Origin of the sequence: Protofrankia coriariae (assembly GCF_001017755.1) — a bacterium.
Classification (GTDB): Bacteria; Actinomycetota; Actinomycetes; order Frankiales; family Frankiaceae; genus Protofrankia; species Protofrankia coriariae.
In genome coordinates, this window is sequence record NZ_JWIO01000025.1 from 29,474 (window position 1) to 86,737 (window position 57,264).

Below are 57,264 nucleotides of genomic sequence, written 5' to 3' on the forward strand. Positions count from 1 at the left end.
CCGGCCCGCCGGGTCGGACCCGGCCGACGGCGATCCGGAGCAACCGCACAGGGCCGCCCGAGGCCCCTGGCAGGCCCTGCGGACGATCCGGCCGGCTCGAGGCCCGGCAACGGACAACCAGCCTGGAAACAGCGCGGACAGGACGGCCCTCGCGCCTAGGTGGGTCCGCCCTCACAGGCGTACCCTTGAAGCTGGACGAAGGAGCCCGGTGACTGGACTGATCGACAGTACCGAGATGTACCTCCGTACCCTCTATGAACTGAGGGAAGAGGGCATCCCGCCGCTGCGTGCGCGCCTGGTGGAAAGACTGCACGTCAGTGCTCCCGCGGCCAGCGAGTCCACCTCACGACTGGCCAGCGAGGGCCTGGTCGCCCTCGCCAACGACCGCACCGTGCAGTTCACCGAGAAGGGGCTGGTGCGCGCGACCGCGGTCATGCGCAAACACCGTCTCGCCGAACTGCTCCTCACCGAGGTGATCGGTCTGGACTGGGCACTCGTCCACAACGAAGCCTGCCGGTGGGAGCACGTGATCTCCGACGAGGTGGAGGCGCGGCTCACCGAAATACTTGGCGACCCGAAGAAATGCCCGTTCGGGAACGTGATCCCGGCAGGTTCGTTCGACCGCCCGGTGGGGCCGCGGCCCCCGGCACCGTTGAGCCTGCTGGCCGCCACCGACTTCACCAGCTCCAGGACGACCTCGGTCACGGTCAGTTGGATCTCCGAACGGTTGCAGACGGACGAACGAACCATGCGTCAGCTCCGGGACGGCGGAGTGCTACCTGGCGCCAGGCTCGTCATCCGCGGGGGCGGTGACATCGTCGAGGTCCTCTCCTCGGACGCGGTCGTCCTGGCCGAGGAGGCCAGCACCTCGGGCCAGAACCCAGGGCAGGAAGCGCCAACCACCGAGATCTCACGGCGTGCGGCAGGGCTCGTGTACGTCGAACACTCTGACGCCACCCCTCACACCTGAGCGCATACGTAGCGTCATCATCCGGCGTGAGGCCTGGGCACCGGCCGGGTTCAGGCACCGGGGCGCACCGCGCCGGCGTACGTCTCCCACCAGACCGGTTCGAGGCGGATCACCGTTCCCGTTCGCGGCGCGTCGATCATGTTCCCGTTGCCGACGTAGATCCCCACATGGTGTAGATCCTCGCCGAAGAAGACCAGGTCGCCCGGTATGAGTTCGCCGCGGGAGATCCGGCGTCCCTCGTTCCACTGGGCACCGGTGAAATGGGACAGGGCGACTCCCGCCTTCGCCCACACCCACTGGGTGAGCCCCGAGCAGTCGAAGGCGTCCGGCCCGGCCGCCCCCCACACATACGGCTTGCCCAGCTGCGCACGGGCCTGCGCGACCGCGACCGCCGCCCCGCCGCTCCCGATCACGGGCGGGCGGGCCGGCGCGACGGAGGTACCGGTGGATCCGCGGCTGGTGCTGCCGATCAGGTCGCTGCGGCTGCGCAACTGGTCCCGCTCGGCCGCGGCCGCCCGCGCCTGCGCCTGCGCGGCTGCGGCGGCCGCCAGNGCGGCCGCCAGCTCGCCCGCCCGACGGGCCGCCTCCTCGCGGGCACGCGCCTGGCGGACAAGCTCGGCGTGCCGGGCGACCAGATCGTCGAGCAACGCACGTTGCGCCGTCACCGACGCCTCGATGCGCTTCTTCCGCTCTTCGAGGGAGGCGGTTTCGCGCTGCCGCTCGACAAGCGCCTCCTGCGCGGCAGCCTGCGCGCCGGTCAGGTCGTGGCGGGCCGAGCGCAGTTCGATCTCAGCGGCCCGGCCACGGCGGGCGAGGGAGTCCATCGCGCCCACCCGGTCGAGCGCCGTGCCGGGGTCACCGGAGAACAGCACCGAGAGCTGTTCGAGACCGCCCGAACGGTAGGTGGCGGATCCCAGCGCGCGGCGTCTGTCCGCCGCGGCCCGCACAGCGTTTCCCGCGCGTCGGACGTTCTCGGTGGCCGTCGACACGGCCTGCTCGGCGGCGCTCAGCCGCAGCCGCCCGGCATTGAAGGCTTCGGTCGCCGCCTCGGTCGAGTGAGTCAGTTCGGTGAGCTGCTGCTGGGTAGCCGCTATATCTCTGTTGATCGTGTCGATGTCGTCGGCTCTGGCCGGCGTGGCGGCGCCCGGTAGCAGTATGATTCCCCCGGCGAGAACGCTGATCAGACCCAGGGCTCCCGGAAGCCGTCCGAACACCCGGCGACAGCTCCCTGGGATCTCCGGGACGGCCAGCGCATCCCCTGGGGCGGCAAGGACGCGGCCCGGCCCTCGCAACGCGCGGCGCTCGCGAGATCTCCGAACGAACGAGACACGCCAACCGGTGCCACCGCAACGGTAGCAATCCGCATCCAAACCATCACACACAGAGAAGCACGGTAGCCCGTCGGAGCAAGTAGGATCACGCAAACGCGCCGGAAGTCACGAAGGGCGATGTGATGCTCGCCACCGCTCCGTCAGAACGAGCCACGAATCGCCCAATTTAGCGATTTCACATATCGGAAACAGGGAAGATACCGATCCGGAACAGATTCTATCGAATCTTCGGCCGAAGGATCCGGGACGGCGGGTGGGCCGCGGACCGGCGAGCATGATCCACGCGGGCACGCGGGGCGACCGACGGGAGAGACATGGCTGCATTGGACACGGGCGACACCGCCTGGATACTCGCAAGCTCGGGAGCGGTACTGCTCATGACCCCCGGGCTCGCGTTCTTCTACGGTGGCATGGTCCGGGCGAAGAACGTTCTGGGTATTCTGGTACAGAATTTCTTCACTATTGGCATCGTGACCCTCGTCTGGACCGTCGTCGGCTACAGTATCGCCTTCGGTTCCGGCAACAAGTTCTGGGGCGGCTTCGACTTCGTCGGTCTGCAGGATCTGACCGCAAGCGACACGACGATACCGGCGGTCGTTTTCGTCTCCTTCCAGATGATGTTCGCGATCATCACACCCGCTCTCATCACCGGTGCCTCCGCGGACCGGATAAAATTCAGCGCCTTCGCCGTTTTCGTCGTCCTGTGGTCCGTCCTGGTCTACTCGCCGATAGCCCACTGGGTCTGGGCGAGCACCGGCTGGCTGTACAAGCGCGGCGCGCTGGACTTCGCCGGTGGCACGGTCGTCCATGCCAATGCCGGTATCGCGGCGATCGTCCTGGCTGTCGCGCTCGGGAAGCGCCGGGGCTGGCCCGCCGGTTACTTCCGGCCGCACAACGTCCCGTTCGTCCTGCTCGGCACCGGTCTGCTGTGGTTCGGCTGGTTCGGTTTCAACGCCGGCTCGGCGCTCGGCGCCAACAAGGTGGCCGGGTACGCCTTCCTGAACACCCAGATCGCCACCGGCGTGGCCCTGCTCGGCTGGATCGCCGTCGAACGGCTGCGCGACGGCAAGGCCACCGCCCTGGGCGCCGCCTCCGGAGCCGTAGCCGGCCTGGTCGCGATCACCCCCGCGTGTGGTTTCGTCTCGCCGTTGGGCTCCATCGCGGTCGGCGCGATCGCCGGCGTGGTGTGTGCGCTGGCCACCGCCATCAAGGGCAGGGTGGGGATCGACGACTCGCTCGACGTCGGCGCCGTCCACCTGATCGGCGGTGTCCTGGGCGCGCTGCTGACCGGGCTCTTCGCCACCGTCGACACGAACCCGAACGGCAAGGACGGTGTCTTCTACGGCGGCCCCTGGAGCGTTTTCGGTGAGCAGGCGCTCGCCGTCGGGGCAACCGTCGCCTACTCCGCCGTCGCGACCGCGATCATAGCTTACGCAATCAAGTTCGTCTGGGGGCTCCGGGTGAGCGACGAGGAGGAGGAGATCGGCCTCGACGAGTCGCAGCACGGTGAGACCGCCTACCGCCTCACCTTCACCGGGGGCGGTACCGGTACCGGCGGCGCGTCCGGGTCGGCTACTCCGGTGCAGGTATCCGAGGAGGTCAAGGCGTGAGCGTGAAGCTGGTGACCGCGGTGATCAAACCGTTCAGGCTGGAGGACGTGAAGACCGCGCTGGAAAATCTCGGGATACACGGTCTGACCATCTCGGAGGTCCAGGGCTTCGGCCGGCAGAAGGGCCACACCGAGGTGTACCGGGGGGCCGAGTACAAGGTCGACTTCGTTCCGAAAATAAAGATCGAAATCCTCGTCGAGGACGACGCCGTCGAGGAGCTGGTAACCGCCATCACCACGTCCGCTCAGACCGGGAAGATCGGCGACGGCAAGATCTGGGTGGTACCGGTCGAAACCGTCCTACGGGTACGCACCGGTGAACGCGGATCGGACGCGCTGTAGCGTTCCGGAGCCATCCGCCGCCGGCGGCGGCACGAAAGAAACACCACCGCGCCGCCGCCGGCCCTGCCGGACCTGCTGCCCACGTCTGGTGACCCACGTCCGGTGATCGATGGCCTGATCGGTGTGGGCCGTCGACCGCCGGACCGGCCGGAGACTCTCCTGATGGTCAGGGACACTCTTCTCACAGCGAACAGTGATGAACTACCGACAGCGATGAACTTGGTCAGCCCCTGGTGACGAACCGACTGGCGGCGCTCACCGGCCGCTCCGAGGAGTTCGGCGGCATCGTCGGGCCAGCGCTGCGCCACGCTCTCATGGGCATCGCGGACACCACTTTGCGTGACCTCTTCGGCGAGCCGGGCCCCGGCGTCGCCCTGCTGGCGGTCGGTGGCTACGGACGGGGCGAACCCGTCCTCGGCAGTGATCTCGACCTCGTCCTGCTACACGACGGCCGCCGGGACGACGTCACCGGCATTGCCGACACCCTCTGGTATCCGCTCTGGGACGCCGGGATCGGCCTCGATCACAGCGTCCGTACCGTCGACGAGGCCGTCGCGGTCGCCGACGACGACCTGAAGGCGGCGCTGGGCCTGCTGGCGGCCCGCCCGATCGCCGGTGACCGCGTCCTCGTGGGGTCGCTGCTCGAGCGCGTCCGCGCCCGTTGGCGGGCCCGTTCCCCCCATCGCCTGCCCGAGCTCGCGGACCTGGTCGCCGACCGGGCCCGCCGCCACGGCGACGTCGCCTTCCTGCTCGAACCGGACCTGAAACAGGCCCGCGGTGGTCTGCGGGACGTCCATGCCCTGACCGCGCTCGCCACCGCATGGGCCGCCGAAACCCCGCCCGCGCGGGTACTCGAAGCGCACCGGGTGCTCCTCGACGCCCGTGGCGAGATCCGCCGGCTCGCGCACGGCCGCCGGCAGGACCGGCTGCTGCTGCAGGACCAGGCCGCCGTCGCGGCCGCTCTGGGCTATCCCGACCAGCTCGCGCTCGCCCACGCCACCGCCGACGCGGGCCGTACGATCTCCTGGACCTGGGACACCACCTGGTATCGGGTCTCGGCCGGTCTGCGCTCGTCCGCGCGCCGGCGCCCCGGCCCCCCGGTCCGCCGGCCCCTCGACCAGGACGTGGTCGAGCAGGACGGCGAGGCCCAGCTCGCCCGGGACGCCGATCCCACCCGCGATCCCGCGCTGGTTCTGCGGGCCGCCGCCGCGGCGGCCCGGGCCGGCATCCCCATCGGCCGATACGCCCTCAACCGGCTTGCCCGCGAAGCCCCACCCATGCCGGCACCGTGGCCGGACGCGGCACGGCAGGCCCTGGTGGCCCTGCTCGCCACCGGCCCAGCCATGATCGGCGCCATGGAGGCGCTCGACCAGGTCGGGCTGCTCGTCCGGCTGCTGCCCGAGTGGGAGGCGGTGCGCAGCAGGCCGCAGCGCAATCCCTACCACCGCTTCACCGTCGACCGGCACCTGCTGGAGACAGTCGCCGCCGCGGCGGCGTCGACCCGCGAGGTCGACCGGCCCGACCTGCTGCTGCTCGGCGCCCTGCTGCACGACATCGGCAAGGGCCGGCCCGGCGACCACACCGACGTGGGGGTCAAGATCGTCCACGATCTCGCGCCACGGCTCGGGCTCCCGCCGGNGCGGACGCCGACGTGCTGGTCACGATGGTGCGCCAGCACCTCCTGCTCATCGAGGCCGCGACCCGGCGGGACATCGACGACCCGGCGACCATCGAGGCGGTGGCCCGGGCCGCCGGCAGCCCCCGGATCCTCGGCCTGCTGCACGCCCTGACCGAAGCCGACGCACTCGCCACCGGCCCGACGGCCTGGAGCCCGTGGAAGGCACGGCTGGTGGGCGACCTGGTGGAGCGGGCGATGGCGGTCCACAGCGGCGGGCGTGCGCCGTGCCCGCCCGCCCTCACCGACCGTCAACGGGCTCTTCTCACGCTCCCGGACGACTACCACGTCGCGGTCAACCCGCTGCCGGACGACTCGATGTTCGAGATCGTGGTGGTGGCGCCCGACCGTCCCGGGCTGCTGGCCGCCACCACGGGAGTGCTCGCCGTCAACCGGCTGGACGTGCACCGTGCCTCCGCCCGCGGCGAGAACGGCCGGGCGCTGTTGCAGGCGGCGGTGGCGAGCACGCACGACGGGGAGCCCAGCGCCGGGAAGCTGCGCGGTGACCTGCTGCGGGTCCTCGCCGGCCGGGTCGACCTGGACGCCAGGATCGCCGGCCGGGAACAGGCGTACGCGGCCGCCCGGCGCCGGCCGCCGCCCGCGCCACCAAAAATCATTTTTGACGACTCCGGATCCGACACGGTGATCGAGATACGGGCGCCCGACCGTGCCGGGGTGCTGTTCCGGATGGTCCGCGCGCTCACCGACGCCGGGCTCGGCGTGCGTACCGCGATCGTGGCCACGATCGGTCTCGACGTCGTGAACGCCTTCTACGTACGGGAGGCCGACGGCAGCACCGTGGGGAGGCCCGGGCGGCGGGAGGAGGTGGCGAACCTCGTCCTGGCCGCGCTCGGATGAGCGCCCTGTGTCCGAGCATGCCGTCCGCGGGTGCGCCGAGCGCCCGGCCTCGCCGGAGCCGTCCGCGGGCCCGGGAGAGGGTGGCAAAGTCACACCGGAAGTGGTGGCTATACTCAGAACGCACGTTGGAGGCTTCGCCTAGTCCGGTCTATGGCGCCGCACTGCTAATGCGGTTGGGGGCAACACCCCCTCCCGGGTTCAAATCCCGGAGCCTCCGCTTTTTTGGCGATCTTTCGGCGTCTCGGTCTGGTGCTCTGACCAGCGGAGACGCCGGAGGATGACCCCCCGGCTACCACTCTTTGATCACTGGAACCCAGACCGTCCCCAGAGCGGACCGCGCGCGGGATCGCCGCCGCGATCGTGGCCGCCGCCTGCTGCCCCTTCGAGCGCAGTAGATGGACGTACAGCGCCCCCGTGATCGATGGCGTCGAGTGACCGAGGCGCTTGGACACCAACGCGATGTCGACACCTTCAGCGAGCTGGATCGACGCGGACGAATGCCGCAGATCGTGCAGCCGCCGCGGCGACAGCAACCGATCCCCGATCTCGTCCCCCACCTCCAGGGCCACCGACAACGGCCCGGCCAGGTGCAGCACCGACCGCGGGCCCTCCCGAGTCACACCGATCACCGTCACCTGCCCGATCGGCTCACGGTCGCGGTACAGCGTCCACGTGCCCTCCGCCGGCCGGTACCGGGTGCCGATGACGACCGTCCGGCTCCTGGCCGCCGCCGACGCCCGGACGGTGCCTAGCAGACCAACCCGCCGGGCGATCTGCTGCATCCGCCGGGTGACGTATTGCGGGTCCAGGTGCCGCCCCGACGGGTGGGTGAACATCAGCTCCGCGAGCTGGACCGGCCGGCCGTGCTCGTCGGGCAGCGCCCCGTTATCCCATCTGTCGCCGACCGCCGCGCGCTCGTCGTCCTGGCGCAGCCGGTGCCCCATCAGGGACCCGATCAGCGTGGGGTCGAGATCGACCTTGCGTTTGCCGTTGCGCGTCTTCGGCGGCCACACGCCGTACGCGGTGTCGTTCTTGACGATCTGCTGGGAGATCGTGAGCACCGCCGCGGCTTCGTCCAGGCCCGACCAGGTCGCTCCGCACGCCTCACCGCGGCGCAGACCGGCCAACGCGATCAGCTCGAACATCGCAGACAGCCGGTCGCCGGCCGCTTCGTCGAGGAACCGGCCGACCTCTTCCGCCTCCCACGGCTCGACCTCCGGTGGCGTGTACGACGCCAGTTCCACCCCGTCCGCCGGGTTGAAACTGATCATCCGCTGCTTCACCGCGTCGTTCAGCGCGCTGCGCAGCATCTGCAAGACGTCCTTCACCGTCGCCGGACCGATCGGCCGCCCGGGGCGCTCCTGGGATGCCGTGGCCGCCAGCTTCAATGCCGTGTCGATGTGCTCGGCGCGCAGACCGGCCACCGGCAACTCCCCGAGATACGGCACCAGGTGCAGCCTGACGAACTGCTCGTAGCGTGCCCGGGTGGTCGGACGCAGCGCGTTCTTCCGGCCCAGCCAGTCAGTCAGGTAGGCGCCGACGGTCAGTCCGCCGATGTGCCGCTGACCGGCGCGGACATGACCCGCCGCTTTCTCCGCCTCTTCCTCTGCTGCCTTTTTCGTCTCGTACCCCGACCCGCTCAGCTCGGTTCTGCCGACCAGCGGGACCAACTCTTTGGGCACCCATATCCGGTAGGTCCACGATCCATGTGTCCGCCTGGTCAGCTCCGGGCACTGGCCACGGCTGTACTTCTTTTTCGTTTCCGCGTCCCGGCATCCGCACAGCTTCTCAACCTTGATCTTCACGGGCGTCCGTCTCTGCCAGCCGCTGTTCGATCTCCCGGGACAGCTCCCGCGTGATGTGGCCTCGGTGCGCCTGGCGCTCGTTCGGCTCCATGTCGCCGAGCGCTCGGACCCGCCGGTCACGTTCGTCGGTCAGGGAGTGTCCCCACAACGTGAGTGCCTCCATGACGACCGTTTGAGTCGATGCTCCGAGGCGTCGTGCAAGGGCCTCGTCCGCTTCTGTCGAGGTGATCGGCCGGATGCCAAGATTGGGATTGTCAGGCTTGATCGTCACGAGCAAGTCGGTGGATCGCAGGTGAGACGGCGTCCCTGAAAGCTGTTCGCGGACGTACGCCCGCGGCGCCACCGCTTGGGGCGACAGCCGGACGTCGCCATCGCCCGCGAAGAACTCGGCAGGCGCTACACCGATCGCCTCGGACAGCAACAGCAGCGTCCCGAGATCGACCGTGTCGCGGTCACCGCGTTCGATCGCGGCGACCCGTACGCGAGTCCAGCTCAAGCCGTGCCGCTGGAACGTCACGGCCATCTCGTGCTGCGTCCATTGCCACTGTTCGCGCAGACGGCGGAGGTTCTCGCCGACGATCTGGCCGACGCTCGCGCTCCCTGGCGGATCGTGCGCCACCCAGCGGACGCGTGGTTGCCGCTCGTAGGGCTCGGTCGTTGTCTCGCCTGTCGCCATGGCCCCCATCTTGACATGTCGTCCGGTCAGTTGCCGACCACGTCATCTGTCGACTATGGTCGGCTCCGTCCAGTCGATTGGTCGTCAAGCGACCGGATGACAGAGTCTGAGCGATCGAAGGAGTCCGACCGTGGCAACGCAGGACATCGCACCCTCACGCTTTCGGCAGTGGCGGACGGATGCGGGCCTGACCCTTGACGACCTGGCCGACCTCACCGGCCGGAGCAAGGGTTACCTGTCGCGCATCGAGCGCGGACAGCGCACACCGTCTCCGCTGGTGAAAGTTCAGCTTGCCCGCAGCCTCGGCGCACGGGTGCGCGACTTGTTCGACGTCGACCCCGTCAGGAAGGCATCGTGACCAGGCCGACCCCGGCGCGCGGTCAGTGGACCGCTGCCGACGTGCGCGGGCTCGGCGTCATCACGGACGTGGTCACCGCCGGGTCCGTGCTCGACATCGGGCCGACGAAGACACGTGAGCTGGTCCGTGCCGGCCGCTTCCCGGTCCCGGTCATCCGGCACGGGGAGCGTTACGTCGTCCCGGTGCGCGGCCTGCTGGACCTGCTCGGCGTGAGTGAGGGAGCCGTGAGCGGGTGAGGCCGCAGACAGCAACGCCCCGGGGTGCGGCTCCCGGGGCGGCTGAAGACGAGACACAGGTTGGCGACCGATCTCCCCGCGAGGGTACCGCGCCGGTCGCTGTCGACCGCCTCCGCACGCTCCTACACGCCCGGGCCGTCACGTCTGGGCGGCCGCTACGGCACCGCCACGACGAGATCGGCCACGAGGCCAAGCGGCTGGTCCGTCAGGGGGCGTCCCGGTGAGCGACCTCCGATCCCTGTTCACCCGCGACCCGGTCGGCCGCTGGGCGCAAGACAAGATCCGCGCCGCCCGTGCCGCCGGCCGGATCCCGTCCTACGGCTCGCCGGAGTGGGCGGCGCTGCCGGACGACGATCCGCGCCGGGCCGCGGCGATCCTCGTTGCCGCCGAGTCCTGGCGCGCCGAGGCCGACCCGGTGTGGCGCGACGCCGTCCACCGGGCCGAGCAGGACGGCGCGCGTGCCGCCTACCTGCGTGATGTCGATGCGCGCTGGGGTGAGATCCAGGCTGCGTGGCGGGAGCTCTCCCAGCACGTGGCCCGGATCGAACGTGCCCGCGCCGTCGGGTCCGATGTCGGGCTCCCGCTGGACGAGCGCCGCCGCCTGGCGCTGACGCCGCGGCCTGGCGACTATCCCGGACGCCAGGCGTCGGAGCGGAGGACCGCGTGAACGACGACGGCATGCTGCACGACCTGGGGTCCGGTGACATTGAGCCGGACGACGACGCTGACGGCTACGTCCCGCCGCCGAACAAGCCGATGACGGTCGCCCGTCACCTGATGGCCCGAGCCGAACGGGACGGGCTCTACACGCTGCGGCACTGGCGCGGCACGTGGATGCGCTGGGAGCTCACTCATTGGCGCGAGATTGACGACCGGGAGATCCGCGCCGACGCCTACAAGCGGCTTGAGCACGCCCAGTTCGCCGTTCGGGTCAGCGTCCGGGTCAAGGCCGCGGACGGTACGGAGACGACGCGGGTGGAGACCCGCGGGGCCGACTGGATCCCGACGAAACGCAAGATCGCCGAGTTGCTCGAGTCCATGGCCGCGATCACGCATCTACCGTCGACGATCGACCCACCGTCATGGATAGGTCCGGCTGAGCCGGGTGAGCCGGGTAAGCCGGGTAAGCCGGGTAAATATCAACTTAACGCGCAGGGGGGCCGGGATCCGATCGTTGCGTGCTCCAACGGGCTGCTCCGCCTGGCCGACCGTACGGTGGCCTCGCCGACCCCGGCGTTCTTCAATCTCGTCTCAGTCCCATTCGCCTACAGCCCGGACGCGCCGAAACCCGAACGGTGGTTGGCCTTCCTCGGCCAGCTCTGGCCGGACGACCCGGACGCGATCGCCACGCTGCAAGAGTTCTTCGGCTACGTCGTGTCCGGCCGGACCGATCTGCACAAGATCCTGCTCATCGTCGGTCCCACCCGGTCGGGCAAGGGCACGATCGGCCGCATCCTTACGGCGCTGGTCGGTAAGGGCAACATGGCCGGTCCGACGCTGGCGAGCATGGGCAGCCAGTTCGGGTTGTCGCCGCTGCTGGGTAAGCCGCTGGCGATCATCTCGGACGCGCGGCTGAACCCGCGGGACGGTCAGCAGGTCGTCGAACGGCTGTTGACGATCTCCGGCGAGGACACGATCGACATCGACCGCAAGCACAAAGACCCGTGGACGGGTCGGCTCCCGGCTCGGATCGTGATCCTGTCCAACGAGCTGCCGAAGTTCGGTGACGCCTCCGGCGTCATCGCCTACCGGTTCCTGGTGCTGGCCATGCGGCATTCCTGGCTCGGTCAGGAGAACCCCGGTCTGTCCGGCGAGCTGCTGACCGAACTGCCCGGCATCCTGAACTGGGCCCTCGACGGCCTTGACCGGCTGACGGCGCAGGGCCGGTTCACCGAGCCGGCAAGCTCCGTCGACGCCGTGCTGACCATGAAAGACATGGCCTCGCCGATGTCGGCCTTCGTCCGCGAATGCTGCGACATCGGACCCCGCCATGAGATCGCCGTGGACGTCCTGTGGAAGGCGTGGCGGGCATGGTGCGACGACTCCGGCAACAGCGCCGGGACGAAGGCCACCTTCGGCCGCAACCTTCAGTCCATCGCGCCGCAGATGCGACGGACGAAACCGCGCGGCCCGGACGGTAAGCAGGTCCCGACCTACAGCGGGATCACGCTCAAGTCCGATGTAGGGCCTGCAATGCAGAACTACCCGGCTCACCCGGCTCAGCCGGCTCAGCCGGACGTCCGGAGCCTGACTGAGCCGGGCAACGAGCCGGCTGAGCCGGGTGAGCCGGGCACTTTGCCACTGCAAGCCGTACACGAGAGCGCGCTACCCGCCGAGCTGGCCGACGTGCCACCTGACGAGATCGGCGACTGCGCCGCGAGATGCGGCCGGAAGATCCGCCGCTACGGGCCCCACGCGACCGGCACGCTGTGCCCCGCCTGCCTGGCCGTCCGCCGTGGTGGTGCCGCGTGACCGCGTCGCCGCTCCGCCAGGTTCTTTCCGACGTCGCGGCCGAGACGGGGCGTCCGATGAAGGACCTGACCGTCCTTGCTGCGCAGAACGACCCGTTCCGGATCGACACCCCGGCCCGGCATCGGGACGGTGAATGGCTTGCCATTACTGCCCGGGATCTCGGACTCGGCAACCGAAGGATTCACCTTCGCGGCCTGCACTACATGGTCATCGGCCGCCCCAAGCCGGATGGGTCGCCGTACACGAACACCGATGCCGACTGGACCTGGCTTCAGTCGGACGCGGGCAAGGCCGCCCGGTGGCTCCAGTACATCCCCTTCGATCAGATCGTCGACCAGCGCAACGCCGCGCCGACGGTGCAGATCTTCGAGCCGCCAGAGCCAGAGGCTTACCTGACGGTCGGGGTGCAGGTCGACATCCCCAGCGTCGACGACCTCATGCCCGCGGCCGAGCTTGCGGACTTCAACGGGACGCAGCCCTACAAGCTCGTTGCATTCGGCGAGAAGTCATCCCTTGCTGACGTGCTCGGCCCGATTGTCGAGCAGTACCGGGCCGATCTCTACCTTCCGACCGGCGAGATCAGCGACACCTTGCTCTACCAGATGGCCAGTATCGGCGCGGCGGACGGCCGGCCGATGGTCGTCCTGTGCTTCTCGGATGCCGATCCGGCCGGGTGGCAGATGCCGATCAGCATCGGCCGCAAGCTCCAGGCGTTCAAGGTGTCCCTGTTCCCGGATCTCGAATTCCAGGTGCACCGGGTCGCGCTCACGCCCGATCAGGTCCGCGAGTATGGCTTGCCATCAACGCCGCTGAAGGAGACCGAGAAGCGGGCCGACCGGTGGCGCCATGAGATGGGCGTGGAGCAGACCGAGATAGACGCGCTCGCTTCACTGCGTCCCGACCTGCTACGAGAGATCGCCCGTGACGCATTCGAGCAGTTCTTCGACACGACGCTTGATCAGCGGGTGTTTACCGCACAGGGTCAGTGGCTCCACGACGCGCAGCGTGCGATCGATGAGGGGATGAACGCCGCGGATCTCGACCGGTTGCGCGCTATGGCGACCGCGAAGCTCGGCCAGCTCCAGGATGAGATCGACCGTCTCAACTCCGCTCTACGGGTGACGGCCGAGGACTTCGAGTTGCCGCCGATGCCCGGGATGCCCGAGCCGCGAATCTCCCGTCAGCATGCCGAACCGCTGATCGACTCCCTGTGGTCGTTCGCCGAGCAGACGCAACGACTCATTGATTCCAAGTCCTATCGGCAGAACCGCGCCGGAATCGAGCCCGCCGACCTTGAAGGTGCCGCATGACCCACCGACCACGAACCCCCATGACCCGGGACCGGGTGACGTCAAAGCCGGCCGGGCCGCGGGCTCAGCGAGCGCGGTACCGGCAGCCATGGCCAGGGCAGACGGTGCCTCTCCCGTCGCTACCGACTCCGACCAGCGTCACCCGGTCCCGACCCCCAACCGCACCAACCGACACGAGAAGGAGCAGCACATGAGCATCTTCAGCCGCACCGCCCAGCCCGAGGCCGCGCCCGCCGACGACCTCGACGCCCGGGTCCAGGCCGCCGTCCGGGCCGCGCTGGCGCCGCCGGCCGACCCGGTGCCGGTGCCGCCGGTGCCGGCCGAGAGCACCGAGTTCGAGGTCATCCGCGACGCCGACGGCCAGGTGGTCGGCTACAAGGTCGCCGAGTCTCGGCACGGCGCCGTGGTCCGTGTGCTCGACCTCAGCCCGGCGGAGCGGGACGCCTACATCCAGGCCGGGGTCGTCGAGGCCAAGCGCGCCGTACGCGAGCGGATCGAGCAGGCCATGGCCGACGGCGCCCGGGCCTGACCCGGCGGTCGGAGCCCTGGTCACCCTGACAGCCGAGGGTGACCGGGGTGACCGTCACCCAGTGTCATTCGCAGCACCAAGAAAACTTCCGTCTATCTCGACTCATCGCAGGAGGGTTTCCGATGGTCGGAGCGATACGATCTACAAAATCCGCTCCGATCGAAAGACTCTCGCCGATGCCCGCACCGACCCTCGACCGGCCCCGCGCCCGTGTCACCTCTGAGCCGCCGACGTACGCGCGGCACGGCCAGCACTCGTACTTCCGCGACCTGGCCCGGTTCAAGCGCGGCGCCGACCCGGACGCGACCGCGCGCCTCGACCGCCACGCCCGCGAGACCCGCAGCCTCGACAGCACCGACGCCTCGGCCGGCTACTTCACCCCCCCGGCCTGGCTGGTTGACCAGTACGTCGGCCTGGCCCGGGCCGCCCGGCCGTTCGCCGACATCGTGACCCGGTTCGATCTCCCGCGCGGCGTCGACAGCGTCTACCTGCCCAAGGTCACCGGTGGTGGCACGGTCGCGATCCAGCCGACCGACGGCTCACCGGTGTCCAACGTCGACCTGACCGACACCTACATCACCGCGCCGGTGCGCACGATCGCGGGACTGTCCGACGCGTCCACCCAGCTCGCCGACCAGATCGGCGGGCCCGCCTGGGACGCTGTCGTCTTCGCCGAGCTCGCCGCGGACCACGCGCAGAAGCTCGACGTCCAGCTCTACGCCGGGACCGGCACGTCCGGGCAGGTCAAGGGCATCGACGCCGTCTCCGGCACCACCACGGTGACGTACGCCGATCCCACTCCGACCGGCGCCGAGCTGGCCCCGTTCGTGGCCCAGGCCGCCGCGCTCGTCGCCGGCAAGCGCAAGCTCGGCGCCACCCACTACCTGATGCACCCCCGGCGGGCGAGCTGGCTGTGGAGCGAGGGCATCGCCGCCGGTGTCCCGATCCTCAAGGACGGCCCGGACGGGCGCACCCTCAACGGGCTGCCCGTCGTCGAGGACCCCAACATCACCGCCGTCGCCGGGGCCGGCGCCAACGAGGACCGGGTCACCGCCGTCCGCGCGTCGGACCTGTACCTGTGGGAGAGCTCGCTGCGGACCGAGGTGTTCACCGAGATCTTGAGTGGGACGCTTCAAGTTCGCTACCGGCTGCTGTCCTACGTGGGCTTCATCGGTGACCGCCAGCCCGCTGCCATCGCCACCGTGTCCGGGACCGGCCTGGCGCTGTCCGCGGCCACCTGGGGCCCCTGATCGTCCGGTCCGGGCGCGGTGTTCGCGAGGGTCCACCGCGCCCGGACCGGCCACCCACGCCACCACGTCCACGGAAGGTAACCAGTGGAGATCACCGCCCACGCCCGGCAGTGGGGAGCCGAGTACGGCCCACCCGCGCACGAGATGGAAGCCCGTCACGCCTGGCGCCAGGCGCACCCTGCCGAGGCGGCCGCCGCCGACCGGCGCCAGGCGCCCCGGCTCGCCGAGATCCGACGCAAGGCGGAAGCACAGGCGCGGCAGCGCGCAGCCACGGCGCAGCGCAGCCGCAGCGTCGCGGCCTACCGTGCGCGGCTCGCAGCGCTGAACTGATCGCCGAACCCCCGGGGCCGGGTCGAAAGTTCAGGACCGGCCGGCCCGCTGACCCACACCCGTCGATCTTTTGGCGCGTCGCTTCACAGAGTGATTTTTGATCGTGAAAGTGTCAACGCACAGTGTTCGGGTGATGGCTACGCAGGGTGGGGGATCGGTCCACTCTCGGCCAGGCTGACCCCAGGAAGACCCGCCACCTTTTCTTCTCTCCCCAGTGTTTGTACAGGTCAGGGGCATCGTCGCGTTGCCGTCCAGCTCGCCGACGTCGGCCCGCGCCGGGCTGGCCGCGGTCACCATCCCGGACTCGCCGGCCGGCCTGACCGGCTGACGACCACGGCGTCAGGGGCCGGACGCGGTGTACGCGGGCTGGTCCGGCTGGCCCTGAAAGACCAGCATCACCGTGTCGCCGAGCGAGTGCGCCTCGCTGAGCCGGACGTCGCCCGGCAGGTAGATCGCCAGCGCGTTCGTCACCTCGGCCGCGGTCATGGCCACGTCCACGATGACCGTGACCCGGCCCGTGATCCGCGAGTAGTGCGCCGTCGCGCCGGTCGTCGGCAGCCTGCGGCCGGACCAGGCCGCGACGGCGGGCACCTGGTCCACGTCGTCGAGCTGGCCGTCGTCCTGGCGGTCGTCACGTGACGTCAGGGATGATCGGTCCATCGGTCGTACCTCCGTACAGGTCGGCCAACGAGCCCCGCCGGTCCCACAACCGGTGGGGCTCACTCATGTGCGCGAACGGGACGCCGCGCGAACGAGTGGTCACGGTAGCGCGTCTGGCACGACCGCAACAGCCCCGGTCGTGCATCGACCTATCTGCACTCAGGGTCGGCATGCGTGGAGCGCAACACCGGGCCACGACCGGCCACCCCGGACGAGCTGATCGGCATCGCAGAGATCCGGGCCATCCTCGGAGTCGGCAAGGCGCGCGCCTACACGATCACGAGGGACCGTTCGTTCCCGCCGCCGTGGTACGAGGGGCTGGACGGACAGACCCGCCTCTGGCTGCGCGCCGATGTCGAAAGCTGGTTGGACCGCCACCGGCCCGGGTGGCGCGACGCCTGACCAGCTCACGCAGGGTGCGACCCGGGCGCTCGGTCGGAAACCGCCGCCACGACCATCGGTAGTGGCTATGGTGCTGTCCGCCCCGGGCGCGCGGGGAGCTGAAAAGGGTACGGATACTATCCGCACCCCTGGGGGTGACGGTCGAGCTCATCCGGCGGGTGGTGGCCGATGATCCGGCGCTCGTCGACCTGCTGGACCAGGCGTTGCAGAACCCGCACGGCGGGGACCGGAGCAAGTTTGACAATGTACAAGATGCACCGGAAGCGCCCACTGGGAACTCCGAAACGGCTGCTCTCCGCCGTCTCCGTAAGGAAGCCGACGCCGGCAACGAACAGGCCGCCGAGCTCCGCTCCGACGTCCTCGCCGGGCGCATCTCCGCGCATCAGGCGATGGTCCGCGCCGGATACCGGCCGAAGACCACGCCGTGGCCTGTCCGTGTCGGGTTGTGGCATCTCGGTTACCCGTATCGCCACAATGGCGTCATGGACCGCATGGTGACCGGCATCATCCTCCGCTGTAGTGACCACCGCCGGCCCAAGACCGGGCTGGACGCCTACCGCGTGCCGCCGCGGGAGCTGTGCGAGCGCTGCCGGGCCGTCGGCTGGTGGGATCTCGGTCTCGAGACCGAGAAGCCGGACCCGTCACCGAAGCCGTTCCGGCCGTTCCTGGGCCCGGTCTGACGGGTTGCGCATTCCCTACGCAGAAGTGCGTACGAGGGTGTCCATATTGTGGACACCCTCGGGTACTCACCAGGTGAGTACCCTTTGCGCACCCTCTACGGAGCGCTGCGTACTGCGTCACGCTGAACGGCCTTCGCCTGCTGGACGCCACGGCCGGACGCGCCGGTCGCCTTCGCGGCGCGCTCGCGGGATTCACGCTCATGCCTGGTTACGGTGGGTGTAGACGACTCCGGCAGATCTGCCGGAGTCAAAGTGGACCCAGAGTTACCGAGGCGGCTACTTGAGTCACCCACGGCTGCTGCTTTCCGTGCCGCTTCCGCCGCTTTCGCCGCATCGCCGATCGCCTTCTCATACTCCAGCGCAACCATCGCACGCTGCCCCGGATTCAGGTGCCGGCGGTCGAGGTTCAGGTCCCGCACCCTCCACGGACCGCTGCGTACACGACCATCGGTAGTGGCTATGGTGCTGTCCGCCCCGGGCGCGCGGGGAGCTGAAGGGTACGCACCTGGTGCGTACCCTTTTCGTCGTTACGTCCCGCACCCTCTACAGAGCGCTACGTACCCGAGGGTGAACATCCACCCGTCCCCGTTCACGCGACGAACCCCGGCCCGAGGGATTCTCGAGACCGGGGTCGCTGTCGCCGTGGCTACCGCCCGCGGGTGTCCGTCACCACCAGCTCCGCGGCCACATGCGCCAGCGCGCCTCTGAGGGCCGCCAGCGTGTCCGCGTCGACCAGGCCGTCACGCAGCACCAGGTGCGCCCGGCCGTCGCCGCGCTGGACTATCCAGACCCTGTCCGGCAGGTCCGGGATCGTCACCACCCGCATCAGGCACCGTCCCCGGCCAGGCCGTCGAGCACCGTACCGGCCCGGTCCCCGGCCATGACGGCCGCGGACTCGATGGCGCGCAGCATGAAGAGCGCGTGCCGGCCGGCAATGACCGCCGGGGATGGCGGAGTGCTCGGCGCGTCCGCGCCGGATGCGGCCTGGTCCCGTTTGATCAGGCCGCGCACGAAATCGTCGACGAGCATCAGAAGGTCGACGACTTCGCCCAACGAGTCGTCCGCCAGCGCGTCGAAGATCTCGGCCGGGTCGCCCGCGATCGCGTCGCCGAGTCCCGCCAGTATCCCCATCGCGTCCAACCGGGCGTACAGTGCTTTCTCCCGGCTCATCGGGCCACCTCCGCGTTACGTCGGGCGGCAAAGGCTGTCAGGGTCGCCGATGCCGTAACAACCTGGAACCGGCCATAGGCCGCGCTACGGACGCTCACCGGACCACCTCCCGTAGCTCGACCCCGGTCAGCACGTACACCGACCGGGCGATGGTCGCGGCCACGATCGCCGCCTCGTCGCGGCAGCGCTGCGGACGGGATCGGTCGGCCGCGATGACGTAGGCCGCGGCGTACTCCTCGTCGAGGCCGCCGAGACGCGGGTCGAGGGCGGCCTTCACCGGGCCACCTCCGCCGCATGCGCCTGGCAGGCGAACACCTGGCATCCGTCCACGACACCGGCCGGCACGCTGACGACGCCGGGGACGGTCAGGTCGGCGCCGCAGAACAGGCACACGAACCCGTCGAGAACGCCCGGGACGGTCGCCGCGTCGGCCGCCGGCTGGACGGTGGCCGTCAGGGTGACGTCACCATCGGCCGTCCGCATGACCGCGTACTCGGCCACCGCGGGCGGGACCGGCGGCACGTCCGTCACGTGACGACCGGCCGGCTCGTCGTCGGTCTGGCCGGTGACGTGCCGGTCAACGGGTCCGAACGGGCTGTCGACCCAGACCCGGCCAGGGCAGCCACACCGGCCGTCGGCGATCGGGTCACCGCAGGTGGTGCAGTACGCGGTCGACGCCGGGTCGAGGTAGTCCACGTCGTCCGGGCCAGGGACGCGCACAGCGGCGCGGACGGCCGGCATGTCGTCGGGCTCGGTCGTGCACGGGCAGCCAGCCACCGTGCAGGCGAACACCACCCGGTGGTCGGCGATCGGGTGCGGGCAGCCGGGACACGGCGCGGCATCAGGCTGCGGGGAAGGCAGGATGGACACAGGTCTCTCCGCTCTGGAGACGAGGGTGATGGACCAGCCGGACGGGGGATCGGTCCGCCGGTCCGGGGATCGGGTGTCTGGGTGCGGCTCAGGCCGCGTGACGAGCGGCCAGCGCGCTACGGCACGCCGCGAGTCCGGCCGCCGCCGTCGCGGCTGACCGGGGGACCGTCGGGGTCGGTGTGGCCGTGGCGGGGCTGGACGGCACGTGAAGGCCCGTCCACAGCCCTGTCCAGGCCGACCACCAGCGGGCCGGGTCCGTCGCTCTGTGAGCCCGGTAGGCGGCTTGGACCATCGCGGCGACACCCACCCGGGCCAGGGTGGCGCGCACGCCGTCGGCCTGCTGGTCATCCAGCCCGTAGGCGGCACGCAGGCCCCGGGCGTGCAGCGCGTCCGCGAGTGGACGCAGGTCGTCCGGGACTGGCTGGCCGGTGGCCTCACGCGCGCGGCGCCGCGTACGACCGAAGGGAGTACGCGAGGTAGACACAGGGGATCGTCGGCCAGCATGACCGGGCTGCCCGGACACCGGCACGGGATCGGCGGACGCGGCTGGACCGCCGTCCGGGCGGATCAGCCGGTACCGGTTCGACCGCCGGCCGCCGCCGAGCTCGACCGCCAGGACGCCGGCCGCCTCCAGCGCGCGCACCGCACGACGGGCGGTCCGGTCGGAGCACTCGGCGCGCGCGGCGAGGGTGGCCATGGACGGGAACGCGCCCGACCAGGTCTCGGCGTCGAGGAACGCGACCAGCGCGACCAGGACGGCACGCAGGGACCGGACGGACACACCGCCGGCCGGGGTGAGGGTCAGCGCGCGGACGTGGGCGTACAGCGACGCCAGCGCGCGACGTGGGACGATGTCCACGGGTTCGGGCTCCTGTTGTGGCAGGGGATCGGATCAAGGCCCCCGGTCGGTGTTCCAGCACCACCGGGGGCCGTCCTGTTGGGACGTCCCAACAGTACACCGCTGTTGGGACGTTGCAATACCCTTTTCTCATGGACGACGTCGAGCGGGAGCCCTGGACTACCAAGGACATCGCCACCGCGCTGGGCGTCTCGCAGGAGCGCGCGCGGGTCATCTCGCACCGCGATGACTTCCCGACGCCGATCATCAAGAGCAGTCGTTTTCGCGCCTGGTCCGCTGACGACGTCGAAGCCTGGATCGCCGAGCACCGGCCCGACCGGGCGTCCGAGTAGGGCCACAGTTTCGTATTACGATACTGACTGTGGAGATCCACCGGTCGGCGCGCAAGCACGGCATAGCCGACGCGGACATCACCCACGCCGCTGCCCGCTACCTGGTCGCCTACCCCCTCGACGGCGAGGGCCCGCCGCGGGAACTCCGGTTCGGCCCGGACCGCGCGGGCAACCTGTTAGAGATCGTCGTCCTGTTCCTCGACGACGACACCGAGCTGATCATTCATGCGATGCGGATGCGTCCGAAGTACCGCAGTCTCCTGCCGTGACAAGGAGGGATGAGATGACCAACAAGACACCCACGTCGGGCGGTATCCCGGTGACCGACGAACTCGTGAGCACGCTCGCCGCGGAGGCCGAGGCCGGCTACGACGTCGACGTTCTGCGCCGCCGGGGCGGCCGGCCGCGGATCGGCGCGGCACCGGGGGAGGTCGTACCGGTCCGGCTGGACCCGGGCCTGCGCGCCGCACTGGCCGCCCGCGCGGACGCCGACCACACCAACGCCAGCGAGGTGATCCGTCAGGCGCTGCGCGCCTGGCTCGACGTCGCCTGATGAGCACGTCGGCACCGGCCCGACACCGCGTCCGGATGACCGTCCGTGACGGCGGTCCCGAGGCCCGGATTATGGCCGTTGATGATCGTTGGTCCCCAGACGGTACCCAGAACGGTTCCACCAAACAGCGTTTTTCGCCGATTCTCGCCGACTCTCAGCGATCAAAGAACCGTTGCGGCGTAAGGGATTCCGGCCCTCAGCGGTCATCCCCATTTTGCTCAAGATCGGGTTCAAATCCCGGAGCCTCCGCCCTTCGCGTACGGCGCCGACCCGTTCGGTCGGCGCCGTGACCAGGCAGAACGCTCTTTTCGATCAATTTTCGTCGAACCGTCCATGATCTTCGTGGGCGTGTTGTGGGCATGTCGCACCGTCCGCGGGATCGCCGCTGAGATCGTCTCGGTCGCCTGCTGACCGGCCGAGCGCAGCAGGTCGGTGTACAGCGCACCCGTGGCCGATGGCGCTGAGTAACCGATGGCGCTGAGTGACTGAGCCGCTCGGACACGAGGGCGAGATCGGTGCCGTCGGCGAACCGGATATACGCGGACGAATGCTGGAGACCGTGTGACCATCGGCGGGATGGCAAGCAACCGCCAATCTCGTCATTCACCCACGAAGTCGACCGGCGACGGCCGGTTCGCTGACATACGCGTCATGATTCACGGCGCCGGCGTGGCGTGAATCCTGCGAGCGGGGGCATCACCGACTCGACCACGCACTTCGGCGACCGACGCCCGTATCCACGGGAGTCGGTCACGTTCGAGAGCCCGATGACTCGAAAGGAGCCGCCATGCGTTTCGCGGCAACGCCAGCGGGCCACGCTCAGGACCGTGCCACGAAGGTTCGATGGTGGTACCTGCTCGCCGCAGGGACCGTCTTTGTCCTTTTTGCGCTGGCAATTCCACAGTTCGGTCTGACAACGGTTCGCTCGGTCGCCATACTCCTCGGAATCGTCCTGCTCCTCAGCGCCGCCAGTGAACTGCTGGCAGCAACGGCGACGGCGCGGGACTGGCAATGGTCCCATGTCCTGCTCGCCGTCCTCCTCGTCGCCGGCGGTGTGGCCGCGCTGGTCTGGTCCCAGCCGACCTTCACGGTGGCGGCCAGGATCGTGGCCTGGTACTTCCTGATCAAAGGCGTTTACGACATCGTCAACTCCTTCATCGCGAGACGGGCCGAACGTTACGGCGCGGCCGAGGAGGACCCCCGCGGAACAGCCCAGTGGTGGATGCCGCTGGCGATCGGCGTGCTCGAGATCGGCGTCGCCTTCTGGGCCGTCAGCTATCCGCGCCTCTCGATCTCTCTCCTGGTCCTGTGGGTGGGGCTCGCGGCCCTCTCCACCGGTCTGACGAAAATCGCGATGTCCTTCCGGAAACGTGGCCTCCGAGGGGACCTTCCGACCTTTTCCGAAGGTCATCTCCCGCCGGTGGGATTCGGTACCGGCGCAACCCGCGAGGCCGGACGAGTGGAGGCCGGACGAGCGGAGGAGAGCCGAGCCCGCGGATCTCTTTCGGAAGGACGGTGACATAAATCCCAGAAAAGGGACATGAGCCTCGGGAGGGGCGGTGACACACGTTCCGCCCCTCCCAGAAACGGCCCCGACGAGGGAGCACCATGCGTGGCCGGTCTCCAGGTCACCGACGCGATCCGCGGAAATCCGCTCGCGGGTTCGTTCGCGGCAGGCTCGAGCGCCATCGTCGCCACGGGCCGACCCATACGACGGGCCGGGGACGTCGGTCCCTGACTCGTTCTCGACCGCGGTGCTTCCCGGTCACGGGCTTCCCGGCGGTGAGCGCGTAGAGGGGGCACTGGCCATGAGGCCGTCGGCGATGCCCGATCGACCGTGACGGGCCGGTCGGCCATCTTCAGAGCGGTCCGTCACGGTCGGGATCCGGCTGTCGGAGTCCCGGCTGCCCGAGGCTGACACGGGGCATGGTGGACACATCCCGTTTTGTCGGCATCACGCCGTATCGTACTTACATGCGCCTGACACTCACCGTGGCTGACCCAGCCCAGGACGTCAGCGCGGACATCCTGCTCGACACCGATCCGGACGTGCCCGTCGGTCTGATCGCCGACACGCTGGTACGGCACGTCCGTCCGAGTATGCCGGCTCTCCCCGCACGTCGACCGCGCCTGTTCGTCGAGGGCCGCGCAGTCAGCGAGACGCTCACCGTCGCCGACTCACCGATCCGGGACGGCGTTCTGATCAGCATTGACTCACCAGCGGCCTGTCTTCCGCCCGAACCACCGGGCCTGGTCGAGGTCCGTGTGATCAGCGGGCCGGGTGCCGGGGTCGTCCACCGGCTCGGCCCCGGTGAGTTCACGGTCGGCACCGCGGAGACCTGCGCCGTGCGCCTGGACGACCCGGGCACCACCGCCGAAGCCATGACGATCACCGTGACGGTGGACGGCGCATGCCGGATCGCACCGGCCGCCACCCCTGTCGGCCCTGTCGGGCCGGACACCGGCGGCGTGCTCGTCGAACGTGAGCCCCTGGTCGGCGCGGTCGACCTGCCCGCCAGCAGCACCCAGATCACGGTCGGATCCGTGCTGCTGGCGATAGGCGCTCCGAGCCGGGCGGACGCCGCGCTCAAACCGTCCGACGACGGGACAGGGCTGGACTTCAACCGGCCGCCCCGGCTGCTGCCGCCGATCCGGCGGACACGGTACAAGCTGCCCGGCGAGCCGTCCGAGCCGGAGCGGCGTCCCATGCCGCTCCTGATGGCGACACTTCCGCTGGTTGCGGGCGTCACGATGGCCTTTGTCCTCCGCCAGTACTACTTCCTGCTGATGGCTGTCATCGGCCCACTGGGTATGATCGGCATGTACGTCTCGGGTAACCGGCACGGCAAGCGCAGCTACCGTAAACAGCTGGCCGAATATCACAAGCGGCGTCAGGACGTCGAGGGCGACGCCGAGCAGGCGCTCCTCGCCGAACGCACAGCCCGCCGCGGCGACTTCCCCGACCCGGCGAGCGTTCTGCTCACCGCCACCGGGCCACGCGGACGCCTGTGGGAACGCCGCCGGGACGACCCCGACTATCTGCACCTGCGGCTGGGAACCGCCGACCTGCCGAGCGAGGTCGTCATGGAGGACCCGGCCGCGCAGGAACACAAACGCGAGATCACCTGGACAGCCCCCGACGTCCCGGTGACGATCGCCCTGCCCGAACGCGGCGTTGTCGGTATCGCCGGCCGCGGCGACCTCCCGCGGGTGCTGGCCTGTTGGCTGGCCGCGCAGGCGGCCGTCCTGCACAGCCCACGCGATCTCGCGATCTGCGTGCTCACGGACAGCTCCGGCAAGCAGGCCTGGGACTGGGTGCGCTGGCTGCCGCACTGCCGCCCAACCGAAGGCCAGGACGCCACCGTCCTGCTCGGGACGGACGACGAGTCGCGGGCCCGGCGGGTCGGGGAGCTGCTCGGCCAGCTGGGTACGCGGGCCGAGGCACGGGCGCGGCCGGGCGGTGCGAACCCGCTCACCGACGGCCCGGACGTGCTGGTCATCATGGACGGAGCCCGCCGGTTACGCTCCATCCCCGGCGTGATCTCCCTGCTGCGGGACGGGCCGGCGCTGGGCATCCGTTCGATCTGCCTGGACCGCGACATCCGGCTGCTGCCCGAGGAATGCCAGGCTGTGGCCGAGGAGACCCCGACAGGCCTGCGGGTCGTGGAGACCCGCACCGAGATCGTCCACGACGTCCGCCCGGACCTTCTCGCCACGGCGGCCTCCGCCGATCCCGAGCTGACGCTCACGGTCAGTGGTGCCGCGGCCTGGTGCGAACGTCTTGCCCGCGCTCTGGCGGCGGTACGCGACGTCGGCGGGGACGACGAGGGATCACTTCCGGTCTCCGCCCGCCTCCTCGATGTGATCAACCTGGAGCCTCCGACCGCGGCGGCGGTGGCCGCCCGGTGGCAGGTCCTTCCCCGCAGCACCGCCTTCCCCGTGGGCCTGTCCCTCGACGGCCCGCTCACGCTGGACCTGCGCCGCGACGGCCCGCACGGGCTGATCGCCGGTACTACCGGCTCTGGCAAGTCCGAGCTGCTGCAGTCGATCGTGGCGTCACTGGCTGTGGCCAACCGGCCGGACGCGATGGTGTTCGTACTCGTCGACTACAAGGGCGGCAGCGCCTTCGCCGACTGTGTCCGGCTCCCGCACACCGTCGGCATGGTGACCGACCTCAACACGCATCTGGTAGGCCGCGCCCTGGAATCGTTGTCGGCGGAACTACGGCGGCGTGAGCACATCCTGGCCGATGCCGGCGCGAAGGACATCGAGGAGTACACCCTCCTGGTCACCGCCGGGGACGCACGGGCACGCGGCGGCGGGCCACTGCTGCCGCTGCCCCGGCTGCTGCTGGTCATCGACGAGTTCGCCTCGCTCGCCCGGGAACTGCCCGCCTTCGTCACCGGTCTGGTCAACATCGCGCAACGAGGTCGCTCGCTGGGCATCCACCTGCTGCTCGCTACGCAGCGGCCCAGCGGCGTGGTGTCTCCCGAGATTCGTGCGAACACGAACCTGCGGATCGCGCTGCGCGTCACCGACGCGTCGGAGAGCACTGACGTCATCGGCACACCCGACGCGGCACGCATCTCGCCGTCGACCCCCGGACGGGCTTACGCCCGTCTCGGGCACGCATCCCTGGTCCCCTTCCAGTCCGGACGGGTCGGAGGCCGCCGACCCGCTGGCACCGCTGGCACCGCTGGCACCGCTGGCGATGATCTGACTCCGCCCTGGGTCACCGCGCTGACCTGGACCGCGTTGGGGCAGCCTGCGCCGGCTCCCCCTCGGCCACGGACGGCCGACAACGAGATCACCGATCTGAAGACGCTCGTCGAAGCGGTCCGGGACGCGTCCACCATCCTGAGGGTCGAACCCGGGTGCAGCCCCTGGTTACCACCGCTACCGGAACGTCTTACCCTACGGACAGTCACCACATCCACGTCCGAATCCAGCTCTGAGGGACCACACATCGTCTCCCGGCGGCCGCATAGCGGCGGTGTCTCCTCGCAGCCGCGCGGCGGCAGCCCGGGCATGCTGCCTCCCGTCCCGATCGGACTGGCAGACCACTGCGACCGCCAGGCGCAGCTTCCCTACACGATCGACATCGACAACGGGGGCCACCTGCTGTTCGTCGGTGCGCCACGGTCCGGACGGTCGACGGCTCTGCGTACCATCGCCGGCTCGATAGCCGCGTCCATCTCCTCCAAAGATGTGCACCTGTACGCGTTGGACTGCGGCAACAACGCTCTGGTACCGCTGGTTCACTTACCGCACACCGGAGCCGTGGTCAGCCGGGACGCGCCGGAACGGGTACAGCGACTGCTCACCCGAATCATCGGCGAGATCGTCGAACGCCAGGAGATCTTCGCCGTCCGGGGATACGCCGATCTCGCCGAGCAGCGATCGGCCGATCCTGAACATCCGTTACCGTATCTGCTCCTGCTGATCGACCGGTTCGAAGGTTTTCTGGCCTCCTTCGAGGAAGCCGACGGTGGAGCGCTTGTGGACATGCTGACCCGGGTGCTGCGGGAAGGGCCGTCCGTCGGCATCCGGGTCATCATGACCGGCGACCGGCGCAGCGCCTCCGGACGGTTCAGCGCGGCGATCGAGAACAGGTTCATGCTGCGGATGGCCGACAGGTCCGACTACACACTGGTGGGTCTTGCACCCGCGGCTGTGCCGGACAACCTGCCGCCAGGCCGGGGGTTCCAGCTCGAAGGATCGGTCGAGACCCAGATCGCCCTGCTCGACGACGATCCGTCCGGTCGGGCGCAGGTGGCGGCGCTGCACCGGCTGGCCGAGGCGGCTGCCGCGCGAGACGGCGTACCGGCCGGGCCAGGCAGCGGTGCCCGTGAAGACCACGGCCGCCCGTTCCGCATCGACGTGTTGCCAGCACGTATCACGGTCACCGAGACCGAGGCGCTGCGTCCGGGCTCGGGACACAGCTCACGGACGGGCCCGCCGGCACGCCTGGATCCGAGCCCGCGCCCACAGCTGAGCCAGCTGATGGGCGCGCTGGTGGACGGACCCGAGGGCCCGCTGCCGGCCGGGCAGCCGTCGGTGCCGGCGGGTTGGCCGGGTCCGCAGCCAGCGCCGCTGGTGGCTCTGATCGGTGCGGGCGGTGACGAACTCGCCCCGGTTGAGATCGATCTCACCGCCGACGGACCAGGCTTCGTCATCGCTGGGCCCGCGCGTTCGGGCCGCAGCTCGGCGCTGCTGACCATGGCGGAGTCCCTGCTGGCGGGCGGCGCCCGACTGCTGCTGCTGACCCCGCGACGCTCGCCGCTGTCCACGCTCGCGGACCGACCAGGTGTGATCGACCTGTTGGGCGCGGAGGCAGGGGCTGCCGGCATTGACGCGGCGCTGGCAGCGGCCGGCCCGTCCGGTGGCCTGGTTGTGATCATGGATGATGCGGAACTGCTGGCCACGGCCCCGATCGCCGATCGCATAACCGAGTTTCTCAGGACCGCGCGTGACAGCGGATGCGCATTCGTCGCCGCAGGCACCACCGGGGATCTGACCAGCCAGTACCGGGGGTTCATGGTGGACGCCCGCCGGTCACGATGCGGGGTGATCCTCGCGCCGGGAACGCCCAGCGATGGCGATCTGTTCGGCATCCGGCTGTCGCGTAACACCGGGGGCGGCACGCCGCCCGGTCGGGGCCTGTTCGTCCGCCGTGGAAAAACAACGCCGATTCAGATCGCCTACCACGAATAAGGACACCACTGTAATGACCCGCCCGAACCTTCCGACCATAACGGTACGAATCATGACATCACCACAGGACAAATCGCCCTGCAGATCCCCGTGGATCACTACGGCTTTCGATCGAAGAACTCTTGACGACCCTCCGCACACTTACCAGGAAAGAACATTGGACAAACGGTAGAGAAGCATCGGATGACAATCCGATGACCGCCGCCCTCGACGCGCGTCCGTCCTGTCACAGGGCCGGCCCCATCCGATGATCGCTGTCATAATATTTGCTCTGAAAAGATACAGGCGTCAAAACGTGTGCGTCTTCCAGCCGAATGGTGCTATGAAGTAGCGGTGTCCGACAGCCGTCTTCCCGGGCGTGGCGCAGATCCCGGTCAGGAGTCACCTGGTGACCGGCCTGTTTCCCGGGCCAGGCCGGCCACGGGATCATCCGGGAAACGGACCGGCCGGTTTTCCGGGCAGCTTCCCGGGCCGGGCCGCCATGTCACGGAACCACCCAGGAATCCGAGCGGCCTGTGCGCCATCGGGTCCACCCATGCCCGTGCAGGTGCCACCGAGCCGCCCGAGGAGCCAACCGGCCTCCCAGCAGCTGAGAGGGCGGGACCAACGGATGCGGACGGCACTGAGCCGTTCGGAGAGCCGACCGGCTCGACCGGCCGGCTACAGCGTCGCATCGGCCTGGCCGACGCGGTGCTCCTCGGGCTTGGCTCGATGCTCGGGGCCGGGGTGTTCGCCGCGTTCGGGCCAGCGGCCCATGCGGCCGGAGCCGGCGTTCTCGTCGGCCTCGCGATCGCGGCTGTGATCGCTTACTGCAACGCCATGTCGTCCGCGCAGTTGGCCTCGCTCTACCCTGAGTCCGGCGGAACATACGTGTACGGACGGCGTCGGCTCGGCGCCCGCTGGGGCTTCGTCGCAGGCTGGGGCTTTGTGGCCGGCAAGACCGCAAGCTGCGCGGCCATGTCCCTGACCGTCGGCGCATATGCGTGGCCGCAGCATCCCCGACCGGTCGCGGTCGCCGCCGCGGCGCTGCTCACCATGGTCAACTATTTCGGCGTGAGCAAGACCGCCCGGCTGACCCGTGCCCTGGTCATACTCACCCTGCTCGCGCTCGCTGTTGTCGTGGTGGCCTGTCTGGCGGGCGGGACCGCCAGGACAGCGCGGCTGAGCCCGTTCTGGTCTGGCAGCGGGCTGGACGCCGTACGCGGGGTACTCCAGGCCGCTGCTCTGCTCTTCTTCGCGTTCGCGGGTTATGCCCGGATCGCCACCCTGGGCGAGGAGGTCCGCGACCCGGCGCGGACGATCCTGAAAGCGATCCCGACCGCGCTCGGGATCACGATTGTCGTCTACGTACTTGTCGGCCTGTCCGCGTTGCTGGCGGTCGGCCCGGAACGTCTGGCAAACGCTGTGGACCCGTTGGCCGCCGCGACCGGCGCCGGCAGCCTGAGCGTGCTGACTCCTGCCGTCCGTGTGGGCGGAGCGGTCGCAAGCCTCGGTGTCCTGCTGTCGCTGCTCGCCGGGGTCGGACGCACCGCCCTTGCCATGGCCCGGGAACGTGACCTGCCGAACTGGCTTGCGGCGGTACACCCACGGTATGCGGTTCCACACCGCGCAGAGTTACTGCTGGGTGGGATCGTCATCGCGGTGGTCATCGCCTCGGACGTCCGAGGCGCGATCGGTTTCTCCAGCTTCGCGGTTCTCGTCTACTACGCGATCGCGAATGCCAGCGCCTTCACCCTCGACGGCCCGCGACGCCGCTGGCTGCGCCCACTGTCGCTGCTCGGCGGTGTCGGCTGCCTGGTTCTCGCTCTCATGCTGCCGGCTGCTTCGGTCCTGACCGGCTTCGCCGTTCTCGCCATCGGCGTCGTGATCCGTGCTGTGCGTAGGCCATGTGCGTAGACCACAGGCACACGGGGCCATACCAATCACGCCCCGCAGTCCCGCTCCGCTATCACACCGTCATGCCGGAGCAGTGAACTCTCCGCTATCGGTAACGAACCGGAAGGTCGAGGTCACCGCGTCGAACAGGTCGTGTAATGCGTCCACGAGCACGAGGTTCGGGCTGGAACAGGAGATCAGGGCCACCTGGTCGGACCGTGGGACCGGGGCGAAGGTCTGCATCATCGTCGTCCTGATCCAACCAGCCCGATCGGGCAGTGAGATGTCCTCCACCCCGTACGAGCGGGCTGCCTGTCCAACATAAGGAAGATCGACAAGAGTCACTGTGGTCCAGGTGTCGTCCTGTGATCGGGCGACCCTCTCCGACAGAGAGGACATGATTATTGATGGAGTCACCTCGGCCACGCCGACAACCCGGGCATCATCTGGTGCAGGAAGCGTGGATACGGTCACGCTGGCAGACAAACCTGCGCCTTCTACCGCCTCGGCCATGACACCGCAGAACAATGCGCCGCCGGTCGCCGCGTCACGGGCGGCGTGTCGGAGCAGCCGGGAGATCGCCGCACGGTTCGCCGCGAGTTCGGGAACACCCCGTGTGCGCTCCCGAACCAGAGCGTCGATGGATGCCCTGCGGGTCACCGGATTCAGGTCGACCTCGAACCAGGTATCGGGAATACTGATCGAAAAGCCCAGGGCCATGGGCTTTTCGGCAGCAACATGTTCGCTCAGTCCCCTCCTCCTCCTTCGCTGGCGAGCTGCGACGCCTGGATCAGCCCGGCGCTCAGATCGGAATCGACCTGACGCAGGGTCTCCGCCGACTGGGAGGCCATCGTCGCCAGTTTGTTCGCATTGTCGTCGATCTTCCTGCGTCCGTCCCTCCAGCCGTGCTCGAAGTCGCCCAGGGCGTCCTCGATCTCGGTCGATCCCATCTGCCCCCGGTAGCTCTCCAGCATCGAACGGGTCGCGTTCATCGCCGAACGGATCGACATCAGATTGCTGGCGAGCAAGTCCAGCCCAGGAAGATCGACCGACAGCCGGTCAGCGGTCATCGCGCGCAACCTCTCTTACCGTGGTCCCGTCCCATGACAGAACTCCAGCGCCCCGATCCGTTCGCGGGAGACACAAGAAAAATCGCAGACGCCGCGGGGCATGACGTCTGTCGCCGGCCTTCTGGGTAGAACCCGAGCCTGGCAGGGGGGAGCCACCGGGCATGACGGCCGACCTCCCTGTTGCGTCCGGACGGGCACAGAAAATCTCCGACACATGGGAAAGTCTTATCGGACGGAAACTGCCTCTCGAAACCGCCTCTCGACGGCCCGGAACCGCCCACGCGCTGCTTCCCAGGACCGGCAGGCTGCTTCCCAGGACCGAACGCGGGGAAACGTGACCGCGTCCCGCCGTCGGCCCGTCAGTCCTGGCCGCGCAGCGAACTTGCGAGCTGGGCATCAGCGGTCCGGAACACGTCAGCCGCCTTCTTCAGGTAGTCGGCCATGCCGTCGAGCCCGGCCAGTGTGCTGGTTACACCGGTGTTGAACCGGTCGTAGAACCCCTGGAACTGCACGCTGGACTGGTCAGTGACATATCCACCGGCGACCAGGGCGTCGACCATTTTCTTCAGCACTACAAGCTGGGCCTCGATGTCGACCCTGCCGTTCCTGAGCCTGCCACTGGCATCGTCCATCTCCTGGTACGTGACATTGAGGTTGGGCATTATCAGACCCTTTCAGACATGTCTTTGGCAGTGAACACGGACCGCGTAAATGATCAGCCATCTTGGCAGCACAACACGATCTCGGGGCCACGCCGACCAGAAGCGGTGTGTCAGATGCTTCCCGTCATGGCCCAAGAATATCGTTCAGGCGGACGACGCTGTCGCCGTGCCTCCGACCGCACCCACACTGCTTTTGACGAAACACTTCTTTTTGACGAACACGGCACCGGATCGATGCCAAAATCCGCGACCCACCCCCAAAGATCATGGGTACAGGGAGCGACCCGACAGCCTCACCGCCAGGAAGTACCGCACACCAACGCCGTTCACGATGCATTTCGTACGCTTTGCGCCCATCCGCCTTGTACCGGTTTACACCATGTCCCCGGCTCGTGACAAGGCCGCTGGGAGAGCGGCGTCGACACGGCCGACCGCGTGATCGCCTTGATCCGGGCGCTGACTCCGGTTGCCCGCCGTTATGCCGGATCGGCAGTCAGGTAGCCCGGTTATCCACAGCCAGGTTATCCACAGGAGAGGCCACACGGTGGCAGCTCCGCCCTTTGGCGGCAGACGATGGGCCCCGTGACACCGTCCCACCTCGACCGGGCCAGCCAGCGACGGTCAGCTCCGCCCGCCAGGCTCCATCCGATGGGGTGGAGCCTGGCGGAAGCCGACGGGCGGGCTGGCCGTGACCGCGCTGTTCCCCAAGATTCTCTCCAGCACGGCCATCCTCTTCCCGGCTATCCTGTGCCCGCCCGCCGTGGATAAGCGCGGCCGACGTCCCGCCCTGGTGCCGACAACAGTGACAAGCGCACCGGGGGATGTACGCCTGACCGCAACGACGGAAATGAGTGCGCATGGCGCGAGCGCGTCGCTGGACGACAGCCGGAGCACCACGGCACGACCCGGCGAAACCGCACGCTATCATCCAGTTACAAACCAGCAGGTTCCCCTCGTGGCTCCTCCCACGGAGGGGGCTGGAGGGCCGGTGGGCATCCGGGCGCAGGCACTACCGAGACACCACGACGCACACCCATCCGTTGTCCTATCCGTCATACTGACGACAGGAATGATGGTTGCACTGATGAGGCGACGGCCACGATCCAGGGGCGGCAACCCCCTCGGTCAGATCAGGACCGAGCTCCGTCTCGCCGCGGACGTGGGGGCGGCCCGGTTCCTTGACCAGGCACTGCGGCTTCTCGCCGCGGAGCTCACCGCGGCCGGTCGCACCCTGCCATCCGTGTATGCGGCAACCGTCTCCGACAACGAACTCGTTCTGCATCTCGCGCCGGCCGAACCTGACGGACCTCCTCCACCATGGCAGGCCGGCCGGACAGCGGGTACCTGGCGTATCGAGCGGACCACCAGCACGGTCGACGGCCTACTCGTCGACGACGGCCGGAGAATTCCGGTGGACACACCAGCCCCCTATCCAGGGCTGGCCGTCATGGGTACGGACGATTGGGGATCTCGTGTTCTCGTCGACGTCGAGGCTGCTCCCGGAATCATCAGCCTCGGTGGGGACGCCGCGCTCGCGCGGGAAGCGGCCGTGTCCATCGCGGTGGAACTGGCCACAAATCCCTGGTCAGACGATCTCCGCGTATACATGACTGGATTTTCCGGACGTCTCGTGCCGATCGCCCCGGACCGGCTGCGATCCGGTACCAGCCTCGGTGACGTCCTGGACGAGTTGGAAAGTCGTCGGTCGCGGCGCGGTCGGGTAGCTGGCGGCGAACCACGAAACGGTGGCTCCCTCGGCCCGGTGCTCCGGGGACGGCCGGCCGCCCGGCATCAGGCCCTGTGGGCGCCGGAGCTGCTGATCCTGGCCGCCCCTCCGTCCGAGCGGGAAGCAGCACGGCTTTCCGCTCTCCTCAGGGATCCCAGCCAGGGAGTCGGTGTTGTGACCGTCGGCGATTCGACCGCCGCACGCTGGCGCTTCACGGTGAGCTCGAACCGCAGGCTACATCTCGGCGTCCTTGGTCTGGAGATCAGCGCTCAGACGCTGAGCACGCGCGAGTACCCCGCCATTGTCAGGATGCTCCGTAAGGCGGGCACAGCATACGCACTTTCCGGCCAGGAACGCGCCACATCACGTACCGCAGAAACGGAAACCACAGGTCCTGGTCCCGACCATCCACACCCCGCATATCCGCCGCCGCAACGGATCTCCTCCCCAGACGCACAGTCGCCGCGCCGTCCCGGCCCCGGGAACGGCACAGCACAAGTGGACGACCGTCGCCGCGGGAGCGATGACGCCACTGTGATCACCGCGTTCCCGGATGAATCATGGCCGGCCTCCACCTCGAATCCCGCCCAGGAGCCGACGCCGTGGGTGCCCGAAATTCCACTGTGGATGCGTCCAGAGGCATCCACAGTGGAATCAGAATCCCTCCCGCACAATCATCCGCCAATTCCACCGGTGCCGTCGGTACCTCCCCCGTCAGCGCCGCCACGGACCCCACCGATGTGGACCCCGTCACCGCCCCCGCGGACGCCTCCACCGGCCATCGCTCCCCCGGTTGGCCGACCGCCCAAACCCCCGCCGCCCCCGAGCGAATCCCCGCTACGACTGACGACAGAGCATACGGACAGCATCAACCCGGCAGGTCGTGTCCACAGCCCTTCCCCGTCTGTGGACACCTCCTCCCGCGGAGGCGATTCCCGAGGAGGCGATGGTGTCTCCATCTGGCGCAACAGAGCGATGCCAGCCTGGGATCTCCAGGTGTCCGGGGCCTCCGGGATGGCGATGGAGCCTGTGCCGCCACGTGCTCCTGGTGCACGTAGCGTCCAGCCGCATCCGTTTCCACCGTCGACCGCGTTCCCGGCCGAGGCCTCTCGCCTGCCGTCCACGCCGCCGCCAGGCGAGCTCTGGCCGCCACCGCCGACACCGGCACCGCGGAAGACGACAGGGCTGCTGGTTCAGCTTTCCGGGCGAACCGCGGCGGGCGAAGCCCTCATGGGCGAGGCTTCCGGTGACGGCGGCCTACCTCAGACGGATCCGCCTGGCGACAGGGCCCTGTCCACCCTTCCGGCTGCACTGCCACAACCGGTTCCGCAACCAGTTTCCCAACCACCGACAGTCCTACCCGTGCTACTACCGGCAACTCTGGCATCGCCGCTGGCTCTGCCGGTACCAGTGACACCTCCGGCCGAGCCTGGAGAACTGTTCCGATCAACCGATGTCGAAATTCGGATCATGGGAGAGATCGCCGTCGAGGCACCCGGTCCCTGCGATCCGGATCGTCGGGAGTTCCTGACCGAGCTGGTGGTGTATCTCGCCCTGCATCGCTCGGGAGTGCTTTCCAGCGCTCTCAGCGCCGTGCTCCTGCCGCCAGAGACTCCTGACAATGTGCTCAGCAATGAGCTCGACCATATAGCCGGCTGGCTCGGGACCAACGACGAGGGCCTCCCGCATATCACGGTCAGTGACAACGGATGCTGGAGCCTTGCTGGCGACGTCCGGTGTGACTGGGATCTTTTCGTCGCATACGCCCACCACTCCGCTCAACCGGAGTCGGACTCCGAAAACGATCTGACAACAGCATTACGACTGGTCACCGGACCGCTGTGGACAAACCTGCCGGCAGGCCGCTATCGATGGCTGGACTCAAGCAGGATCAGGACGATCACCTCCACCGCCGTTGTCGATGTGGCCCATCGGCTTGCTAGCCTGACGCTCAGTAATGGAGATACCGCTACCGCCATCGCGGCGTGCCGAACAGGCCTGCGTGCAGCGCCAACAGCCGAGGTCCTGTGGCGAGATCTGCTACGCACAGTAGCTGCCCGCCATGACCGCAAGGCCCTGGAAGCAGTGATCAACGAGATGTACCAGATGATCGCACCACAACGGACCGACCTCAGCATCCAGGCGGAAACGAATGCGCTGGTCCGCGAGCTGCTACCGGGATTCCGTCGGCGGCAACAGAGCAGCAGTAGAAGATCAGCGATAACAGGCAGATAGAGAACATCTCTGACTGGCAGACGACCGGCCGCTCACTGTGCCTGCCGGATCAGCCGTACACAGAAAAATCCAGGCCACCGAACCGAGGCCCTGCAGTGTTGCCCTCGTCACGGTCCGGTAGCCCACGTTTTCGGGGCCGGTATGGCGTTTCAGGGTCAGTATGGCCTGCCAGCGCGGTATGGCAGCGGGCCGGGAGGATAGCTCGGCGGAGGCGGCTGCCATGGCCCCGGAACAACCCGCGGACCCCGCAGCGTCCCGAGAGCCGCCAGGACCGCAATTGCTCCGAAGGCGGCGAGATGGATGCCCGACAGATCCAGGATGGTCTCACCAAGACGTATCACGACATCGCCGTTTCCCCAGGCCAGCACGACATGCCGTAGCAGCGCCACCGCAATAGCCACTCTGGCCGCGAACAGGAAGAGCCGGTCCGACCAACGATCGCCGAGAAGACCGAGAGCCAACAGTCCGATCAGCACCGCAAAATTGTCGACCGCATAAACGTAGAGGTCCGGATGAAACATCTCGAACGCGCAGAGTCCGACCACAATCACCGCGGTGAAGAGCGTGACGCTGCGGGGCTGCGCGAACAACGTGGCGAGAAACAGCACGCCACCGATCACAGACGTTCCGACCAGGCTCGGCTGCTCGGCGAGGACGTAGGCCTTCCAACGCAGCTCCGCGGAGACGAACACGGCGATGCCCATACCACCGACGAGCAGGCAGAAGACGGCCCACCGGCCGAAGGTCCAGCCGGCGGTCCAGCCCCGCCAGCCCAGAACGACGACCAGGGCCGCGGCGGCGCCCGTTACGATCAACCATCCGCCGACATCGGGCGAGGAGCCGAACTCCTCCTGGGCGAAGCTGAGCTCCGCGATCGACATGACGGACAGACCGACCACACACCCGGCCGCGAAATCACGCCAGGCGCCCCAGCGGTTTCCGACCACCAGACCGGCAAGCATCACCGGCAGCGCAAGGAACGCCACCGTGAGCTCCCCGAAAACGTCCCATATGTCGTAACCACCGATAATCGTCGGTGTCCGCGCGGTGCTGGCCCGCGAGATCAGAGGGATGGCCGTAAGCACAGCCGCTGCCAGCAGAACCGCCAGAACTGGTACCGGCATGGGCGACGAACGGCCGAACCGTCCCTGCTGGGGTGGCCCGGGCGGGGTGAGGATCCCGTGCCGGTCCGCTGCGGACGGCGGAGGCTGCGATGGGGGCTGCGCATCCCGGAGACCGCCCTGGACGGGCTGCTCCTCGGCCTCCCACGGTGGGAGCGGAGGTCCGACCCGAGTGCGGCCCGTTTCAGGCGGTGGCGGTGGCGTCTGCCACCCCGGCCAGCCGGGTTCCTGACCTCGGCCAGCGGATGGCTGAGGCGGCCCGAACGGACCACCTGCCAACGCGTCATCCAGGCCAAGGCCGCCGCGAGAGACACGGGTGGCGACCCGTTCGGCATCTGTGACGCCGTATATCTGCCGTCCGGTGAGGCTGGCCACCGCATCCACGGCGGCGCAACGCTGGGCCGGCGATTTCGCCAGCGCCCGGGCGACCACGGAGGCGAACGGCTCCGGAACTCCTTCGAGATCAGGAGCGTCTCCCAGGACCCGGGCCATCGACGCCGCCGGCGTCGCTGCCGCGAACGGATGCCGGCCCGTCGCAGCGAACGCGACGCAGGCACCCCAGGCGAAGATGTCGGCGGCAGGCCCGGCCCGCTCTCCGGAAAGCTGCTCGGGAGCCATCCAGGCAACGGTCCCGATACTGAAGCCGGTTCTCGTGTTCATGGTGGCGTCCGAGAGTCGGGCGATACCGAAATCGATGACCTTCGGCCCGTCCCAGTCCATGATGATGTTCGCAGGTTTGAGATCGCGATGCACCACACCAGCCGCGTGGATGACGACCAGTGCCTCGGCAAGACCAACGGCAAGGCTCATCAATGTCGGGCCGTCCAGACGGCCACGACGGCGTACCGCGTCCGCCAGGCTCACCCCGTCGACGTAGGCGGTCGCCATCCAGGGGCGGGGGGCGTCCACGTCAGCGTCGAGGACCTCGGCCACGAAAGCGCCACGAACCCGCCGAGCAGCGGTGACCTCCTGACGGAAACGAGCTCGGAATTCGGGATCAGCCGCCACGTTCAGATGCGGAAGCTTGATCGCGACAGGCGTGTCGTCCGGAGCGAAAGCCTGATAGACGACTCCCATACCGCCTTCGCCGAGACGGCCGTACAGCCGGTAGGGCCCGACGGAACGCGGATCGTCAGCAGCCAGTGGCGCCAGCACCGGCTCCCCTCTCGCCAACCCCCATCACGAGCGGAGAGTACCCGACCGGACCAGCCCGACCTGCCTTCCAGTCAAAAATCAGCCAGGTATCCACCGGCCGTCAACACGTCCGCGACAGGGCCATCACCGAGACCGGACGGGCGGAACGGACAAAGCAGGCGCGAGGATCGCCACCGTTGCGGCGAGAACAACCACAACGATCATGGCGGCGCGCAGGCTGATCATTTCCGCAAGCCCTCCGACGATCGGTGGGCCTATCAACCAGCCGACATATCCAAAGCTCATGACCCTGGCAACAGTGGCGCCAGCGGACGGAGACGGAGCGGAAGCACGAGTTCCAAGTCGTCCCGCCGCCGATATCGTCGACGGGACGACGCATGCCATTCCGACACCAATGATGCCAAAACCTATGATCCCGCCAAAAATACCGATACTGGTACCGGCGACGGCCAGTGCGGAGAGGAACACGACACTCGTGATCCCGGCCGAAACCCGGACCAGGCGGGCGGCTCCGACAGCGACCGTCACCCTGTCACCCGCCAGTCGCCCGACCAGCATCGTCCCGGTGAACAGAACGAAGCCGATGCCCGCGACATCCGCGGACGCACCCGTCACATCCCGCAGGTAGAGAGCACTCCAGTCCGCGGCCACACCCTCACACAGGAAACTCGACAGGCAGATGAAACAGAGCGTGCCAAGTGGACGACCAGCACCACGACGGATGTTCAAACCACGTTGAAAACCACGGGAACACCGCGATCCAGGCGAATCGGACGCCACCCTGGGCGTCCTGCCCGCGGTCGCGCCGGCCGCTCCGGATCCCTCGGTTTTCTCGGCGTCCCTGCTCTCGTCGGCCCCCTTCTCGAAATCCTCGTTCTTCTTGGCCGGCTGGTTTTTCTCACGCTCCTCGACATCATCGAGAAAAGAGACCGGAGCCGACACGGGAAATACCGGACAGTCACAATCGCGAATTGGCATCGCGGGCTCGGCCATTATGACGTCGACAGCCGCATCCGTAGCATTTCCGGCGTTCCAGCCGGTCGTGTCACCGACAGCCCTGTCGCTGACAGCGACATCTGTGCCTGCTATGTCACCGATACCCACGACGCCGGCGGTATTTCCCCTCTCTACCGAACTCCCCGTATCCATGCTCCTCGTATCCATGCTCCCCATGTCCATCACGGACGTGTGACGCGCGCTCAGCATGTCGCCAGGAGCGGACGCGTCGCGCGGCAACATCATCAGGGTTGACGGAAGGCCGATAGCGAGTCCGAGCACGCCGACGCCAGCAAGCTGCCAGCCGAGCGACGTCTCCATGGCTGCTCCTGCCGCCCCCAGAGCGGCTCCGACAAGCGCACCAGCCGTCCACGCCGCGTGCAGCCCCGACATGATCGGACGCCCGTAGCGTCGTTCCACCTCGGTGGCCTGAGCGTTGACCGCGACGTCGAGCCCACTGCCGCTGGCCCCCCAGAACGCGAGCAGCACAAACAGCATGGGCAGGCTGCCAGCACCAGCGATGAGTACCCCGGCGGCGCAGTACACGACAAGGCTGACCCGGATCACAGGAATACTGCCGACACGCCCGACGAGAAGACCAATGGCCCACATGATCAGAACTGCGCCGGCCGGCGCTCCAAGTAACGCCAACCCAAGCTCGCCCTCACTCAGCGCAAGCGACGCTTTCACTTCAGGGATACGAGGAACCCAGGCCGCGAAGACAAAGGCGTGAACGAAAAGGCCGGCCGCTGTTGCGACCCGAGCCGCCCGGGGCAGGACGCCGCCCGGTGGTGACATCTCTGGTAACGGCTGTCCAGACACCACAGGAAGCGTACCTTCCGATTCCTGCCTGTCCGGCCGGAGCGCAACAGCCCTTCATGATCCATATATCGACAGCCCGTTGCCGCCCCGCAGCATTTTCGCGCCGACAACCCGCTCTCCACCGAAGCCGTCGAGGCAAACTTGATGGATGAGGCTCGTCCTGCTGGCCGACACGCACGTGCCGGCGCGTGCCCGAGACCTACCGGCCCCGGTGTGGGCAGCGGTCGACGACGTGGACATAGTGGTCCATTCCGGCGACTGGATCGACGTGGCCCTGGTGGAGCAGCTTCGGGCCAGGGCTCCGCACCTGATCGGCTGCTTCGGCAACAACGATGGACCCGAGATCCGCAAGCTGCTACCGGAGGTGGCACGTGCCGATCTCGACGGGGTCCGGACTGTGGTCGTGCACGAGACCGGAACAGCCACCAACCGGAACCAGCGGATCAGCCTCCGCTACCCCGACGCCGACCTGGTCGTCTTCGGCCACTCGCACATCCCCTGGGACGCCACGGTCGAACGGCCGGACGGCGGCGGACCAGTCCGGCTGCTCAACCCCGGCTCCCCGACGGACCGCCGCCGCCAGCCACACCACACGTTCATGACGGCGTCGATCACCAACGGCCACCTGGACGACGTCGTGCTGCACCAGCTACCGCCGCACTGACGCCCGTTCGGAGATCGCGGGCCGATGCTGTACTCTTGCTCAGTCGGTCCGCCACGGTGGCCCGACAGGCGCTCGTAGCTCAACGGATAGAGCACTTGACTACGGATCAAGAGGTTGGGGGTTCGAGTCCCTCCGAGCGCACGCTGGTTGAGGCAGGTCAGAGCCCCGCAGCCGATCACACGGCGCGGGGCTCTGGTCTTTTTTGATCTCTAGTACTGCAGTTTGTACTGCAATTGGAAACGATCAGCTCTCAGACACTCCGACACCACCCGCATCATCGTCACTTTCCGTAGCATCCGGCCGGGTGGGCGGGAACAGCCGGTCAAGGATGGTATCCATGCTCGCCGCCGTCCCACGCCGGACGTCTTCGAGGACATCGATGTAAATGTCCGCCGTGGTGGCAATGCGCGTGTGGCGGAGCAACGCCCGGATCTCGTTGAGGTCCACTCCGGCACGGAAAAGGAGCGTGGCCGATGTGTGCCTGAGATCATGAACACGAGTCCGGCGGACGCCCGCATCCGCACAGACCTTGTCCCACCAGCGGTTGACGTTCCGCGGCTGGATCCCGCGGCCGGTGGCCGTGGTGAACACCAGGCCGTCATCGTGCCAGACCTTCGCCGCCTCTTTCGCCGCGCTCTGCCGCGCCTTGTGCTCGCGGAGCACGACAACGACCATCTCCGGCAGAGCAAGGGTCGCCTTCGACCCCTTGGTCTTCAACTGGTCATCCTCGACCAGCTCCCACCGCTTCCGGCCCGTGTCCGGATCGACGCCGACAAGGCGCCGCCGCTGCTTGCGGCGAATCTGGACCGTGCCCGCGTCCAGATCGACGACATCCCAGCGCAGCCCGAGCGCCTCCCCCTTGCGCAGGCCCAGCGCCAACATGATCATCCACAGCGCGGCGAGCCGATCGACGAGCGCCACCGCCAGCACCCGGCCCGCTTCCGCCTCGGTCAGCGCCCGTACCGGCGCATCGTCCTTGCGCGGCGGCTGGACCAGGTCCGCGACGTTACGGACCAACAGTTCCTCCCGGACGGCATCCTTCAACGCCAGCCGCAGGATCGTCAGCAGGTAACGAACGCTGCGCGCCGACAGCGGTTTGATCGGCTTCGGTTCAGGGGTCTGAACCCGCTTCGGCTTTCCAGGCTTGCGCCCACGTGGTCGCTGTGGCCGATCGGTCCCGACAACCTGCTTCTGCGCTTCCTTCTCCGCGGCCCGGCGTGCCTTCTCCTCCTCCCGCCGCCGACGAGCGGCGACACCGGCCGCGGACGGTTCAGTGAGCTTCGCCGTCATCCACTGCCGGACATGCGCTGTCGACAGCTTCCGCAGTTCGTGACGGCCCAGTACCGGGATGATGTGGAGCCGGACGAGCAGCTCATACGATTCAGCGGTTGATTCCGCCAATGTGCCCGCCACCACCCGGGAGGGCAGCACCACCGTTACCCATTGTTCGAGGTACTCCCCGACCGTCATCCGGGTGGTGACCACCGGCACGCCGTCATCAATAGCCCGGCGCACCTTCTTGATTTCATCGAGGACAGCGTCTCTCGTCCTGCCGTAGACGGTCTTGCGCGTGCCGTCCGGCATGCTGACCTGACCGGCCCAGCCGTTGCGGTACCGGTACGCCGACCCCTCGTTGTTCCCTCTCCGGCTTCCCTTCCCTGCGGCCATCAGGCACCGTCCAACGGGTTGCCGTCCGGCCAGGCGATCCGGTCACACCACGGGCAGCCGTACCGGCTGTCGCCCATGTCGCAGGCGAACACCTCGTGCCCGGTCGAGTCCTCGAACCAGCGGCCCTGACCACGGTTGGCGCGGTCGAGATGCTCATGCAGAGCTGCGATCACGGACACCGTCCGCGGTCCGTCGTCGGGTTCAGGCAACACGAAAGATCACTCCTTGCCGGAAAACGAAACAGAGAAGAAAAGAAAGGACACGGAAGAAGCGCTAGAAAACGCCGTGTATTCACGTCCCGTGGCGTAGATGGCCCGTTCCTCTGGGCGTGGGAGGGTCTGCCGGGGAACCGGCCGCGTCCAGGGCGCTACGCGTCACTATCCAGGGCGCTGACGCGTCACTACGTGATCGGCTACGCCGACCCTGGACCCGTCCGGCTCCCCGACAGGAAAGACGCCTACCAGAGGAACAGGAAAGAAATGGGGAAAAGAACCGCGCGGGTCAGCGCATGGCCGGAATAACCGGCGGGTTCCCGATTCCCTTTGGCAGCAGCGCCGGTGATCCGGGAATCATCCGGAAGATCAGGATAATGTCCACGTCCCCGAGAGCTTCGGTGAACACGGTGTCCACCGGCAGCGCGACGAGCGCCGAGCTCACGTCGACCGGGTCTGCGCCCGGCCGGACGGTTACTTCCCAGTCGCCAGTGTGAGACCGCCGAACGGTCACGAACGGCGGTTGGCCGGACGGGGTGCGCCATGGGCCGTGGGCAGGCGGAATGATGGGCATGGGTCTCGCTCCCTTGACGTGAAGGGTCGGGATCAAGGTCCCGGTGTGGTGTTCCCGCACCCACCGGGACCGCCGTCCTCTTGACGGTTGCCTAGCTCGCGTCGAGTCTGCGGGATGAACTAGGCAACCGTCAAGTAATCTTCTGTCGTGCATCACCTCATGGGCGCCGCGGAGATCGGAAAACGACTCGGGATCAGCCGTCAGCGCGTGAGCCAGCTTGCGCAGGACCCGACGTTCCCGAAGCCCGTTGCCGAACTCGCCGCCGGCCGGATCTGGGAAACCGCGGACATCGAGCGCTGGATTGCCGAACACCGACCCGACACGACCGGCGACGACCGCGAGTGACCGCGGTGGAGCCCGCGCCGTCACTGACTCACGCTGCTTTCTCATCGCCATCACGCCCGCGAAGCCGATCAACATAGGTGACGAGCGCCGCCCGCGGTATCCGCCGCGACCGGTCGATCAACACAGAGTCGATCAACCCCGCCTTCATCAACTGATAGAGCTTCGCGCGGCTCACCCGCAGCTCAGCCGCCGCCTCGGCCGGGGTGAGAAGAAGCTTGTGCACGGTTCCTCTCCGGTAGTCGTCAGATCGAGGACTCAGGCCGCGCGGGGCATGCCGGGGTCGGCTGCCGAAATCGGGTCGGGATGTCCGCGCGCTGCCCGCGCCGCGTCCAGTTGAGCGCGCCACCGATGGCGGTCCGCGACCGCACGCAGCAGCAGATGTTCCCGGCGTGGGACGGCTGGATCACCGGGCCGGAGCAGCGTCCACACCGTCCGCGCCGGGTCAGCACCAGTCGCGGTCGCCGGGCCGGTGGCAACCTGGCCGAGCGCTTCGAGCTGTTCGCGGATCCAGACGACCCGATCGGCCTTGTGATCGGTCAGCGTCTTGCCCGACCACTTCCGGCTGACGAGCACCCGTCGGCCGCCGAAGCCGAGGGTTTCGCGCCGGTGGGCCTTGCCCCGGCACCGTCCCGGTACCAGCCCGGCCCGTGGGTTTTTCGGCTGGACGGCGTAGAGCAGCCAGTTCGCGCATGTCGGCGAGCACGGTTCGTACCGCAGCGCGTCGGCGAGCCGGTCCACATGCTGTCGCTGCGCGTCGCTGGTCGCCGCGTGGCAGGCGTCCAGACTCTTGGTCAAATATTTCGTCAGGTAGCCGATCAGCCGGCCGGTATTCGCGTTGTTCGCGGTCACCCCGTCCGCGCGGACCTGCACCCCGAACCGGACCACGTGCGCGGGTTCGGCATCCTCCCCGAGCGCGTCCAGCGCCGCATCCCAGGTCGGCAGCGGTGCCCCGGTGTCCGGGTCGACGTAGCTGCCGGCCCGCTCCTCCCAGACCGGTAGCCGGCCCGGGGCGTAGACCGGCCGGTCACATGCCGGCCACCACACCTGGTGGTACGTCGCCGCCGCCACCTGCCGCAGCAGCACCCGTGGGATCGTGCCGCGGATCGCCGCGTGCAGNCCGGCGTTGCGGTTCCAGGCAGGCAAAGTATTGGACGTCCCAGCCGACCGCGCGGCGGAGGTTCTGNCGACGTCGGGTCCACCGGGGTGCCGTCGCTGGTCACCCGGCCGTAGCTGTCGCAGGTCAACGTCAGGAACATCGACGGCCNCTCCGGATCCACCGGCGTGCCGTCGCTGGTCACCCGCCCGTACGAGTCGCAGGTCAACGTCAGGAACATCGACGGCCGCCACACCGTGCCGTCCGCCGCGGTGAACGTCCGCCCCACGGTGCGCCGCTCCACCGGCAGCCGGGGCATGTCCGGGGCATCCTGCCGCCGTTTCGTCGACCGGGTCCGCCGGGGCCGATCCCGAGTATCCGGGGCGGTCTTCCCACGGACACCGAGGTCGGTCAACGCGGCGTCGACCTGCGAGATCAGATCATCCACCTCGGTGACCTGCTCCACGTCGTGGCCGGTGACCGCGTCGACGCGGACGGCTTCGAGATCGGCGCGGAGCTGGACAAGGGTTTTCGCGTCGTCGCCGGGCGGGTCCGGGTCGGGGAGCGGTTCGTCGTCGAGGTGCCAACCGGCCTTGCACTGCGCCATCCGCAGCTTGCGTGCCCGGTCCGCGCACGGCGGGCACTTCGATGCCAACGTGGCCCCGCACGGCACCGGGACGGTTTCGCTCTCCCCGGTGACGGTGTCGATTTTCNAGGCTCAGTGCTCGACTCGGTCACGCTGCCTGTTCCTCCTGTCCGTGCTCGTCGTGCTCCTGGCCGCCGCCGTCGGGATCGTCGGGGGGCGGTTCCCGGCAGCCACACACCCGCCCCCGCCCGACCGGCGCCCGGCAACCGGCATCGCCCCGGTGTGCCACCCACAGATGCCGGCACCAGGAGCAGACCGGCAGCACGTACACCGGGGCGTAGCGATCCGGTTCGGTCATGCCGCCCAGCCGTTGATGTCCGGGGTCCAACCCCCGTCGCGATCATCGAAGTCGAACGTCGCACCGGTGACCGGTGGTTGGTAGCGGTGCGCCATCCGGGAGATCTCGGCGTCGTCGATCCAGGCGGCCCGCACCCGCACCGGGTCGGCCTGCCCGTCGGCGAGCACATAGCCGACCCCGGGCAGCCCCTCGGGGATCTCCTCCGCCCGTGCCCCGCGATCCCGGGTGCCGTCCCCGAGAACAAGATCTACCTGGTCGGCTTCGGTCAGCCGCAACGCCACCCGCACCGGGAACAGATCCCGAAACGGCAGCACCTCCTTACGCGGGTCCTGCACAGCCCCGATCATCACCACCCCGGGCGCCCGGCCCTGCGACAGCAACAGCGGCAACGAGGCGGACAACCGCCGCTTCAGCTCCCGGTCGGTGACATAGGCAGTCAACGCGGCGAGCTCATCGACGATCACGACGATCAGCGGTTCGTCCACGGTCGGGGTATGCAGCCGGGTAACCCCGCGCAACCGTCCGGCCCGCTCCCGCATGACCGATACCGCGTCATCGAGCAGGTCGGCGATGCCGGCCGTGTCGGTGGCGAACCGGGTAAACATGCCCCGGCCGAACGCCAGCTCCATCCCGCCCTTCGGGTCGGCTACCCACAGTTCGACCAGCCCGGCACGCACCGCCGGGCCAAGCCCACGGATCGTCGACCAGAGCACCGACCCCTTACCCGCCCCGGTCGCCCCGGCCACCAGCACATGCGCACCGCGCACCGGCAACCGCCAGAGTTGGCCGTCCTCCCGCCGGCCCACTGGAATCCCGGCCAGGTCCACCGGAGCGTCGTCATCCCAACCGTCACCGTCTCCGCCATCGTCGTCCGCGTCGGGGCCGTCGAGATCGGCCGGGGGAACGAGGTCAGCGAGCGGGTCACGGTGGGTGAAGTCCAGCCAGATGTACCCCACCCGGGTATCCGGGCGGACCCGGCATGCCTGCGCGCGGAACGCCTGCCGCAACGCCTCGGCCTGCTCCGCCCACTGCTGCGGGGTCTGCCCGTAGAGCAGTTCGACCCGTAGCCGGTCGGCCCACCGGTCGGAACGGACCTGCCGGATGCGGGGGAAGGTCTCGGCGAAGGCGACCCGGTCACCGTTGGACACCGGAATGCGGATCGCCAGCCCGGTGTGCACCATCACCGGCCGCCACCGCCACCGGTAGACGATGAGCAGCCGCAGCCGGCCACGCAGCCAGCGGGCCAGCCAGGCGAACGACCGGCGGTGCGCCAGCCGCCACCCCACCGCCAGCACCACGACGGCGAGGAGCACCAGGCCCAACCCGGCCAGCCCCCACCGGTCCCGGATCATCGCCACCGTCAGCAACAGACCCACCAGCACCGGATGCCGCAGCACAAAGAGCACCAGCCGGGCGCATATCCGCCCGGCCAGCCCGACCAGCACCACCCACAGCGGCACGTCGACTTTCGGATGCCGGGTCGGTATTTCGGGAAACGGCCGGGAGCCGTTGATTCTGGCCATGACAGATCACACCCACCCTGCATCAGAAGAAAAGAGAAGACCGAGGTCCGGGAGGCTGGCCAGCCGCGTTCTACAGCCGTCCCGGACCGTCGAGAAGAAGACCGCGGATCAGGCCGCTATCGCCGGGCCATCACCGAATGTTTCGGAGTCGTCCGGCAGACGGAGCGCTTCGCATTCGATGAGGAAATCGTTCACGGCATCTCGCAGTGCATATGCGAACGCGATATGAGTGCGGGTCACCGCCCGGCCCGCGGTAGTGAGGTTCACCGAGGTTCCACCGACACGCAGCATGAGGAACGGTGGCCGGTGGTCGTGGGAACGGCATGTCACCGACGCGTCCGGCCCGACGTGCAGGGAGACAATCGACGTCGAACGCTCCTGGGATCGTTTCATGCCGCCGCCCCCGTCGAGCCCCGCCCACCGGCCGTTGTCCGGACCGGTCGCATGCCGGTTGCCCGCAACGCGAATTCCTGCCGCGGCTGGGTACCGTTCGTGCTCACCCACGGTGTGAGCGTCAGCCCGTCGAACTCCACCGGCCGGAACGGCGTGCCCGGCATCGGCTCCGGGGGCACCGGCCGGACAGGAGATGAGATCTTCACCTTCACTTCCGCCGACCCCGCACGCGCCTTGGGATCCGCGTCCACCACCCGTGCCACCCACACCAACTCGCCGGTGTCCTTGTCCCGCTCCTGCGCATCCAGGATGCCCGCCTTGCTCTTCTCATAGTCGCTGGCCGGTTCCACCCCGAGCACGTACGCGCCGTGGGGGAACACGGCCGCGAACGCCACGGGAATCCGTCGCGGTATCGCCATCGTCGTCTGCCTCTCGCCTTCCTGCCGGGTTGTCGTGGGTGACCGCCCGGCCTGCCGAGATACACAGTGGACCACTTGGCAACCGCTACTCAACCCGTATACAACCGGCGTATGCGCCCCCAGTATAAGAGCCATACCGAATCAGTCTGACCGGCGATGCGAAAGCCACTTGTTCATACCGACCTGGTATGACACCGGGGTTCCGTCGAAATCTCGCTTGCTATCCCGCTAATATGCGGGCCATGACTGACCGGAATACCTCTCGGGTCTATACCGCCCGTCGACCGGTCGACGGCGAGGACTGGGCCGCCGTCGCGGCGGCACTCAACGCCCGGATGGCCGCCCGCCGCATCGGCCAACAGCAGCTCGCCGAAGCGTCCGGGGTGTCGGTGTCCACGGTCCGGCTCGTCCAGCACGGCACCGGACGCCGGTTCCAGAACAAGACGTTGACCGCGCTCGCCCGCGCGCTCGACTGGCCCGACGACTACCTGATAACCGTGCTGCTTACCGGCCAGCCGCCCGGCACGCCCGGTAGCGCCGACGAGCCGGTCACCAGCACCCTGCGCAGGATCGAGGACCGTCTCATCGACATCGACCGCCGACTGGAAACCGTCGAACAGATCATCGGTGAACGCGACACCGCCTCCGAGAACGCGTAAAAGGGGCTGATCCCGGCGGACACGCTCTCTCCCGTGTCCCGGGCTCAGCCCCTCTGTGCCATACGGCCTGACGGCCGCCTCTACCGCATCCGATCAGTCCGGTGCGGCCGGTGGCACCAGCACCACCGCCAACGCGCGGCGGACCGCGGCCAACGCCTCAACCCGCCCGGCCCAGTACGCCGTCCGCTCACCCGAGGTCATCCACGCCGCCGCCCGCGGCGTGTCCTCGGGCAGCCCGAGGACCGCCCCACCAGCCGCATCCGGTACCTCCCGGCAGGACCGCGGACCGTCCACCGGCTGGACCGGCTGGACCGGCTGGAACAGCAAGGTCACCTCAACGTCCCCGAACGCCTCCACGAACCGCACATCGTCCGGCAGCGTCGCCCACATCCGCAGCAGGTCCGCCGGACGCGCCGCCGGTGGGACCGTCACCGCATACTCGCCCGCTCCGGCCGCCCGCCGCGTCCTGCTCACCGGCGGCCACCCGCCCGCCNCCGCCGTGCCGCCCGTGCCAGCGCCGCATCCAGCAGCATCCGGCTACCCGCCGGGGGCGTCACGGCGTCGACGAAGAAGAACAGCGGCGTGACCTGATAGTCGTGCCAGCCCTGCTCGATGGCGAACAGCTCCGCCGACCCGGGAGAATCAAACGTGATCGTCGTGTCGCGGACCCGTCGTTCCCCTCCCGGTTCGAAGCGGATCACCCCGTACAGCAGGGGTACCCGCCCATCCCGCCCGCCGTCCACCGTGCCCGCCTCGGCCGTCGTCACCGGCTCCACCGTCCCATCCCATCGTCGGCTTCTGGACGCCGGCCCGGCCCCGCGGAGACGACGCACTCGACGCGGAACCGGACCGGTTGGACACCAGGCTCACCGCCGGCATGCCACCCGCGAAACGCCAAGTCCGCATACGGCGTCGGTGTGATCCGTCCGGCCGGATAGCCGCAGGAAGGCGGTTGGTGACCGGTACACAACCGGCGGAATGCCGCACCGGTGCCATACCAACCTGGCATGGACGCGCTACTGTCAGCATGCCGTCCTGCACACCGCTGACCCCGGCTGTCGGCTCCACCAACAGAAGGCGAGATGCCGTCCACCACCGGCCCCTACACCGTCTCCCCGCAGTTACTCGACCGGGACGACATGCGCGCGGCGCTGCACGCCCGCGACTTCGCCACCATCTTCCGGCTGTTGAAGAAGTACGACGGCGCCAGTCAGGACCGCATCGCCTCCCCGGTCGACGGGCTCACTCAAAGCCGGGTCAGCCGGATCATGCGCGGGCAGGAACGCATCGTCTCCATCGACCTGATCGAACGCATCGCCGACGCCCTGCGCATCCCCGGCGCCGCCCTGCGCCTGGCCCCCCGCCCGTGGGAAGAGGTCACGTCAACCGGTACGGTCCCCGCTCAGCCGCCCGCAGTGTCCGCGCCCGTTCACGAGACGCCACCCGCCGCGCCGTCGGGTGACGAGCCTCCGCGGGGCGCCGAGGACCACAGCCTGACCGTCGATCTCGACATCGCCGTGGACGGCTGGGCGACGATCACCTACCGCCACGACCTGTTCAACCCCGGCCCGCGGCCGCTGACCCGCCTGGCCCGCGAGCTGTGGTTCGAGAACACCCGCGGCCCGCTGGCCCTCACCGCGCTGCCCAGCGACGGGCACAACGTCATCATCCAGCGGATCCACGACACCCCGTCGATGGCCAAGTTTGCCTGTCAGATCTTCCCCGCGATCCAGCCCGGTGCCTCGGCGTCCGTCGGCTACACCTGCGAAGGCGGACAGTTCGTCTCCGATCACTACTGGCGGCAGTCCATCACCCGTCCCACCGGCATCCTGACGATCCGGTTGCGTCACCGCGGCGCGGCCAGTCTCACCCGCTGCACCGCCGCCGAGGAATACGCCGACGGCTACGAGGTCACCGCCACCGACAGCCTGACCGTCACCAGCGACGGCACGGACATCATCATCGAGCTGGTCCGTCGCGATCTCGGCCCCGGCCAGGCCGTCACCCTCCGCTGGGATGTCACCCGTGCCCCTGCGTGACGACATCGAAACCGTCCTGCGGGCCTGGGACGCCTACGAACAGACCCGCGGCGCACCCGCGATCATCGACTACGACTGCGCCCCCACCGGCGAACCGGTCACCCCGGCCGGCAACCGCCTAGACGTCCATGCCCGCCTGACCGACCTGCACCGCCGCGCCCTGGCCGAGGACAACCCGGCGCTCAGCCAGCGGACAGCCGCCCACCTCGCCTACCTGGACGCCCTGCTAGGCGTCCGCACCGACCTGGACAGCTACGTCACCCGCACGCAGGGATGCCCGGCCGCAGGATGGCCCGACGAGTACGTCACCGCCGTGGGGGACCGCGCCCGCACCAGCCTCGCCACCCTCGGCATCGGGTGGGGGCCGAATACCGGCGCCGATCTGACCGCCGCCGAAATCCCGGTCGATCCGGTCGACGCCCCCGAGCTCATCCGCGCCGCCGCCACCAACGCCGAACCCGCCGTGCGCACCCTCGTGGGCAGCGCCGCACCGTACACGCTGGCCATCGAAACGGTGGATGTGGACGCCTACTGGTCGTACTGGCTCGACGGCGCCGGCCAGAACGTACGGCTACGGTTCAACCTCCGCAACGCCACCTTCACCCAGGTCCGCATCCGCCAGTTCGCGTTGCATGAAATCCTCGGCCACGCCCTCCAAAGCGCCAGCTACGCCGCACACTGCGCCGGTAATGACGTGCCGTGGGTGCGGCTGCTGTCCGTCCACGCACCCCATCAAATCCTGCTCGAAGGACTCGCCCAAGCCCTCCCCCTGTTCGTCGCCGCCGCCGACGAACCGCTCATCGCCCGGGTCCGTCTCGACCACTACCTTCAGCTCGTCCGCGCCGAACTGCACCAGGCCATCAACACCGGGGTTACCGTCGCCGGCTGTGCCGCGCACGCCCGCGTCCGGGTGCCGTTCTGGGACGACACCCAGATTGCCGACATCCTCACCGACCGCGGCGCAGACCCGCTCCTGCGCTCCTACCTGTGGTCCTACCCGGCCGGGATCGACTGGTTCGTCACCCTCGCCGACACCGCCGACACCACCACCGTAGGAAAGGTCTTCCATGCCGCCTACCAACAACCCCTCACCCCGACCGACCTTGCCGACCTCTGGCCGGCTGGCCCCCCTCCCGGCGGACCCGGCACCCCTGTTCGTCTACGGAACACTCCTGTTCCCTGACGTGGTCCACACCCTCATCGACCGCGACCCCCACCGCACATCCACCATCGTCCCCGGATGGCGTGTCGCAGCTCTCCCCGGACGGGTCTACCCCGCCCTCATCCCCGACCCCGACGCGACCGCGTCCGGACAACTCCTCGACGACCTCACCGCCGCCGAATGGCACACCCTCGACGCGTTCGAAGCCGACTTCTACACCCTCACCCGAGTCACAATCCCCGACCACCAGCCCGACCACGCCTGGACCTACGCCACCAACGACCCCACCACCGTCGAACCCACCGTATGGAACCCGGACACCTTCGCCGAGCAGCACCTACCCGCCTACCTCACCAACTGCACACGCTGGCGCCAGCACCACGACACCACCCAGTAAGCCTGCACGTTGCCGAATCCCTCGATTTAGAGATCAAGCGCGTGACGTGGGCCGCGCCGCGCGACGGCTGCGCGTGGCGCTGACGCGCCATGCTCGCCGGCGCGTCGCCACCCCGCACCACGTGCGGCAAGGTCATCCTCGGCTCACTCCTCGGTTCGGGCCGAGGAAGCCGTTTCTGCCCCGCGTAGACTCTCGGGAATGTACTTATCGTAGCTATTGCGAAGGTATTGCGTAACTCTGTCGTCGGTAGCTTCGAACTTCAACTGCTCCCGGAAGAACCACAGTTTCCGCTCGGTCTCGTCAAAGATTTCTCCCCATGTCTTCACCCAAACCTGGTACTCGTCCTGATCGTCGGCAAGGCCCGGCGCTTTCCCTACCTGCCTGATATCTCGGCGAATCTCCGTGTGAGTGTCATAGGTGACAAGTACGAATTTCCATTTGCATGCAGTACCTCGGAACTGTGGATCTTCTACGATCGCACGAGCGTATGATTTAATCTGATAGAGTTCTTCCTTTCCAACAGGCAGTGACGGCCGCTTCAGCTCCACGATAAGCCGTTCGTTCTGACGCTCGTCCCCGATGCCACGATAAAGAAGAATGTCTACGCGGCCTGTGCGTCCATCCTCTCGCCGGACTGTCTTTAGGTTTGCTTCAAGTACAATCTCGTCGCCTAAAAGATGCAAGTGCGAGGCCAGTGCAGACGTCAATCCTATCTCCGAACGAGCGAGTGTCCATTCTTCGCCGAACAGCCAAAGGTTGCGCGCTACCATCGGATGAAGCTGGTCTACCTCGCGTAGCTCGACTCTTGCATCTCTATCTGCGAAGATCTTACGAAGCCCACCAATAAAGTTCAGCCGATTTGTGACAGTTGTTGCTGCGCTAATTACGTTTGTCAGTTCCGTTTGTTCCAGGAGGTGCGAAAGGTGGTCCCGCTCCTCCTGGGTGAGCGACAAGACCTTTTCTAGTATGTCATGGAGAGAACCAGGGTTGCTCTCTAGTGCGGACCTAATTAGGTTTACGGACAGCTTTCGCGGATCACCCTTTCCAGGCAAGGCCGACCTGGCAACAGTTACTACTAAGTCGAAAGTCTGCCGTTCTACGACTTCTGTAGCGTCCCTAGCAGCCCCGATGTAGGGGTAAATCCCCTCGTCCTTCAACTGCTGTACGACCTGGCCTGAAATTTCTTTGTGTCGTTTAGAAAGATGCTTCCGTATCGCCTTCTCCGCAGCGTAGAGAAGCGGTGAATGACTCATCTCCAGAAGGTGAAGTTCTTCGCTGCTCTGATTATTGAATCGATCCGATCTTAGATAGGGAGTGAAAGAAACAACTGGCTCGGTCCAGTCCTGCCCGTGTTCGGCGAGTGCGATTCCATCTGCGTTGCAGACCAGCAGCTTACGGTTGCGCGTTCGCTCTTTCCACTCTACAAACGTCACGAATGGGGGTCGAGAATCTTCCGCGTACTCAGAGGGCAAGTCGATCTGCAGATCAACGATCTCGCTAATTATCGACTCGACGTCGAGTTCCTTGCCATCGTAGATGACAGAGACAAAGTTGTAGGCTCTCAAGTAGAAAGCAAGGCGCGCCGTGAGGTTAGATCTAGCTTCTGGCACTTCAAGGGACCCCAGCCTTTTCCCCTGTGGCACCAGAATTGTGACAGTGGTCCCTGTAGGATCGGAGGTCGCAACAGGCTCGTCGATGCGCCAATGCGTAGGGCGCGATGTTTCTGCGTAGATCTTCGTACGATAGTTTTTTCCATCAATCGTTACTATCGAGTCCCAGGTTAGGAAACTCCCCAAGGCGAAACCAAAAAGGCGCCCCTCGCCCTTTTTACCGTGAAGGATTCTTTGATTGCCCTTGGTGTGAGTTCGAAATGCTTTCCATGTATCGCCGTACTCTAGGAATGAGCTTCGAGCCTGTTCGGGAGTTATGCCGTCGCCGTCGTCAATGACAAGAATCCGCTCGAGAGCTTGCATTGCTGTTCTTTTAAAGTCTATTCGGACCTTCTTTGCATTGGCGTCCAGGGAGTTCCAGACTAGCTCCGCAACCGCGTCTATAGGCTTTCTATTTGCATATTGGCGAATCTTGGATTCTCCGACCTCAAGATGATAGTCGGTCATGATCGAAATCCCATCAGCTCAAGGGCCGCATGTCCTCCGACGCGGGTGGTTGTACGTAAGCCCCCGGATCTTCTCATGGAGGATCACGTTACAACGAACCTCGGACATGTAGGCATGTAACGTGGCGACCGGCCCCGACGCCGAACAAGTCAAGCCCGCGTCCGCCGGCGAACTGTGATGGATGCCGGTAGACGCAGGCAGGGCTGTGATCTGGCACGACGAGCGTGGGGGTCAGCCAACGGCGTGGGTCGATCTTGTGGCTGTACGCGGGGCGGGCCAGCCGTCCGCCGCTGGAACCGTTGTGGCAGCGTTCGATGCTGCCAGGCCGCGCGACCGCCTGCGCGCGGCCTGGGGGCCGGGCGCGTCGCCGACCCGCCACCCCGCAGACCCGCACTTGGGATCCGGACAAAAAATCGCGCTACCGAACTCTGTGCCGCCCGGCGCGCGTGCAAGGGGAGCGGCAAAAGCCAGCAAAGCAAAGAATATCTAAGCTGGCTTCTTGTGGAATAATTACGGCCGAGAATCGGTGGCAGATACGGATGGAGATGCTTGGTTTTCACCCGAAGAAGTTGCCTGCGAAGCAGGTGGCGTGCTCTCCGCAGGCATACCCGGGGCAGTCCCAATGGGAGGATCAGGCAGGGAAAAAATTAATTCACCCTTGGCTGGGTATCCGCCACCCAATATAGCATCACCAACACCATCCGGCACTCCTGTAATCGCAAGGTCTCGCTCAGACTCGCTCATCGTGAGTCACCCTGTTCTGAAGACGAAGCACCCGATCCGCCTTCTGAACCAGGGCCAGGTCCTGGAGGAGGAGGCGGAAGCTCGTTGACAACTTTCCCCGAGCTCGGGTAGCCACCCCTCTTTTCATCAAGTGTCAATATTTTTTCGAATTGATCGTTCATATTACCTCCGCAAACTCAAGAAGCTCAATTTCTTCCCAGCGAAGAAGTAACGCCGAGTTTCTACTCTTAGGACGTCCGTCTTCTAGTATGAAGTCACCGGTCGCACCATTTACTTCTATTGTACGCGAGACTAGTAAGTCGGGTTCACTCGGGTAGCCCGCAGCATACGAGTTGAGGCCAGTTGGACTCGGTCCATAGAATCCAGCGACCCATATTCCGGACTTTAGCTTAATTCTGATGTACCCCTGCGGACCTCTCGCGAATAGATGATCCCAGGCGCGAGGCGCGGGAGCAGGACCAGTGACGATCCTTACCCACCTCCAGTTCTTACGCCATGCCGTCCCCACAAACAAGCCACACGAGATTGGAATTAGTATGTATGCCAGACTCGTTATCTCAATAAGCCAAAGCGATATCTTGCCATTCGCAAGCTTGCCGGTATGGATATAGTCACAATAAATTATATAAGTAAGCACGGAGAAGACGGCATGAAACAGTGCGCTAACGGCAATGAATCGAATAACTCTGTCCGATACGGTGCTTCCAAATGCGCCTACAATTCTCTCAACGGTAAACGTATAAGCTGCACCTGGCAAGACTGCTACGGTCGCGATCGTCAACGCTTGAAGAGTCTCAGGCATGCTCCCTTTCTGTCTTTTAAGATTCTCCCCAAAATGGGGCCAGCCGTGGGATTGGACATCAGCTAGATCACAAAGAATCTAGAAGTCGTAAACCATTACCTGTAAAACCTGACAGTGGTCAAAAATCTAGAGTTGAGCCAGAATCCGCTGCTAGATCATTTGCGGGTTACCATGAAGATCCAAAGAGAGATGAACAGCATACCACCAAGAATTACGCCATTTCTGAAATAGATCCATCGATCGGGACTGGAATATCTGACTACTGGCACCCTTGACGCAGAATCGATCTGTCGATCCGCGACATTAAAATTATTTTGGCGACGCTCCGACCAGCTATCAACATCGACTCTTTTCAGCTTGTCCGCTGCAGAGTCGAGCAAATAAGCATGATTCTCTATATCTTGTAGCATTTTTGCCGCACTGTGAAGCGTCATTGCATTTTCCTCAAGACCGCCAAGCATACGGGCCGAGTGGGCGAGCAACTCGATCGCATCGACATCAAGCTGCGGTCGATCAAAGGCTTCATAAACCAGCTCTCTAATTGCGAATGCAATTTCCTGATTCGTGGTAGCGATGTCGTCGAGGGCGGCATCAATTCCCTCGCGAGTCGCTTCTACTGCTTCACCTATCATATTTTCCAGTCGCTGTTCTGTGACCGCAGACAACGCCTTTAGGCGATTACCCAGGTCGCCTTCTGCCTTCTTTTTCCATTCACGTAGAAGAGAGGCCGGGTACCGGTCTCGGGTCGGGGTTCGATCGATGACCTTATGATGTACGGTACAAAGAAGTATTAGGTTACCGAAAGCCTGACGTTCGGCAAGCGACATCGCCGGGTCGTAGCGGGCTCCGCTCGGTTCTAACGCACAGATATGCGCAACATCAACATTTGTGAGAGGTTCGCCATCGACGAACTTCATCACCGGCTCTCTGTAACTAGGTTCATAGCAATATCCCCGGGCGAGCGTAAATAGAGCGTTCTTCACCCCGGCCGCAAAGTCCGGTCTACCCACCCCGCCTCCTGTATATTTCTCCGCGAGCACCTCAAGGTGCTACCATCGATCGATCATACCGGATCCACGGAGCGATGAATACAGCCCAACTTGGCATTCGCTCTGGTTCTACTGGGACGGGTTGGCCTGCCCTCAGACAGTCACGTACGGTTGCTGCGGCAGCCTGGCTTCTTCCCTTCGTAGACACCGCGGTTTCACACTCCAACTGCCTCCCCCAGTACAGCCGCCATTCGCGTACAGCCAAGCCCAGAGATGACGGCGGATGCCCCCGGATCGCGAACAGTCCGAACAACGGAGATTAATGGACGACTACCGCCGTAGCAAGCCGCTCTTGTCATTGGGTAGTCGGTGAACCCAAGGAAGAGACTGCCTCGCCGCTTCCGCTCCTTGACGCGCAGGACGCGCCTGCAGTGAGGGTCGGCTTGCCATCGAGTGTCGTGCCGCTCGCTGCTGTGGTCCAGGGCGGGACACGCGGCGCTCACGACGTACCGTGACCGCGACCGGAGGGGCGTCGTACTGCAGTTGTACTGCAACGGGGGCGGACGTCCGTGGACGCTGGCGGACATCACCAAACCTGTGACCTGCACCGGCGGACGGCGGTGGACGTTCGTAGACGGTGCGCCGAGGGCTACGGATCAAGAGGTTGGGGGTTCGAGTCCCTCCGAGCGCACGCTGGTTGAGGCAGGTCAGAGCCCCGCAGCCGATCACACGGCGCGGGGCTCTGGTCTTTTCAAGATCTTAAATACTGCAATTCGTACTGCAGATGGAAACGATCAGGGCTTCGTGGAAGGCAACGACCGGTCAGGCGATCTGGCGGAGGTCGTTGCCATAATCGAAGATTATCCG

The 57,264-nt window shown here is 67.4% G+C and carries 52 protein-coding genes, 2 tRNA genes and 3 pseudogenes (1 of these 57 running past the window's edge); 29 read left to right on the top strand and 28 right to left on the bottom strand.

The genetic code is table 11. The annotated features are described in order from the left end of the window. The first annotated feature begins 208 nt into the window (after positions 1–208). Positions 209–970 (top strand): metal-dependent transcriptional regulator, encoded by a 762-nt coding sequence (locus tag FrCorBMG51_RS15330; protein ID WP_052914713.1) that lies wholly within the window; start codon positions 209–211, stop codon positions 968–970. A 50-nt stretch (positions 971–1,020) separates the two neighbouring features. On the opposite strand, the gene FrCorBMG51_RS15335 is transcribed toward FrCorBMG51_RS15330, so the two are convergent. Next, entirely contained in the window at positions 1,021–1,794 is a 774-nt protein-coding gene (locus FrCorBMG51_RS15335) for a C40 family peptidase (protein WP_476742177.1), read from the bottom strand. An 821-nt stretch (positions 1,795–2,615) separates the two neighbouring features. Here FrCorBMG51_RS15335 and FrCorBMG51_RS15340 point away from each other — a divergent pair. The 4 genes and pseudogenes from FrCorBMG51_RS15340 to FrCorBMG51_RS15355 all read left to right on the top strand — a co-directional run bounded on the left by FrCorBMG51_RS15340 (position 2,616) and on the right by FrCorBMG51_RS15355 (position 7,002). Further along, positions 2,616–3,911: an ammonium transporter gene (locus FrCorBMG51_RS15340; protein WP_047223757.1), complete on the top strand. Its 1,296-nt coding sequence runs from the start codon at positions 2,616–2,618 to the stop codon at positions 3,909–3,911. A gap of 2 nt (positions 3,912–3,913) precedes the next feature. Next, positions 3,914–4,252 carry a P-II family nitrogen regulator gene (locus FrCorBMG51_RS15345; RefSeq protein ID WP_043602660.1) on the top strand — a complete coding sequence of 113 codons (339 nt, stop codon included), beginning with the start codon at positions 3,914–3,916 and terminating at the stop codon, positions 4,250–4,252. Between the two features lie 233 nt (positions 4,253–4,485). Continuing rightward, positions 4,486–6,785, top strand: a pseudogene (locus FrCorBMG51_RS15350) ([protein-PII] uridylyltransferase). A 127-nt stretch (positions 6,786–6,912) separates the two neighbouring features. Then, positions 6,913–7,002 (top strand) — tRNA-Ser (locus tag FrCorBMG51_RS15355). Between the two features lie 184 nt (positions 7,003–7,186). Here the strand turns inward: FrCorBMG51_RS15355 and FrCorBMG51_RS15360 are convergent. Further along, positions 7,187–8,590, bottom strand: a pseudogene (locus FrCorBMG51_RS15360) (site-specific integrase); the annotation flags it as partial. Further along, entirely contained in the window at positions 8,574–9,266 is a 693-nt protein-coding gene (locus FrCorBMG51_RS15365) for a helix-turn-helix domain-containing protein (RefSeq protein WP_076844347.1), read from the bottom strand. The pseudogene FrCorBMG51_RS15360 and the gene FrCorBMG51_RS15365, both read right to left, overlap by 17 nt. A gap of 130 nt (positions 9,267–9,396) precedes the next feature. On the opposite strand from FrCorBMG51_RS15365, the gene FrCorBMG51_RS15370 reads away from it, so the two are divergent. The 8 genes from FrCorBMG51_RS15370 to FrCorBMG51_RS15405 all read left to right on the top strand — a co-directional run bounded on the left by FrCorBMG51_RS15370 (position 9,397) and on the right by FrCorBMG51_RS15405 (position 15,751). Continuing rightward, positions 9,397–9,624 carry a helix-turn-helix domain-containing protein gene (locus FrCorBMG51_RS15370; protein WP_047223759.1) on the top strand — a complete coding sequence of 76 codons (228 nt, stop codon included), beginning with the start codon at positions 9,397–9,399 and terminating at the stop codon, positions 9,622–9,624. Then, positions 9,621–9,860: a hypothetical protein gene (locus FrCorBMG51_RS15375; RefSeq protein ID WP_235433607.1), complete on the top strand. Its 240-nt coding sequence runs from the start codon at positions 9,621–9,623 to the stop codon at positions 9,858–9,860. Before FrCorBMG51_RS15370 ends, FrCorBMG51_RS15375 begins: the two co-directional genes overlap by 4 nt. Positions 9,861–10,080: 220 nt before the next feature. Then, positions 10,081–10,527 (top strand): hypothetical protein, encoded by a 447-nt coding sequence (locus tag FrCorBMG51_RS15380; protein WP_047223761.1) that lies wholly within the window; start codon positions 10,081–10,083, stop codon positions 10,525–10,527. Continuing rightward, complete coding sequence (locus FrCorBMG51_RS15385; RefSeq protein ID WP_076844349.1) at positions 10,524–12,332, top strand: DNA primase family protein; 1,809 nt, start codon at positions 10,524–10,526, stop codon at positions 12,330–12,332. The genes FrCorBMG51_RS15380 and FrCorBMG51_RS15385 overlap by 4 nt, the downstream gene beginning before the upstream one ends. Continuing rightward, the gene (locus FrCorBMG51_RS15390) at positions 12,329–13,642 is read left to right on the top strand and encodes a hypothetical protein (protein WP_139342401.1); all 1,314 of its coding nucleotides are present in this window, start codon (positions 12,329–12,331) and stop codon (positions 13,640–13,642) included. The genes FrCorBMG51_RS15385 and FrCorBMG51_RS15390 overlap by 4 nt, the downstream gene beginning before the upstream one ends. Before the next feature lie 190 nt (positions 13,643–13,832). Then, entirely contained in the window at positions 13,833–14,171 is a 339-nt protein-coding gene (locus FrCorBMG51_RS15395) for a hypothetical protein (RefSeq protein ID WP_047223763.1), read from the top strand. 176 nt (positions 14,172–14,347) lie between these two features. After that, positions 14,348–15,421 carry a phage major capsid protein gene (locus FrCorBMG51_RS25370; RefSeq protein ID WP_052914714.1) on the top strand — a complete coding sequence of 358 codons (1,074 nt, stop codon included), beginning with the start codon at positions 14,348–14,350 and terminating at the stop codon, positions 15,419–15,421. 84 nt (positions 15,422–15,505) lie between these two features. Beyond that, the gene (locus tag FrCorBMG51_RS15405) at positions 15,506–15,751 is read left to right on the top strand and encodes a hypothetical protein (RefSeq protein ID WP_047223764.1); all 246 of its coding nucleotides are present in this window, start codon (positions 15,506–15,508) and stop codon (positions 15,749–15,751) included. A 339-nt stretch (positions 15,752–16,090) separates the two neighbouring features. Here FrCorBMG51_RS15405 and FrCorBMG51_RS15410 read toward each other — a convergent pair whose 3' ends face one another. After that, positions 16,091–16,411 (bottom strand): hypothetical protein, encoded by a 321-nt coding sequence (locus tag FrCorBMG51_RS15410; RefSeq protein WP_047223765.1) that lies wholly within the window; start codon positions 16,409–16,411, stop codon positions 16,091–16,093. 174 nt (positions 16,412–16,585) lie between these two features. Between FrCorBMG51_RS15410 and FrCorBMG51_RS15415 the strand changes: the two genes are divergently transcribed. Then, positions 16,586–16,813: a helix-turn-helix transcriptional regulator gene (locus FrCorBMG51_RS15415; RefSeq protein WP_052914715.1), complete on the top strand. Its 228-nt coding sequence runs from the start codon at positions 16,586–16,588 to the stop codon at positions 16,811–16,813. Between the two features lie 134 nt (positions 16,814–16,947). Continuing rightward, a complete protein-coding gene (locus FrCorBMG51_RS15420; RefSeq protein ID WP_047223766.1) occupies positions 16,948–17,493 on the top strand; it encodes a hypothetical protein in 546 nt (181 codons plus the stop codon). A gap of 646 nt (positions 17,494–18,139) precedes the next feature. Here FrCorBMG51_RS15420 and FrCorBMG51_RS15425 read toward each other — a convergent pair. The 5 genes from FrCorBMG51_RS15425 to FrCorBMG51_RS15445 all read right to left on the bottom strand — a co-directional run bounded on the left by FrCorBMG51_RS15425 (position 18,140) and on the right by FrCorBMG51_RS15445 (position 20,392). Further along, a complete protein-coding gene (locus tag FrCorBMG51_RS15425) occupies positions 18,140–18,319 on the bottom strand; it encodes a hypothetical protein (protein ID WP_047223767.1) in 180 nt (59 codons plus the stop codon). Further along, positions 18,319–18,663 (bottom strand): hypothetical protein, encoded by a 345-nt coding sequence (locus FrCorBMG51_RS15430; RefSeq protein WP_047223768.1) that lies wholly within the window; start codon positions 18,661–18,663, stop codon positions 18,319–18,321. The genes FrCorBMG51_RS15425 and FrCorBMG51_RS15430 overlap by 1 nt, the downstream gene beginning before the upstream one ends. A 94-nt stretch (positions 18,664–18,757) precedes the next feature. Beyond that, complete coding sequence (locus tag FrCorBMG51_RS15435; protein ID WP_047223769.1) at positions 18,758–18,940, bottom strand: hypothetical protein; 183 nt, start codon at positions 18,938–18,940, stop codon at positions 18,758–18,760. Next, positions 18,937–19,533 carry a hypothetical protein gene (locus tag FrCorBMG51_RS15440; RefSeq protein WP_047223770.1) on the bottom strand — a complete coding sequence of 199 codons (597 nt, stop codon included), beginning with the start codon at positions 19,531–19,533 and terminating at the stop codon, positions 18,937–18,939. Before FrCorBMG51_RS15440 ends, FrCorBMG51_RS15435 begins: the two co-directional genes overlap by 4 nt. 88 nt (positions 19,534–19,621) lie before the next feature. Then, the gene (locus FrCorBMG51_RS15445) at positions 19,622–20,392 is read right to left on the bottom strand and encodes a helix-turn-helix domain-containing protein (RefSeq protein ID WP_047223771.1); all 771 of its coding nucleotides are present in this window, start codon (positions 20,390–20,392) and stop codon (positions 19,622–19,624) included. 131 nt (positions 20,393–20,523) lie between these two features. Here FrCorBMG51_RS15445 and FrCorBMG51_RS15450 point away from each other — a divergent pair, with 131 nt between their 5' ends. The 6 genes from FrCorBMG51_RS15450 to FrCorBMG51_RS15475 all read left to right on the top strand — a co-directional run bounded on the left by FrCorBMG51_RS15450 (position 20,524) and on the right by FrCorBMG51_RS15475 (position 29,887). After that, the gene (locus FrCorBMG51_RS15450; RefSeq protein ID WP_047223772.1) at positions 20,524–20,724 is read left to right on the top strand and encodes a helix-turn-helix transcriptional regulator; all 201 of its coding nucleotides are present in this window, start codon (positions 20,524–20,526) and stop codon (positions 20,722–20,724) included. A gap of 29 nt (positions 20,725–20,753) precedes the next feature. Further along, on the top strand, positions 20,754–20,993 hold the full coding sequence (locus tag FrCorBMG51_RS15455; RefSeq protein WP_047223773.1) for a hypothetical protein: 240 nt from the start codon (positions 20,754–20,756) through the stop codon (positions 20,991–20,993). A 14-nt stretch (positions 20,994–21,007) separates the two neighbouring features. After that, positions 21,008–21,277 carry a ribbon-helix-helix protein, CopG family gene (locus FrCorBMG51_RS15460; RefSeq protein WP_175648419.1) on the top strand — a complete coding sequence of 90 codons (270 nt, stop codon included), beginning with the start codon at positions 21,008–21,010 and terminating at the stop codon, positions 21,275–21,277. Positions 21,278–22,064: 787 nt separating this feature from the next. Next, the gene (locus tag FrCorBMG51_RS15465) at positions 22,065–22,796 is read left to right on the top strand and encodes an HdeD family acid-resistance protein (protein ID WP_047223774.1); all 732 of its coding nucleotides are present in this window, start codon (positions 22,065–22,067) and stop codon (positions 22,794–22,796) included. Between the two features lie 473 nt (positions 22,797–23,269). Further along, positions 23,270–27,991 (top strand): FtsK/SpoIIIE domain-containing protein, encoded by a 4,722-nt coding sequence (locus FrCorBMG51_RS15470; protein WP_235433608.1) that lies wholly within the window; start codon positions 23,270–23,272, stop codon positions 27,989–27,991. A 678-nt stretch (positions 27,992–28,669) separates the two neighbouring features. After that, positions 28,670–29,887: an APC family permease gene (locus FrCorBMG51_RS15475; RefSeq protein WP_047223807.1), complete on the top strand. Its 1,218-nt coding sequence runs from the start codon at positions 28,670–28,672 to the stop codon at positions 29,885–29,887. 60 nt (positions 29,888–29,947) lie between these two features. On the opposite strand, the gene FrCorBMG51_RS15480 is transcribed toward FrCorBMG51_RS15475, so the two are convergent. The 3 genes from FrCorBMG51_RS15480 to FrCorBMG51_RS15490 form a co-directional block, all read right to left on the bottom strand. Further along, on the bottom strand, positions 29,948–30,586 hold the full coding sequence (locus tag FrCorBMG51_RS15480) for a hypothetical protein (protein WP_047223775.1): 639 nt from the start codon (positions 30,584–30,586) through the stop codon (positions 29,948–29,950). A 26-nt stretch (positions 30,587–30,612) separates the two neighbouring features. After that, positions 30,613–30,936: a hypothetical protein gene (locus FrCorBMG51_RS15485; protein WP_047223776.1), complete on the bottom strand. Its 324-nt coding sequence runs from the start codon at positions 30,934–30,936 to the stop codon at positions 30,613–30,615. Between the two features lie 359 nt (positions 30,937–31,295). Further along, positions 31,296–31,598 (bottom strand): WXG100 family type VII secretion target, encoded by a 303-nt coding sequence (locus FrCorBMG51_RS15490; protein WP_047223777.1) that lies wholly within the window; start codon positions 31,596–31,598, stop codon positions 31,296–31,298. 3,136 nt (positions 31,599–34,734) lie between these two features. Between FrCorBMG51_RS15490 and FrCorBMG51_RS28360 the strand changes: the two genes are divergently transcribed. Next, on the top strand, positions 34,735–35,559 hold the full coding sequence (locus tag FrCorBMG51_RS28360) for a bacterial transcriptional activator domain-containing protein (RefSeq protein ID WP_157180521.1): 825 nt from the start codon (positions 34,735–34,737) through the stop codon (positions 35,557–35,559). Between the two features lie 155 nt (positions 35,560–35,714). Here the strand turns inward: FrCorBMG51_RS28360 and FrCorBMG51_RS25375 are convergent, their stop codons facing one another. After that, a complete protein-coding gene (locus FrCorBMG51_RS25375; protein WP_052914717.1) occupies positions 35,715–37,835 on the bottom strand; it encodes a serine/threonine-protein kinase in 2,121 nt (706 codons plus the stop codon). Positions 37,836–37,958: 123 nt separating this feature from the next. After that, complete coding sequence (locus tag FrCorBMG51_RS15510; RefSeq protein WP_047223780.1) at positions 37,959–39,629, bottom strand: MFS transporter; 1,671 nt, start codon at positions 39,627–39,629, stop codon at positions 37,959–37,961. Positions 39,630–39,801: 172 nt separating this feature from the next. Between FrCorBMG51_RS15510 and FrCorBMG51_RS15515 the strand changes: the two genes are divergently transcribed. Both FrCorBMG51_RS15515 and FrCorBMG51_RS15520 read left to right on the top strand, forming a co-directional pair. After that, on the top strand, positions 39,802–40,317 hold the full coding sequence (locus FrCorBMG51_RS15515; RefSeq protein WP_047223781.1) for a metallophosphoesterase family protein: 516 nt from the start codon (positions 39,802–39,804) through the stop codon (positions 40,315–40,317). 68 nt (positions 40,318–40,385) lie between these two features. Continuing rightward, positions 40,386–40,458, top strand: a tRNA-Arg gene (locus FrCorBMG51_RS15520). Between the two features lie 102 nt (positions 40,459–40,560). On the opposite strand, the gene FrCorBMG51_RS15525 is transcribed toward FrCorBMG51_RS15520, so the two are convergent. The 3 genes from FrCorBMG51_RS15525 to FrCorBMG51_RS32605 all read right to left on the bottom strand — a co-directional run bounded on the left by FrCorBMG51_RS15525 (position 40,561) and on the right by FrCorBMG51_RS32605 (position 42,924). Continuing rightward, the gene (locus FrCorBMG51_RS15525; protein ID WP_047223782.1) at positions 40,561–41,985 is read right to left on the bottom strand and encodes a tyrosine-type recombinase/integrase; all 1,425 of its coding nucleotides are present in this window, start codon (positions 41,983–41,985) and stop codon (positions 40,561–40,563) included. Continuing rightward, positions 41,985–42,194, bottom strand: a complete 210-nt coding sequence (locus FrCorBMG51_RS15530; protein ID WP_047221502.1) for a hypothetical protein — start codon at positions 42,192–42,194, stop codon at positions 41,985–41,987. The genes FrCorBMG51_RS15525 and FrCorBMG51_RS15530 overlap by 1 nt, the downstream gene beginning before the upstream one ends. 292 nt (positions 42,195–42,486) lie before the next feature. Then, positions 42,487–42,924 (bottom strand): hypothetical protein, encoded by a 438-nt coding sequence (locus tag FrCorBMG51_RS32605; RefSeq protein ID WP_338052755.1) that lies wholly within the window; start codon positions 42,922–42,924, stop codon positions 42,487–42,489. 6 nt (positions 42,925–42,930) lie between these two features. Here FrCorBMG51_RS32605 and FrCorBMG51_RS15540 point away from each other — a divergent pair, with 6 nt between their 5' ends. Further along, positions 42,931–43,116 (top strand): helix-turn-helix transcriptional regulator, encoded by a 186-nt coding sequence (locus FrCorBMG51_RS15540; protein ID WP_047223809.1) that lies wholly within the window; start codon positions 42,931–42,933, stop codon positions 43,114–43,116. A 28-nt stretch (positions 43,117–43,144) separates the two neighbouring features. On the opposite strand, the gene FrCorBMG51_RS15545 is transcribed toward FrCorBMG51_RS15540, so the two are convergent. The 6 genes and pseudogenes from FrCorBMG51_RS15545 to FrCorBMG51_RS15570 all read right to left on the bottom strand — a co-directional run bounded on the left by FrCorBMG51_RS15545 (position 43,145) and on the right by FrCorBMG51_RS15570 (position 47,488). Beyond that, positions 43,145–43,339, bottom strand: a complete 195-nt coding sequence (locus FrCorBMG51_RS15545) for a helix-turn-helix domain-containing protein (protein ID WP_047223784.1) — start codon at positions 43,337–43,339, stop codon at positions 43,145–43,147. A 32-nt stretch (positions 43,340–43,371) separates the two neighbouring features. Further along, a pseudogene (locus tag FrCorBMG51_RS15550) lies at positions 43,372–44,906 on the bottom strand (replication initiator); the annotation flags it as partial. A gap of 37 nt (positions 44,907–44,943) precedes the next feature. Next, positions 44,944–45,153: a hypothetical protein gene (locus FrCorBMG51_RS15555; protein ID WP_047223785.1), complete on the bottom strand. Its 210-nt coding sequence runs from the start codon at positions 45,151–45,153 to the stop codon at positions 44,944–44,946. Continuing rightward, a complete protein-coding gene (locus FrCorBMG51_RS15560; RefSeq protein WP_047223786.1) occupies positions 45,150–46,676 on the bottom strand; it encodes an FtsK/SpoIIIE domain-containing protein in 1,527 nt (508 codons plus the stop codon). The genes FrCorBMG51_RS15555 and FrCorBMG51_RS15560 overlap by 4 nt, the downstream gene beginning before the upstream one ends. 108 nt (positions 46,677–46,784) lie before the next feature. Next, on the bottom strand, positions 46,785–47,069 hold the full coding sequence (locus FrCorBMG51_RS15565) for a hypothetical protein (RefSeq protein ID WP_047223787.1): 285 nt from the start codon (positions 47,067–47,069) through the stop codon (positions 46,785–46,787). Further along, positions 47,066–47,488 carry a hypothetical protein gene (locus FrCorBMG51_RS15570; protein WP_047223788.1) on the bottom strand — a complete coding sequence of 141 codons (423 nt, stop codon included), beginning with the start codon at positions 47,486–47,488 and terminating at the stop codon, positions 47,066–47,068. The genes FrCorBMG51_RS15565 and FrCorBMG51_RS15570 overlap by 4 nt, the downstream gene beginning before the upstream one ends. 242 nt (positions 47,489–47,730) lie before the next feature. Between FrCorBMG51_RS15570 and FrCorBMG51_RS15575 the strand changes: the two genes are divergently transcribed. After that, positions 47,731–48,147, top strand: coding sequence for a helix-turn-helix domain-containing protein (locus FrCorBMG51_RS15575; RefSeq protein ID WP_047223789.1), 417 nt, complete (start codon positions 47,731–47,733; stop codon positions 48,145–48,147). A gap of 93 nt (positions 48,148–48,240) precedes the next feature. On the opposite strand, the gene FrCorBMG51_RS15580 is transcribed toward FrCorBMG51_RS15575, so the two are convergent. After that, a complete protein-coding gene (locus FrCorBMG51_RS15580; protein WP_052914719.1) occupies positions 48,241–48,621 on the bottom strand; it encodes a hypothetical protein in 381 nt (126 codons plus the stop codon). Positions 48,622–49,229: 608 nt separating this feature from the next. On the opposite strand from FrCorBMG51_RS15580, the gene FrCorBMG51_RS15590 reads away from it, so the two are divergent. From FrCorBMG51_RS15590 to FrCorBMG51_RS15600, 3 genes are read left to right on the top strand one after another with little or no spacing between them, the layout of a single operon-like run. Then, on the top strand, positions 49,230–50,186 hold the full coding sequence (locus FrCorBMG51_RS15590; RefSeq protein ID WP_047223790.1) for a helix-turn-helix domain-containing protein: 957 nt from the start codon (positions 49,230–49,232) through the stop codon (positions 50,184–50,186). After that, on the top strand, positions 50,164–51,369 hold the full coding sequence (locus tag FrCorBMG51_RS15595) for a hypothetical protein (RefSeq protein WP_235433613.1): 1,206 nt from the start codon (positions 50,164–50,166) through the stop codon (positions 51,367–51,369). The genes FrCorBMG51_RS15590 and FrCorBMG51_RS15595 overlap by 23 nt, the downstream gene beginning before the upstream one ends. Position 51,370: 1 nt before the next feature. Next, positions 51,371–51,745, top strand: coding sequence for a gamma-glutamylcyclotransferase family protein (locus FrCorBMG51_RS15600; protein WP_052914720.1), 375 nt, complete (start codon positions 51,371–51,373; stop codon positions 51,743–51,745). Positions 51,746–51,888: 143 nt separating this feature from the next. On the opposite strand, the gene FrCorBMG51_RS26935 is transcribed toward FrCorBMG51_RS15600, so the two are convergent. The 4 genes from FrCorBMG51_RS26935 to FrCorBMG51_RS15610 form a co-directional block, all read right to left on the bottom strand. After that, positions 51,889–53,862, bottom strand: a complete 1,974-nt coding sequence (locus FrCorBMG51_RS26935; protein WP_047223792.1) for an ATP-binding protein — start codon at positions 53,860–53,862, stop codon at positions 51,889–51,891. Between the two features lie 901 nt (positions 53,863–54,763). Next, positions 54,764–55,408, bottom strand: coding sequence for a DUF6338 family protein (locus FrCorBMG51_RS33920; RefSeq protein ID WP_420848632.1), 645 nt, complete (start codon positions 55,406–55,408; stop codon positions 54,764–54,766). A 155-nt stretch (positions 55,409–55,563) separates the two neighbouring features. Next, complete coding sequence (locus FrCorBMG51_RS28365) at positions 55,564–56,325, bottom strand: hypothetical protein (RefSeq protein ID WP_157180522.1); 762 nt, start codon at positions 56,323–56,325, stop codon at positions 55,564–55,566. A gap of 894 nt (positions 56,326–57,219) precedes the next feature. Further along, positions 57,220–57,264, bottom strand: the final stretch of a protein-coding gene (locus tag FrCorBMG51_RS15610; RefSeq protein ID WP_047223793.1) for a transcriptional regulator. It continues 270 nt past the right edge of the window; the window shows 45 of its 315 coding nt (coding positions 271–315); the start codon falls outside the window, past its right edge; its stop codon occupies positions 57,220–57,222.

Excerpts from the sequence above, each read along its gene's own strand:
- FrCorBMG51_RS26935 (WP_047223792.1), bottom strand. The coding sequence starts at position 53,862 with ATGACCGACTATCATCTTGAGGTCGGAGAATCCAAGATTCGCCAATAT.
- FrCorBMG51_RS15410 (WP_047223765.1), bottom strand. The coding sequence starts at position 16,411 with ATGGACCGATCATCCCTGACGTCACGTGACGACCGCCAGGACGACGGC.
- FrCorBMG51_RS15555 (WP_047223785.1), bottom strand. The coding sequence starts at position 45,153 with ATGACCGAACCGGATCGCTACGCCCCGGTGTACGTGCTGCCGGTCTGC.
- FrCorBMG51_RS15395 (WP_047223763.1), top strand. The coding sequence starts at position 13,833 with ATGAGCATCTTCAGCCGCACCGCCCAGCCCGAGGCCGCGCCCGCCGAC.
- FrCorBMG51_RS15525 (WP_047223782.1), bottom strand. The coding sequence starts at position 41,985 with ATGGCCGCAGGGAAGGGAAGCCGGAGAGGGAACAACGAGGGGTCGGCG.
- FrCorBMG51_RS15560 (WP_047223786.1), bottom strand. The coding sequence starts at position 46,676 with ATGGCCAGAATCAACGGCTCCCGGCCGTTTCCCGAAATACCGACCCGG.
- FrCorBMG51_RS15575 (WP_047223789.1), top strand. The coding sequence starts at position 47,731 with ATGACTGACCGGAATACCTCTCGGGTCTATACCGCCCGTCGACCGGTC.
- FrCorBMG51_RS15595 (WP_235433613.1), top strand. The coding sequence starts at position 50,164 with ATGTCACCCGTGCCCCTGCGTGACGACATCGAAACCGTCCTGCGGGCC.
- FrCorBMG51_RS15450 (WP_047223772.1), top strand. The coding sequence starts at position 20,524 with ATGGACGACGTCGAGCGGGAGCCCTGGACTACCAAGGACATCGCCACC.
- FrCorBMG51_RS33920 (WP_420848632.1), bottom strand. The coding sequence starts at position 55,408 with ATGCCTGAGACTCTTCAAGCGTTGACGATCGCGACCGTAGCAGTCTTG.
- FrCorBMG51_RS15515 (WP_047223781.1), top strand. The coding sequence starts at position 39,802 with ATGAGGCTCGTCCTGCTGGCCGACACGCACGTGCCGGCGCGTGCCCGA.
- FrCorBMG51_RS15590 (WP_047223790.1), top strand. The coding sequence starts at position 49,230 with ATGCCGTCCACCACCGGCCCCTACACCGTCTCCCCGCAGTTACTCGAC.
- FrCorBMG51_RS15485 (WP_047223776.1), bottom strand. The coding sequence starts at position 30,936 with ATGACCGCTGACCGGCTGTCGGTCGATCTTCCTGGGCTGGACTTGCTC.
- FrCorBMG51_RS15465 (WP_047223774.1), top strand. The coding sequence starts at position 22,065 with ATGCGTTTCGCGGCAACGCCAGCGGGCCACGCTCAGGACCGTGCCACG.
- FrCorBMG51_RS15540 (WP_047223809.1), top strand. The coding sequence starts at position 42,931 with ATGGGCGCCGCGGAGATCGGAAAACGACTCGGGATCAGCCGTCAGCGC.
- FrCorBMG51_RS28365 (WP_157180522.1), bottom strand. The coding sequence starts at position 56,325 with ATGAAGTTCGTCGATGGCGAACCTCTCACAAATGTTGATGTTGCGCAT.
- FrCorBMG51_RS32605 (WP_338052755.1), bottom strand. The coding sequence starts at position 42,924 with ATGCACGACAGAAGATTACTTGACGGTTGCCTAGTTCATCCCGCAGAC.
- FrCorBMG51_RS15425 (WP_047223767.1), bottom strand. The coding sequence starts at position 18,319 with ATGCGGGTGGTGACGATCCCGGACCTGCCGGACAGGGTCTGGATAGTC.
- FrCorBMG51_RS15365 (WP_076844347.1), bottom strand. The coding sequence starts at position 9,266 with ATGGCGACAGGCGAGACAACGACCGAGCCCTACGAGCGGCAACCACGC.
- FrCorBMG51_RS15430 (WP_047223768.1), bottom strand. The coding sequence starts at position 18,663 with ATGAGCCGGGAGAAAGCACTGTACGCCCGGTTGGACGCGATGGGGATA.
- FrCorBMG51_RS25370 (WP_052914714.1), top strand. The coding sequence starts at position 14,348 with ATGCCCGCACCGACCCTCGACCGGCCCCGCGCCCGTGTCACCTCTGAG.
- FrCorBMG51_RS15570 (WP_047223788.1), bottom strand. The coding sequence starts at position 47,488 with ATGGCGATACCGCGACGGATTCCCGTGGCGTTCGCGGCCGTGTTCCCC.
- FrCorBMG51_RS15460 (WP_175648419.1), top strand. The coding sequence starts at position 21,008 with ATGACCAACAAGACACCCACGTCGGGCGGTATCCCGGTGACCGACGAA.
- FrCorBMG51_RS15480 (WP_047223775.1), bottom strand. The coding sequence starts at position 30,586 with ATGGCCCTGGGCTTTTCGATCAGTATTCCCGATACCTGGTTCGAGGTC.
- FrCorBMG51_RS15340 (WP_047223757.1), top strand. The coding sequence starts at position 2,616 with ATGGCTGCATTGGACACGGGCGACACCGCCTGGATACTCGCAAGCTCG.
- FrCorBMG51_RS15510 (WP_047223780.1), bottom strand. The coding sequence starts at position 39,629 with ATGTCACCACCGGGCGGCGTCCTGCCCCGGGCGGCTCGGGTCGCAACA.
- FrCorBMG51_RS15490 (WP_047223777.1), bottom strand. The coding sequence starts at position 31,598 with ATGCCCAACCTCAATGTCACGTACCAGGAGATGGACGATGCCAGTGGC.
- FrCorBMG51_RS15565 (WP_047223787.1), bottom strand. The coding sequence starts at position 47,069 with ATGAAACGATCCCAGGAGCGTTCGACGTCGATTGTCTCCCTGCACGTC.